At 51.3% G+C, this 50646-nt stretch carries 42 protein-coding genes, 1 tRNA gene and 1 riboswitch; of the genes, 17 read left to right on the top strand and 26 right to left on the bottom strand.

The window, feature by feature from the left end:
* The 3 genes from ABEB26_RS23175 to ndk form a co-directional block, all read left to right on the top strand.
* Nucleotides 1–1271: tetratricopeptide repeat protein (locus ABEB26_RS23175; protein ID WP_486348327.1), on the top strand; the 1271-nt coding region annotated here is incomplete at its 5' end.
* 32 nt (nt 1272–1303) lie between these two features.
* Nucleotides 1304–1651 (top strand): roadblock/LC7 domain-containing protein, encoded by a 348-nt coding sequence (locus ABEB26_RS23170; protein WP_012191747.1) that lies wholly within the window; start codon nt 1304–1306, stop codon nt 1649–1651.
* 142 nt (nt 1652–1793) lie between these two features.
* Complete coding sequence (ndk, locus tag ABEB26_RS23165; protein ID WP_345724469.1) at nt 1794–2243, top strand: nucleoside-diphosphate kinase; 450 nt, start codon at nt 1794–1796, stop codon at nt 2241–2243.
* A gap of 50 nt (nt 2244–2293) precedes the next feature.
* Here ndk and ABEB26_RS23160 read toward each other — a convergent pair whose 3' ends face one another.
* The gene (locus ABEB26_RS23160) at nt 2294–4498 is read right to left on the bottom strand and encodes a glycosyltransferase family 39 protein (protein WP_345724468.1); all 2205 of its coding nucleotides are present in this window, start codon (nt 4496–4498) and stop codon (nt 2294–2296) included.
* A 358-nt stretch (nt 4499–4856) separates the two neighbouring features.
* On the opposite strand from ABEB26_RS23160, the gene ABEB26_RS23155 reads away from it, so the two are divergent.
* The 3 genes from ABEB26_RS23155 to coaBC all read left to right on the top strand — a co-directional run bounded on the left by ABEB26_RS23155 (nt 4857) and on the right by coaBC (nt 8056).
* Nucleotides 4857–5018 carry a hypothetical protein gene (locus ABEB26_RS23155; RefSeq protein ID WP_345724467.1) on the top strand — a complete coding sequence of 54 codons (162 nt, stop codon included), beginning with the start codon at nt 4857–4859 and terminating at the stop codon, nt 5016–5018.
* 12 nt (nt 5019–5030) lie between these two features.
* On the top strand, nt 5031–6782 hold the full coding sequence (locus ABEB26_RS23150) for a M61 family metallopeptidase (RefSeq protein ID WP_345724466.1): 1752 nt from the start codon (nt 5031–5033) through the stop codon (nt 6780–6782).
* Between the two features lie 71 nt (nt 6783–6853).
* Nucleotides 6854–8056, top strand: a complete 1203-nt coding sequence (gene coaBC, locus ABEB26_RS23145) for a bifunctional phosphopantothenoylcysteine decarboxylase/phosphopantothenate--cysteine ligase CoaBC (RefSeq protein ID WP_345724465.1) — start codon at nt 6854–6856, stop codon at nt 8054–8056.
* Between the two features lie 64 nt (nt 8057–8120).
* Here the strand turns inward: coaBC and ABEB26_RS23140 are convergent, their stop codons facing one another.
* From ABEB26_RS23140 to hisZ, 5 genes are all read right to left on the bottom strand, one after another.
* A complete protein-coding gene (locus ABEB26_RS23140) occupies nt 8121–9833 on the bottom strand; it encodes a proline--tRNA ligase (protein ID WP_345724464.1) in 1713 nt (570 codons plus the stop codon).
* A 116-nt stretch (nt 9834–9949) separates the two neighbouring features.
* The gene (locus ABEB26_RS23135; protein WP_345724463.1) at nt 9950–11431 is read right to left on the bottom strand and encodes a DUF4153 domain-containing protein; all 1482 of its coding nucleotides are present in this window, start codon (nt 11429–11431) and stop codon (nt 9950–9952) included.
* 155 nt (nt 11432–11586) lie between these two features.
* Complete coding sequence (locus tag ABEB26_RS23130) at nt 11587–13311, bottom strand: ArnT family glycosyltransferase (protein WP_345724462.1); 1725 nt, start codon at nt 13309–13311, stop codon at nt 11587–11589.
* Between the two features lie 44 nt (nt 13312–13355).
* Entirely contained in the window at nt 13356–14402 is a 1047-nt protein-coding gene (pheS, locus tag ABEB26_RS23125) for a phenylalanine--tRNA ligase subunit alpha (RefSeq protein ID WP_345724461.1), read from the bottom strand.
* A 37-nt stretch (nt 14403–14439) separates the two neighbouring features.
* Nucleotides 14440–15840, bottom strand: a complete 1401-nt coding sequence (gene hisZ / locus ABEB26_RS23120) for an ATP phosphoribosyltransferase regulatory subunit (RefSeq protein ID WP_345724460.1) — start codon at nt 15838–15840, stop codon at nt 14440–14442.
* 178 nt (nt 15841–16018) lie between these two features.
* On the opposite strand from hisZ, the gene ABEB26_RS23115 reads away from it, so the two are divergent.
* On the top strand, nt 16019–16714 hold the full coding sequence (locus ABEB26_RS23115; protein ID WP_345724459.1) for a DUF6391 domain-containing protein: 696 nt from the start codon (nt 16019–16021) through the stop codon (nt 16712–16714).
* 114 nt (nt 16715–16828) lie between these two features.
* Nucleotides 16829–17641, top strand: a complete 813-nt coding sequence (locus ABEB26_RS23110) for a MerR family transcriptional regulator (protein ID WP_345724458.1) — start codon at nt 16829–16831, stop codon at nt 17639–17641.
* Between the two features lie 145 nt (nt 17642–17786).
* On the opposite strand, the gene ABEB26_RS23105 is transcribed toward ABEB26_RS23110, so the two are convergent.
* The 4 genes from ABEB26_RS23105 to ABEB26_RS23090 form a co-directional block, all read right to left on the bottom strand.
* Nucleotides 17787–18560 (bottom strand): DUF554 domain-containing protein, encoded by a 774-nt coding sequence (locus ABEB26_RS23105; RefSeq protein ID WP_345724457.1) that lies wholly within the window; start codon nt 18558–18560, stop codon nt 17787–17789.
* Between the two features lie 57 nt (nt 18561–18617).
* Nucleotides 18618–18694: transfer RNA gene (locus ABEB26_RS23100), tRNA-Arg, on the bottom strand.
* A gap of 235 nt (nt 18695–18929) precedes the next feature.
* Complete coding sequence (locus tag ABEB26_RS23095) at nt 18930–19778, bottom strand: dioxygenase family protein (RefSeq protein ID WP_345724456.1); 849 nt, start codon at nt 19776–19778, stop codon at nt 18930–18932.
* A gap of 79 nt (nt 19779–19857) precedes the next feature.
* Entirely contained in the window at nt 19858–20229 is a 372-nt protein-coding gene (locus ABEB26_RS23090; protein WP_345724455.1) for a DUF1304 domain-containing protein, read from the bottom strand.
* Between the two features lie 304 nt (nt 20230–20533).
* Here ABEB26_RS23090 and ABEB26_RS23085 point away from each other — a divergent pair, with 304 nt between their 5' ends.
* The 3 genes from ABEB26_RS23085 to ABEB26_RS23075 all read left to right on the top strand — a co-directional run bounded on the left by ABEB26_RS23085 (nt 20534) and on the right by ABEB26_RS23075 (nt 24800).
* A complete protein-coding gene (locus tag ABEB26_RS23085; RefSeq protein WP_345724454.1) occupies nt 20534–22273 on the top strand; it encodes a peptidoglycan D,D-transpeptidase FtsI family protein in 1740 nt (579 codons plus the stop codon).
* Nucleotides 22274–22295: 22 nt separating this feature from the next.
* Complete coding sequence (locus ABEB26_RS23080) at nt 22296–23378, top strand: M20/M25/M40 family metallo-hydrolase (protein ID WP_345724453.1); 1083 nt, start codon at nt 22296–22298, stop codon at nt 23376–23378.
* A gap of 75 nt (nt 23379–23453) precedes the next feature.
* Nucleotides 23454–24800: a S41 family peptidase gene (locus ABEB26_RS23075; protein WP_345724452.1), complete on the top strand. Its 1347-nt coding sequence runs from the start codon at nt 23454–23456 to the stop codon at nt 24798–24800.
* Here ABEB26_RS23075 and ABEB26_RS23070 read toward each other — a convergent pair.
* From ABEB26_RS23070 to ABEB26_RS23060, 3 genes are all read right to left on the bottom strand, one after another.
* Nucleotides 24787–25977 carry an energy-coupling factor transporter transmembrane component T gene (locus ABEB26_RS23070; RefSeq protein WP_345724451.1) on the bottom strand — a complete coding sequence of 397 codons (1191 nt, stop codon included), beginning with the start codon at nt 25975–25977 and terminating at the stop codon, nt 24787–24789. The two genes, ABEB26_RS23075 and ABEB26_RS23070, sit on opposite strands and share 14 nt — an antisense overlap.
* On the bottom strand, nt 25974–26846 hold the full coding sequence (locus tag ABEB26_RS23065) for a hypothetical protein (protein ID WP_345724449.1): 873 nt from the start codon (nt 26844–26846) through the stop codon (nt 25974–25976). Before ABEB26_RS23065 ends, ABEB26_RS23070 begins: the two co-directional genes overlap by 4 nt.
* Before the next feature lie 134 nt (nt 26847–26980).
* Nucleotides 26981–28081, bottom strand: coding sequence for a prenyltransferase/squalene oxidase repeat-containing protein (locus tag ABEB26_RS23060; RefSeq protein ID WP_345724448.1), 1101 nt, complete (start codon nt 28079–28081; stop codon nt 26981–26983).
* Between the two features lie 92 nt (nt 28082–28173).
* Nucleotides 28174–28294, bottom strand: a riboswitch (cobalamin riboswitch).
* Nucleotides 28295–28469: 175 nt separating this feature from the next.
* Between ABEB26_RS23060 and pdxS the strand changes: the two genes are divergently transcribed.
* Together pdxS and pdxT are read left to right on the top strand one after the other, a co-directional pair.
* Nucleotides 28470–29351 carry a pyridoxal 5'-phosphate synthase lyase subunit PdxS gene (gene pdxS / locus ABEB26_RS23055; RefSeq protein ID WP_012191338.1) on the top strand — a complete coding sequence of 294 codons (882 nt, stop codon included), beginning with the start codon at nt 28470–28472 and terminating at the stop codon, nt 29349–29351.
* A gap of 209 nt (nt 29352–29560) precedes the next feature.
* Nucleotides 29561–30133 (top strand): pyridoxal 5'-phosphate synthase glutaminase subunit PdxT, encoded by a 573-nt coding sequence (gene pdxT, locus ABEB26_RS23050; RefSeq protein WP_345724447.1) that lies wholly within the window; start codon nt 29561–29563, stop codon nt 30131–30133.
* A gap of 207 nt (nt 30134–30340) precedes the next feature.
* Here pdxT and ABEB26_RS23045 read toward each other — a convergent pair whose 3' ends face one another.
* From ABEB26_RS23045 to tyrS, 6 genes are all read right to left on the bottom strand, one after another.
* On the bottom strand, nt 30341–30625 hold the full coding sequence (locus ABEB26_RS23045; protein WP_345724446.1) for a DUF503 domain-containing protein: 285 nt from the start codon (nt 30623–30625) through the stop codon (nt 30341–30343).
* A gap of 16 nt (nt 30626–30641) precedes the next feature.
* Nucleotides 30642–31283: an LON peptidase substrate-binding domain-containing protein gene (locus ABEB26_RS23040; protein WP_345724445.1), complete on the bottom strand. Its 642-nt coding sequence runs from the start codon at nt 31281–31283 to the stop codon at nt 30642–30644.
* Between the two features lie 72 nt (nt 31284–31355).
* Nucleotides 31356–32129 carry a bifunctional ornithine acetyltransferase/N-acetylglutamate synthase gene (locus tag ABEB26_RS23035; protein ID WP_345724444.1) on the bottom strand — a complete coding sequence of 258 codons (774 nt, stop codon included), beginning with the start codon at nt 32127–32129 and terminating at the stop codon, nt 31356–31358.
* Between the two features lie 16 nt (nt 32130–32145).
* Nucleotides 32146–33330: a class I SAM-dependent rRNA methyltransferase gene (locus ABEB26_RS23030; RefSeq protein ID WP_345724443.1), complete on the bottom strand. Its 1185-nt coding sequence runs from the start codon at nt 33328–33330 to the stop codon at nt 32146–32148.
* A 103-nt stretch (nt 33331–33433) separates the two neighbouring features.
* Nucleotides 33434–34015 (bottom strand): uracil-DNA glycosylase family protein, encoded by a 582-nt coding sequence (locus ABEB26_RS23025; protein WP_345724441.1) that lies wholly within the window; start codon nt 34013–34015, stop codon nt 33434–33436.
* Between the two features lie 53 nt (nt 34016–34068).
* A complete protein-coding gene (gene tyrS, locus ABEB26_RS23020) occupies nt 34069–35250 on the bottom strand; it encodes a tyrosine--tRNA ligase (protein WP_345724440.1) in 1182 nt (393 codons plus the stop codon).
* Between the two features lie 514 nt (nt 35251–35764).
* On the opposite strand from tyrS, the gene ABEB26_RS23015 reads away from it, so the two are divergent.
* From ABEB26_RS23015 to ABEB26_RS23005, 3 genes are read left to right on the top strand one after another with little or no spacing between them, the layout of a single operon-like run.
* Complete coding sequence (locus ABEB26_RS23015) at nt 35765–36241, top strand: flavin reductase family protein (protein WP_345724439.1); 477 nt, start codon at nt 35765–35767, stop codon at nt 36239–36241.
* 14 nt (nt 36242–36255) lie between these two features.
* Nucleotides 36256–37581 (top strand): alpha/beta hydrolase, encoded by a 1326-nt coding sequence (locus tag ABEB26_RS23010; RefSeq protein WP_345724438.1) that lies wholly within the window; start codon nt 36256–36258, stop codon nt 37579–37581.
* A gap of 14 nt (nt 37582–37595) precedes the next feature.
* Nucleotides 37596–38960 (top strand): cyclic nucleotide-binding domain-containing protein, encoded by a 1365-nt coding sequence (locus tag ABEB26_RS23005; RefSeq protein WP_345724436.1) that lies wholly within the window; start codon nt 37596–37598, stop codon nt 38958–38960.
* Here the strand turns inward: ABEB26_RS23005 and ABEB26_RS23000 are convergent.
* The 7 genes from ABEB26_RS23000 to tatA form a co-directional block, all read right to left on the bottom strand.
* Nucleotides 38946–39998: an STAS domain-containing protein gene (locus tag ABEB26_RS23000; RefSeq protein ID WP_345724435.1), complete on the bottom strand. Its 1053-nt coding sequence runs from the start codon at nt 39996–39998 to the stop codon at nt 38946–38948. The two genes, ABEB26_RS23005 and ABEB26_RS23000, sit on opposite strands and share 15 nt — an antisense overlap.
* 104 nt (nt 39999–40102) lie before the next feature.
* Nucleotides 40103–40744, bottom strand: a complete 642-nt coding sequence (locus ABEB26_RS22995) for a M23 family metallopeptidase (RefSeq protein ID WP_345724433.1) — start codon at nt 40742–40744, stop codon at nt 40103–40105.
* The gene (locus ABEB26_RS22990; protein WP_345724432.1) at nt 40741–41379 is read right to left on the bottom strand and encodes a glucosaminidase domain-containing protein; all 639 of its coding nucleotides are present in this window, start codon (nt 41377–41379) and stop codon (nt 40741–40743) included. The genes ABEB26_RS22995 and ABEB26_RS22990 overlap by 4 nt, the downstream gene beginning before the upstream one ends.
* A gap of 28 nt (nt 41380–41407) precedes the next feature.
* Nucleotides 41408–41989 (bottom strand): hypothetical protein, encoded by a 582-nt coding sequence (locus ABEB26_RS22985; RefSeq protein WP_345724431.1) that lies wholly within the window; start codon nt 41987–41989, stop codon nt 41408–41410.
* Nucleotides 41990–42380: 391 nt separating this feature from the next.
* Nucleotides 42381–42953 (bottom strand): DinB family protein, encoded by a 573-nt coding sequence (locus ABEB26_RS22980; RefSeq protein WP_345724430.1) that lies wholly within the window; start codon nt 42951–42953, stop codon nt 42381–42383.
* Between the two features lie 12 nt (nt 42954–42965).
* Nucleotides 42966–46070 (bottom strand): ATP-binding protein, encoded by a 3105-nt coding sequence (locus ABEB26_RS22975; RefSeq protein ID WP_345724429.1) that lies wholly within the window; start codon nt 46068–46070, stop codon nt 42966–42968.
* A 72-nt stretch (nt 46071–46142) separates the two neighbouring features.
* A complete protein-coding gene (tatA, locus tag ABEB26_RS22970) occupies nt 46143–46322 on the bottom strand; it encodes a twin-arginine translocase TatA/TatE family subunit (RefSeq protein ID WP_345724428.1) in 180 nt (59 codons plus the stop codon).
* A gap of 340 nt (nt 46323–46662) precedes the next feature.
* Here tatA and ABEB26_RS22965 point away from each other — a divergent pair, with 340 nt between their 5' ends.
* The gene (locus ABEB26_RS22965; RefSeq protein ID WP_345724427.1) at nt 46663–50316 is read left to right on the top strand and encodes an AAA family ATPase; all 3654 of its coding nucleotides are present in this window, start codon (nt 46663–46665) and stop codon (nt 50314–50316) included.
* Nucleotides 50317–50646: the final 330 nt, after the last annotated feature.

The following is a 50646-nucleotide window of genomic DNA, read 5'->3' as shown; positions in this document are numbered from 1 at the left end:
TGACCCCGTTCTCACTGACCGATTTGGGCTTGAGCGCCGAAGAAATCGCGATGCTGAATGGGGAAACCAGTGAAACGGCGGCAGCAGAACCAGCTCGATTCGGGTTCGATGATTTTGAGTTTGAGCAGCCAAGTGCGAACGCTGAGCCAGAAATGACTCCGTTTTCGCTGACGGATTTGGGCTTGAGCGCCGAAGAAATTGCTGTTTTGGAAGGCACAAGCGAACCTGAACCTGAGATCGAAGCCGAAGAGCCTGATATGTCGCCCTTCACCTTTGATCAACTAGGCTTGAGCGCTGAAGAACTTGCTGCATTGGAAGGCACTGAAGCGCCAGCAGCTGAACCTGCCAGTGAGCTAGAACCTGATCTCACGCCATTTTCGCTAGCCGATTTGGGCTTGAGCGAAGAAGAAATTGCCTCGTTGCAACAAGGCGACGATGATCGGAGCTTGAAGCTGAGCGAAGAAGAATTGATGGGCATCGATTTTGTTTTGCCAAGCGCTGAGCCAGAACCAGAACCAGTCGTCGAAGCAGCACCAGCCGAACCAGAAATGACCCCGTTCTCGTGGGAAGATTTGGGCTTAAGCGACGATGAAATTGCCATAATCGATTCGCCAGTTGAGCCAGTGGTCGAGGCTGCACCGGTTGTGGTCGTGCCAACGCCGCCTGCAATTGTTGAAACACCATCTGTAATTAGCGCAACACCTACGCCCAAAGTTGAGCCAGAGGCTGATAACAAACGTACTCCGTTGTATCCAGTTTCCTCACGGCCACGTGAAGAAGAGCAACGCCCACGCGCACCGTTATACAACGTTTCGCCACGTCGTGAACCAAAACCAGCGGCTGAAACGCCGGTGGTTGAAACCTCGCCCGTGTTGGCTCAGACACCAACACCAGCAGCATCAGCACCTGTGGCTAGCCCAACGGTTACGCCAAGCAGTGGTGGGGCCAGTGGCGATGGCCCAGACTTTAGCGAATACTACCAACAACTTGAGGCCGACCCAAACAACCATGGCTTGCGAATGGCCTTGGCTCGGATGATTAGTCAAACTGCCTCGGTTGATCAAGCCTTAAATGAATACAAACGGCTGATTAAACAAAATCAACTGATGGATCAAGTAGTTGATGATCTGCAAGATCTGATTGAGTCGCACGATGACCCAGGCTTGCTCCAACGGCTGCACCGTGCTTTAGGTGATGCCTATTCTAAGCAAGGACGCTGGCGTGAAGCGATGGATGAGTATGGCTGGGTGCTAAATAAACCACGTCGTTAACGCACCAAGCAACTGAAGAAAGGCTAGACCCTATGCGTCATATCGTTGAGGACTTAATTCGGGTTGAAGGGGTTATCGGCAGCCTCTTAGTAGGCCGCGATGGTTTGGTTATCGCCAGCACTTTAATCGAAGATGAAGATGCTGAAGTATTGGGCGCGATGTCGGCAGCAGTATTTGGTGAAATTGATAAAGCGACCAAACGGATTGGTATTGGCACACTGGTTGATGCAATTATTGATGCCAAAGATGGTTCGATTTTATTGCTCGAAGCTCGTGACGTAATTCTGACGGTGGTAACGCAACGAATGGTTAATCTTGGTTTGGTCAAGATTGAAATGCGCCGCGCTGCCAAAAATATTAGCAAGGCAGTACCGATTTAGGCATGTTGGCGGTTTGATGAGCGAGTCACCTTGATTGGTGGCTCGCTTTTTTTATGGCTGATTGGCTAAATATGCTACAATGCCCACGGTCGTGTAAACGATACTTTCTTTGATTAACCAAGCATAATGGAGGCATTTCCCTGTGGAAAAGTCATTGATCATCTTAAAGCCTGATGCAGTTCAACGTGGCTTAATTGGGCCAATTTTGACCCGCTTGGAAGCTCGCGGCTTGAAATTTATTGGCATCAAATTGTCACAAGTCAGCAGCGAGTTGGCTCACAAGCACTACGGCGTTCACGAAGGCAAGCCATTTTTCGCTGGTTTGGTTTCGTACATTACCTCAGGCCCAGTGCTGGTCGTTGCGGTTGAAGGCAAAGATGTGATCGAAATTGTGCGCTCAACTGTTGGCGCAACCAATCCCGTCAAGGCTGCCCCTGGCACGATCCGTGGCGATTTTGGTGTGAATATCGGGCGCAACTTGATCCACGCCTCAGACTCACCTGAAAATGGCGAACATGAAGTGGCACTGTTCTTCAGCAGCGAAGAATTGATCCGCTCAGAACGCTCAGTCGATCAATGGATTACCGAGTAATCTAGCTCGTTGATGCGCCTTGGGATGTTTGTACATCCCAAGGTTTTTTTTTATTTTAATTCAACCCGATCAAGCTGAAAGCCCAATAAACGCAATGGATCGGCGGCGCGTGAACTGACCCGTGTTGCCAAATCTTCGGGGCCGCTGACGAAGGTGCTACTAGCAAATTCAATCAGCAAATCGTTGCCTTGCGGTTGGGCGGGCAAGGCAATTTCAAGCCAATACCAATCGGGTTTGAGTTGATAACTATCGATTAATTGGCCATTAAGGCTAACGCTGATGCGGGTTGGTTGCCAATCGTTGGTGAAGCCATTCAGATGTAAGCGCAGAGTTTGGGCTTGGCCAGTTGCTGCTTGGGGTAAACGCAAGGCCGAGGCTTGGCTGCTCCAACGAAAATCTGGTTGATTATGCTCGCTCTGATAAAATCCGCGCACATAGCCATAATCTAAACCTGAGCCAAGATCGATGGTGGTGGTTGGCACGACGGTCAAATAGTTCCAGGCCCAAGCCAGATCATTAATAATTTCGACATCGCGGAAGTTTAAACGGGCGACTGCCGCTGTAAGTTGGCCTTGGCGTTGCATCAAATTACCCTCAAGCATCAAAATGCGTGCCGATTGCACTGGGTTATTTTTGGGATTAGCCTGTTGGTAGAAGGCCAAGGCTTGTTCTGATTTACCTTCAGCTTCCAGTAGTTGGCCGTTGATCAAGGCTAAACAGCGCCGCCCAGTATAGCCACTAACGCTGGTATTTTCGCTGCGACCCTCAGCATCAATTTGGTCGTGCAATTGGCGAGCTTCGGCTAAATCACCAGCTTGCAATAGCTCACGAATTGTCTGACATTGGTTGGCTTGTTGCACCCCAGCAAAGCCCAAGCGTACATCTTGCCAAACGCTACGCACCCCGACTGATTCTGGTAAATAGACATACGATGGCAATACGATCAGCCACAATAAGCCAGCACTAGCCCAAGCATAACGCTGTTGACGGCTACTAGCCCAAGCTTGCGACCACTGCACGATTGCCAAAGCAGCATAGATGATCACAAATGGAATCAACGGTTGGCGAAAGCGGGCAATTGCAAAAATCAATGAGCCGACAATGATGTTATAGCCCAACCAACCAAGCACCAAGCCTTTGCCAGCAACTGCTTGCTTGCGCCAAAACCCAAGCACCGCCAAGCCGACAATTACCACATACAACGTGTCGTCGAGCAGCAGGCCCAAAAGATGCGGCACTGGCACGCGGCCATCAACATAGCCATCGGTCAAATGTTCAGCACTATCAAACCGCACTTGTAAAATATCCAACAATTCGAGTGCCGTTTTGCTAATAAAGCGCTGTGGATTTTCGCCTAGCCAAGTAAACCCTTGGGCATACGCTTGATTTTGACGCGCTGCCTGCGAGCCTTGACAGACCAAGCCATTGCCACCACACAAAATTTCGGCTAGGCGGGTGCCATTACGGCCATCGGGTGTGGCAATTTGTGCACCGAGGGCAAAATTATAACCACCAGTCGTATCGACCAAAATCAAGCCATCGCCGTTGCTCCAACGATTGGTTGCAAAGGCCGTCCATGGCAAGACAATCACACACACGCTGAGCGTAAAGCCAAGCACTGGTTTAATCATAGCTTGCCAGCGTGGGCGCTGAGTATGCCAAATTTGCCAAGCAATCCACAAGGCGGGCAAGGGCAGCCAAGTTAAAATGATTGCCCGCGTCAAGGCAGCCAGGCCAAAGCCCACCCCCGCCAAGAGCAAATCGTGCCAATGACGGGTACTAGCCCAACGCAACAACAACAAATTCGCCGCCAAGAAGATGCTCAAAAACACAGTTTCTGAAAGCATAAAATAGCTAAATGCGGCAAATGAATAGCCCAGCGCCATCAACCAACCAGCGATTAAGCTAACCCGTGCTTGGTATTCAGTTGGAGCAAGCCGCTTAGCGATCCGCATGGTTAGCCAAACGCTTAAAACGCTAATCAAGGCTTGGCTGAGGCGGGGAGCCCACAACGCGCTATTACCAAACAGCTTGATATGCGCCGCCAAAAAACTAATATATAGTGGCGGACGCGTCCAGATCCAGCCATCGAAAAACTGAAATTCACGGCCTTGCGCTAGCCAAATTGCCGCGCCCCAATATTCGCCTTCGTCGCTAATCCAATCGTTATAGGGCAAGAGCCACCACGTAGCAAGGCGCAGGCCCAACGCAACCGCCAAAATGATGCAGGTATGCAGTGTGTATCGTTTCATCATCTTTACAAGATCATCACTGATCGTTGATAACTAAAATGCATTTCAAGGCTGCAAGCGTAGACCAGATGCTCAAAATATGCAAATAGCTGTCAGTTGCTAGGTGTCAAGGGGCAGTTATTCATATGGCGATTGATCCACGAAGGGCACGAATGGTGTGGGCTATGGGCTTTTGGCTATCGGTGATTGATTGCAAATGTCAACAATTGTTCCGATAGCCTTCAGCCTAGAGCCTTATTTCGTGCCCTTCGTGGTTAAAAATCTGAACCCTAGTCCCTGAAACCTAACCCCTGCTCCCCTTTGTTGGATGGGTTATTTTAAGCTACACTGATAGCAACTCACTTTTATAGGAGTTCTGCTCATGCGCCGTGAGGCTTTATTACTTGCACGGATCACGTGGTTTGCGGGGGTTTTAGGCTTGGTGATTGCAATTATCACCAAACACGATCCGTTACTTACCACTGCTGGTCTCTTGATTGCCGGTAGCACAATTGGCTATGCGGTTGCTGCCGATAACGATTAAAGGAGTATGCCTGTGTCTGTTGTCCTTGATTACACCCTCGCGATTCCTCAACCTCAACGCCATATCATCAACGTCACACTGCGGATTGAGGGTTTAACGGGTTCTGAAACGTCGTTGCAATTGCCAGCATGGACACCAGGCTCGTATCTGCTCCGTGAATACGCCCGCCATTTGCGTTTTGTCGAGGCTCGTGCCAATGGTCAAGCACTGGTCATCCATAAAACTGATCGCCTGACATGGCAGGTGCAAACTAATGGTGCTAGCACAATAACCGTAACCTATCAAGTCTATGGCTATGAATTGACCGTGCGCACCAATCACATTGATGCAACCCATGCGCATATCGTGCCGGCTGCAACGTTACTTTATTTGCCCGAATATCACGATTGCACATACAATCTGCGGCTTGAACTGCCAAATAGTTGGGAAATTGCCACAGGCTTGCCGCAATTGGCCGATGGTCGTTATGGAACCAGCGATTTAGATGAATTGATGGATTGCCCATTTGAGGTCGGCGAATTGCGCCGCTATCGCTTTGAAGTCGTCGAAAAAGCTCATGAGGTGGTAGTTTGGGGCCATGGCAACGAAGATATCGAGCAAGTGCTGGCCGACACCAAGCAAATTGTTGAAACTGAGCATGCCTTCTGGGGTGATTTGCCGTATGATTATTATTTGTTTATTGTGCTGCTGGCCGGAGCTAATACCTACGGCGGTTTAGAGCATCGCAATTCAACCTCGCTCTTGCTACCACGCCATGTATTCAAGCCCAGCAAAACCTATGAACGCGCTCAAGGCCTGATTGCCCACGAATTTTTCCATACCTGGAATGTCAAACGGTTACGGGCTGCACCGCTCGGCCCTTTCGATTACACCCGCGAAAATTACACGCGTTTGTTGTGGGTGATGGAAGGTTTCACCGAATACTACACCGATTTGATGTTGGTCCGAGCAGGCTTGATGACTCCTCAGCGCTACCTTGAGCGCTTGGCCGATGATATTACAACCCTGCAAAATACGCCTGGTCGCTTGGTACATAGCCTGAGCAGTTCCTCATTCGATGCATGGATCAAGTTCTATCGGCCTGATGAATCAACCCCAAACACCACCGTTTCGTATTATCTCAAGGGTGGGCTGGCAGCATTGGTGCTCGATATGCAATTGCGCGAACGGAGCAATGGTCAGCAATCGCTTGATGATTTGATTCGCTATCTCTATCGGACGTATCCAATTACTGGCCCGGGGATTCCCGAAGCCGATGGGATGCAGCAAGCGCTGCAAACACTCACAGGCAGCGATTGGAGCGAGTATTTCGCCAATTATATCGATGGATTAAGCGAATTGCCCTATGCCGAAGCCTTTGCCACTGTTGGCTTGCAATTGCAATGGACCTATAAAGATCGTGATTCGCAAGGCAATCCACGGCCTCAACTTGGCGCTCGCACCAAAGCCGTCGAAGGTCGGGTACAAATTACCCATGTGCTCGATGGCGGCGATGCTGATCGCGCTGGCCTAGCCGCTGGCGATGAATTAATTGCCCTCGATGGTTGGCGCATCGATGAAGATGGCTTGAACAAACGACTAGCCGATTATCCAATCGGCGCAACGGTGCAATTAAGTTTCTTCCGGCGTGATGAATTATTGCACTTGCCCGTTACGTTCAGCCAACCTAACCCTGATTTCTTGAGCCTAACGTTGGTTAGCCAACCAAGTGCTAGCCAACGCCAACAGGCCGCTGCATGGCTCGGTACGCCATTGTTTAAATAAAAGCCACGGGCCATTGCAACTACATTCAACGTAGTGTAATGGCCTACTTTTGGTTAATTGAGGAAATTGCCATGACATTGGTAGATCGGCGGATTGTGCTAGGCGTGACGGGTGGAATTGCCGCCTACAAGGTTGTGCAGCTAGCACGAAATCTGAGCTTGGCTGGGGCGTTGGTCGATGTAGTAATGACTGAAGAGGCCACCAAATTCGTCACGCCCTTGACCTTTGGGGCATTAACCCATCGCCCTGTTTATACCGATATGTGGCAACTCTCCGAGCAAACCGATATTGGCCATGTCACAATTGGCGATCGGGCTGATTTGATCATCATCGCGCCTGCCACTGCCAACACAATTGCCCGGCTGGCCATGGGCATGAGCGATGATATGCTGACCACAACCGTGCTCGCTTCACGTGCGCCAATTTTGCTAGCTCCGGCGATGAATGTGAATATGTGGGCTAATCCTGCTACTCAAGCCAATGTTGCAACCTTGCAAAGTCGTGGCGTGCAGATTATTGCCCCAACTGCTGGGCGTATGGCCGAGCCAATGGTCGGGATTGGTCGGTTGGCGGAGATCGATCAGATCGAGGCTGAGATTCGTTTGGCCTTGGGGCGGCGGTTTGGGACATTAGCTGGCAAGCGTTTGATTATCACTGCTGGCGGAACTCACGAGGCGATCGATCCAGTACGCTTTATTGGCAATCGCTCATCGGGCGCGATGGGTTTTGCCCTGGCCGCCGCCGCCCGTGATGCTGGCGCAGATGTGCGCTTGATTATCGGCGCAGCCAGCGCCACTCCGCCGCTTGGCACGCAGCATATCTATGCCGAAAGCGCCGCCGCCATGCACGATGCTTTACATCATGAAATTAACCAAGGCTGCGATATGTTGATTATGGCTGCTGCGGTCGCCGATTATCGGCCTGTGAGCGTCGCCGATAATAAAATTAAAAAAACTGAGCAAGCCGATCACGCATTGAGCTTGCAACTGACCCAAACCACCGATATTCTAGCCAGCCTCAAAGACCATACAGGCTTGATCAAGATTGGCTTTGCTGCCGAAACCCACGACCTTGAGCAGTATGCCCAAGCTAAACTCACGCGCAAAGGGCTTGATGCGATTGTCGCCAACGATGCGCGAACTGCACTCGGGGCAAGTGATAACGCCGTAACCGTGTTTAGCCGCCACGGCCAGCGCTGGGATTTTGGCCGCCAAGCCAAAACTGAGCTGGCTCAGCAGTTGATTGAGTTGTTCAGTGGTTTCCTGAGAACGTAGGGATCGGGGATCAGGGGCTAGGGGTCAGGGGCCAGTCTAAAACTGACCCCTGACCCCTCAAAAATTAGCTTAGGCTAGCAAACATCGCTTGGCGCACGCCCAAAACATGGCTCAGCAGATCGGCTAATGCAACCATGGTGGTTTCGCCAGTGCTGCGAATTTTGACCTCGGCTTGACCATTTTTCAGGCCACGCGAGCCGATAATTACCTGGATTGGATTGCCAATCAAATCGGCATCGCCAAATTTATTGCCAGCGTTAACATCGCGATCATCCAACAACACCGTCACGCCTTGGGCTTGCAAATCGCTGTAGAGTTGATCAGCGACGCTTTTGGTTTCGACATTGCTTTGATAATCGGTACCAACCACATGCACTTGATATGGCGCAACCGTAATTGGCAGCATCATACCACGGGCATCGTTGAATTTTTCAATCAATGAAGCCAAAATCCGTTGCACCCCAATGCCATAGCAGCCCATGATCGCTGGTTGCATTTCGCCCTTTTCGTTGGCGAACACACATTTCATGGCGGCTGAATATTTGGTACCAAGCTTGAAGATATTGCCAACTTCGATCGCGCGGGCAATCGTCAATGGTTCACCACAGCGGCTACAGGGTTGGCCTTCGAGCACATCGGTCAAATCAACAACTTCGCCCGTGAAATCCCGCTCCCAATTTAAATTGAGATCGTAGTGGCCAGCTTTGCCAGCCGCGCCAACCAAATTGCGTTCGGTGGTCAAAGCGCTATCGACCAAAATTCGCACGTTTTGGCTAGCCTTGAGGCTGCGTGGCGCAACACTCGCAAAACCGCTCAAGCCATAATTGGCTAAGTCGGCTTCGCTGACGTTTTGCAATTCAGCGCCAACGGCATTTTGCAATTTAATGTGGTTGATTTCGCGGCCTGCTGGGGCATAAGTCACCACCAACACACCTTCGGCGGTTTTATACAGCTTAATTTGAATGACGCGAGTTGGTGCAACCCCGAAGTGCCCAGCCAAATCTTTGGTGTTGGCTTCGCCTTGGCTTAGGGCTTCGAGCGCGGCAGTTGAGGTAGGGTTGGCCCCAACGGCAACTTCGCGATTGGCCGAATAGCCACAGCTTGGACATAAGATCAGGGTATCTTCGCCAGCTGGTGTGACCGCCATAAATTCGTGAGCAATCTTGCCACCCATCATGCCCGGGTCAGATTGCACAACTTCGACTGGCAAGCCACAGCGTTGGTAAATTCGCTTGTAGGCGTTGAGCACTTGCTCATAATAGTGGTCGAGATCTTCTATCGTGGCGTGGAAGGAATAGGCATCCTTCATCGTAAACTCACGCAAGCGAATAATTCCGCCACGTGGTCGCGCTTCGTCACGATATTTGGTCTGAATTTGGTAGACCATCACTGGCATTTGGCGATACGATTTGATATAGCGGCGCATGATGTCGGTGACCACTTCTTCATGGGTCATATTCAACACCATATCTTTGTTGTTGCGATCTTTGAAGCGCAGCAATTCTTCGGTTACGCCTTCGTAGCGACCAGTTTCGCGCCAGAGATCAGCGCTGGTCACTACTGGCATCAACAACTCTTGGCCGTCAATCGCATCCATCTCTTCGCGAATAATTTGCGAGATTTTCTGGGTCGAACGGACACATAACGGCAGCAACGAGTAGATTCCAGCTGATTGTTGCTTGACATAGCCAGCCCGCACCAACAGCGAGTGACTAATTAATTCGGCATCATTTGGTGCTTCTTTGGTGGTACTCGTTGCAAGTTTCGACATTCGCATACGAATTAGTTCTCCATTTGGTGCTGCTGGCAACAATTGCCAGATTAAGCTGATTGGTGCTCCGCGCTTGGGCGGTAGCGAAGGTCAATTGTACCACTTACCACCAGCAATCAAGATCACATTGAGCGATCAATTGGACAACTCATGGTGGTCAACAGCTGTTTATTTTGCAGCACAGCATCACGGGCCTTGCTGCGACTGAGATTGGTGCTGCGCCAATCAGCAGCATTTTCTTGCCAATAATCTAATAAGAGCGTGGCAATTTGGCAATTTTGCTCCGAAGGCAGGCTAGGGAGCACCTCGATAATCGCTGGCACAGCATCAGCATCATCGGCCAAACTACCAATGTAATAGCCATCGAAGCTAGCTACGCCGCGATGGCTGGCGTTGTAGCGCACAATCAAATTGCTGGGATTCAACAAAACCAAGCCAATTAGTACCAGCATGGCCGCAATCAAAGCACCATTGGCAAAATATTGGCCACGTTGGCGCAGCACGGTTGCCACAAACCACAAGGCCACCAGCACAATCCAAATCATCAAAGCCGTCGCTTGGATGCGTGATTCAGTCAAACCATAGGCATCGATGTACAACAACATCCGCGACACTGCCGAAGCTAACACCACCCCAACTTGGACCAACAACACCAAGGCCAAAACCCGAAACAAGGGTTGGGCTTCAGTCCGTTGTTCGCTCAGCCAACTGCCAACTAACAGCGTTGGCAAGACCAACAATGCTACGGTTACTAGCTCGAAAAAGCCACGGCGAGCATAATCGGCATAGGTAATACCTTCGGCAATTTGCTGCTCACCACCAAATAAATAGCGAATTTGAATCAACACAAACAAGCCAAAAAGCGTATTCAGCAAGCCCAAAATGATGCCAACTTCGATCTTGCCAATGTTCAAAAAACTTGGGCGTTCAGCAAACGAAATCTCAGGTTTTGGCGCGGCAAATAAAATCCAGCCACAACCTAAAATTGCCCATGTGCCAAACAGCACCACAAATACATGCTCAAACAGCCAATCCAAATTCCAGTTAAACAAATCTGCGAAGATATTTTCAAACACTGCATCGGCTGAGGCAAACAAGCCACCAAACACACACAATAATGGTAAGGCTAAGCCTAGCCCAATCAAAATTGGCCGTAATTTGGCGCTGGTGAAATTCCCAACCCGCAGTGGTAAATGGATCGATGCTGCAAAGCTACCGAACGCCGCGCCAAATCCTGCCACCACACCCGAGACAATCCAGCCACGAATCGAGGCCAATTGCCAATGAGTGCGGTAGGGTTGGCTGAAAATGAGCATCCAGGCCAAGATCCAGCAGAAGCCCAGCCAAAACAAGATCGCGCTATTATCGCGTAGCACAAAGCCCAAACTAGCTATATTGGCGACAGCTAACCAAAGCCACGTTTCTTTGGTTAATGGTTGGGCTTGCTTAAATGCCAAGCCAACGATTGCCCCGCTTGAGAGCAGCGTCCAGAGCACAAAATTAATACCCCAAGTTTGATGGAACAAACCTAGTAAATCGGCAATCAGCGCCAGCCCAAACGCCACTGGCAAAAGATACAGCGTAAGCCGTTGTTGGCGGGTCATACAATTTCCTCGCAATCAAGCTATCCTCGGTGCTTGGATTGTAGATGCCTGCGCTAGCACCTAAGTGCCAGATTATGTGCACTTGAGTGCATAATCAATGGATTTAGCTTAATCAGTGACTGTGCATATGATCCGAGTGAGGTCTCAATTCAAATCTACTGTTCAACTATAACCTTGCCAACGACTGCATAATCGCCAAGCAGGATGCCGTCTTGGCTCCAAACGCCGGCGCGGCTCCAATCGCCAAATTCATCAAACCAGCCGATCCGCACTTCGTACTCGCCAGCGGCCAAATCGGCGGGAATGTTGATCGTTAGCAGATCTTCCCACCAATCGTCGGGTGTCCAGCGCAACGAATGCCAAACCCCATCTTGCGGCTGCACATCGAAGGCAAAGCTTTCATCTTTGCTGCCAACTTGGGCCAAATGCACAAACAACGACCATTTGCGATCTTGTTTGCCGACCGCTCGCCACAATGTATTAACCAGCCATGGTTGGCCTGCTTTGGCGGTGGGTGGCAGCAAAATGCCGCGTAGTTCAATCGGGTTGGCAGTATCAGGCCGCCACAAGGCCAAAACTGGCCGCTCTGGCTGTGGCTCAACCACCAGATAGGGGTAGGCAGCGCTAATCACGGTATTTGGCAAGCCGACTGCCATAGTTACCAATAACGCTGGTAGAAGCCAAGCCGCTGTTTTGACGCTGCGTTCAAGCCCAATTGCTAAGGCACACGCCGCCACCGGAGCCGCCGGAAACAAGAAACGGGCCTGCCAGCCAACTTGGCCGCTTAACACTGCAAAAGCAAATGTCCAAGCGAAGGCCAAACCAACCAAGGCCCAAGCGATTTGCCAGCATTGATTGATGCGTAAACGGCGAATACCTAAAATTGCCAGGCCAATCCAAATCGCTAGCAACCAATACAGCCATTGCGGTGCGGCGACGCTCATCCAGCCAAAGCGGGCAATCAGCGAACTGCCCAAGGCATGCATAGCCTCGCCCCAATCGTGTAAGCTCCATGGTGAGAAGGTTGGGCTGCTAAATTCGCCTTTGTACAAGCCCAAGCCAAACGGGTCGCCATACAACAGCAAATTGCGCACGTACCACCAACCAGCAATCGCAGTGCTACTCAGGCTCATCCCGCCAATCGCAGGCCAAATGTTGATTGTGCGGCGCAATTGCCAAAGCCGCAGCCCAATCAATGGAATCAGCAGCACCGCACTTTGCTTGGTCAGTAACGCTGCCCCAAGCGTTGCGCCAACCGCCCATGGCCACCAAACCTGAGGATTTGGCTCAAGCAACAGCCACAACAAACCAGCACATAACAACCACAACAATGGATCATTTGAGACTAGAACTGAGTGAAACAGCAGTTGCGGCCAGAATGCCAACAAACTCGCGGCAAAACTTGCCAACGTTTTGCTCAAGCCCAAACGTAAACCGACTGCATAGCCCACAATAATCGTCAGGGCCGCGCAGCCAATTGAAAACCAACGCAAACGATGCCATACCAGCACATCAGTTTGGTAGGGTGGTCGATCAATTGAGCGCCAAGCAAAGGCGGCTGGTTCCTTGCCGCCAGCCCAAATCCAGCGATGATTGTTCGCTAGAATCACCACCCGATCTTCGACCGCAACTGAGCGGGCCAATGGTTGCATAAGCCAATAAGCCAGTGGTGGCTGATGGCCTTCGCCTGGCACATCGCCTAAACGCTGGTCGGGTAGGCGATTGTTGCGGGCCACAAATAAGGCATATTCGGCATGGCCAGGCTCATCTGGGCCTTCGCCCAAGGGAATGCGGGTACTCCACCAGACCGCTAGCGTGCAATACACCAGCAGCAGGAGCAGTAAAGGCCAATGGTAGCGGAAGCGTTGTAATGCAGACATTGAAGCAAGGCGCTGAATGAGGCCATTCAGCGCCGATTGGAGAATTAACCGAATTGTTCCAAGAACCGACCATCGTTGGAGAAGAACCAGCGAATGTCGTCGATGTCGTAGCGCAGCATGGTTTGGCGTTCTGGCCCCATCCCAAAGGCAAAGCCGCTCCATTCGGTTGGATCATAGCCGCCGTTGCGCAAGACGGTTGGGTGCACCATACCCGCACCCAGAATTTCCAGCCAGCCGCTCTTTTTGCAAATCCGGCAGCCTTCGCCGCCACAAATAAAACATTCGATATCGACTTCGACGCTTGGCTCGGTGAAGGGGAAATATGAAGGTCGATAACGCACTTTCACATCATCCTTAAACATGCGCCGAGCGAAGTTAGCCAAGGTACCTTTGAGGTCGGCCATGGTAATGTTTCTGCCGATTACCAAGCCCTCAACTTGATGAAACATCATCTCGGAGCGGGCGCTGACTGGCTCGTAGCGATAACATTTGCCAGGCAAAATTACCCGAATTGGCTCAGGATTCAAGGTTCGCATCACATGAATTTGGCCAGGCGAGGTGTGGGTGCGCAATACCACCTTTTGATGGGGATCATCGGATTGCACATAGAAGGTGTCCCACATATCGCGAGCTGGGTGATGCGCCGGCATGTTGAGCAATTCAAAATTATACTCATCGGATTCGACTTCGCGACTTTCCCAAACTTGGAAGCCCATTTCAGCAAAAATATGCTGAATTCGGCGCAGCGATTGGGTGCTGGGGTGCAAACGACCAATATTGGCCGCCCGCCCAGGCAAACTAATGTCAACTGCATCTTCTTCAAGTTCGTGATGCAAGGCTGCGCTTTGCAAACGTGCTTCTAAAATGGTTTCTTGTTCGCTCAGGGCTTGCTTGATCGCGCCAAAGCGTTGACCAAAAGCTGGCCGATCTTTGGGGTCGAGCTTGCCGATTGATTGACTGGCTTGGGCCAACGCGCCCTTTTTGCCAGTCCATTGGGTGCGCCATGCTGCCAAATCATCAAGTGATTGGACACTGGCTAAGGCCGCTGCGGCCTCTTTTTCAATTTGATCTAATTGCTCAAACATTGCCATTCCTACCTTTTAATATGCTCCGCGTAGTGTAGCACACTCATTGGGTTTTCTGTTCATTTAAATCGCGCAGTTGAATGCCATCAGCACTGACCAAGGCCAAATGGCTCATTTCACGCCGACGGGCATCATTTAAATTTGCCGCATACGAACGTTGGCGCAAATCGACAGCGGTGCGATAGCCTTGTTGGCGCAAGGTTGCTGCTGCTTGAATCACCAAGGCATGATCATCGCCAACCACCAATACGCTCTTAACTGGGTCAATTTCGGCTGGTGCAACTGCCGCCACGATTCGTTCGAGGCCATAGGCAAAACCGACTGCTGGCAGCGCCCGCCCGCCAAGCGCCGCAACTAAATCATCATAGCGGCCACCACCACAGAGTTGCAAACCATCAGCGCCATCGATCTCAAAAATTAGGCCCGTGTAGTAGTGTAACCCACGACCCATGCCAAAATCCAGCACAATCTGATCTGCTGGCACGCCATATGCCTCAAGCAAGGTCAAGCTGGTTTGCAACTCATCCAAAGCGTCGGGTGCAACCGTATATTCTTGGCAAAGCTCGCGCATCTGTTGCATCACAACTGGGGCAGAGCCACGGGCAGCGCTCAAGGCTGAAAGCAACTGCCATGCGCGATCAAGATTAAGTGCATCATCGCCACGGCGCAGTTTGCGCACCAAGCGTTGAATAATCGCTTGCGGCTCACGACCGCCGCTGTCGAGGCGCACCCCAAGGCTTGGTAATACGCGCAACAATAGCGTCTCAAGATCTTGGTCGGCAAGGTGGGCTAGGCTGGCTAAATCAACTGGCAGATCGTCGTCATCGTCGCGCCATTGTTGTTTAACCGCATCAAGCCCTTTGGAGCGAATCCGTTCAAGGCTCCAGGTGAGCGCCGAGGTGATTCGTTCGGGTAAGCCAAGGCTATTCAGCAACGTCTTAATCACACCAATATGGCCAATCGTTAATGTCCATTGCTGAATGCCTAGTTCGCGCAATCCAGTGACGGCTAGGCCTAAGGCTTCAGCATCGGCCAACGGGCCAGGTGCACCGATTAATTCGATGCCAACTTGGGTAAATTGGCGATAGGTGGCGCGACGTGGGCGTTCATAGCGAAACACTGGCCCAGCGTAGCGCAGGCGTAATGGAATCGGCGCATCGCCCATGCCACTGATGACTGCTCGTAAGACCGAGGCTGTCCATTCAGGACGCAAGGCCAAATCACGGCCACCTTGATTCCAATGGTACAATTTGGCGATGAGATCATCACCAGATTTCTTTAAATACAACTCACGATGCTCAAGCAATGGCAACTCAATTGGGTCGTAGCCAGCTTGATCAAATGTAGCGGTTAATGTCTGAATCAGCGCCTGACGTTGGTGAACGGCAGCGGCAAAAAGGTCACGGGTTCCGCGAACCACTTCAGGAGTTAATTGATAGCCCACAGGTTCCTCCGAGCACAATCGCAACCATTGTACGCGAAAATTTCGCAAGGGTGAACGGAACCAAATAGGGTTGTATAACGTAAAGTACTTATGTCTGCCTTGACGGCTACTCAGTGGCGTGATACGCTGCTTTTATTGGTACTTTACAGCTTGTTAACTGCCACGGGAAGGAAAGCCTATGCATGGATTAATGATTTTTTCGGGATTATTTGGTGCGTTGGCAGTCATCTTCTGGTTCTTCGGTCAGCCAATTTGGTCATTGTTAAATGTCCCCCGTCAACTCAATCAATTGTGGCAAGGTGTGGCTGTGCGGCGAAATCACGCAATCGAACACGCCACAGTCAATGTGCTCGAAGAGCGCTATGGCTCGCAATTGGTCGATGGCTGTGCAACAACCGAAGGCTTTCGCATTCGCGCCGCGATTGATCCGGCGTTGTTGTTCGATGCTGCCCGTGAAGGTTTGTTACGGCTGCAACGCGGCGAACGCTCGATGGCAATTTATCGGCGTTGTGCAACAGCCTTGAGCTTTTGTTTTCTGACCGTTGCTTCGATCGGCCTTGGCATGGTTGCTTTCCTCGATATGTTGTCAAGTACCAGTATTTTCTTGGCATTAACCATTGCTGGCGCACTTACCCCCAGGTTAAGCCCACTTTTTCAACGCTTTTTTACAACCTCGCTCGATGTTAAGGGTATGAGTATTGGCGCGATTGAGCTAGTGCCACCAACCTTGTTTATGGGCTTGTCGTTTGCTGCTGGCGGCGCAGAGTTTGCCGTGCGCACCAAACCAGCTCGGCGCATTTATCAACCACCCTATCGCTATGGCGAACGGGTTCCGGTGTATGTGCCAGTTGAAAATAATCCCCGCCAACGCTAAATCTGCATTCAATTTAGATCAAATCAAAAGCCGAAGTAAGCAACTTCGGCTTTTTTGTTGCCCACCAAAACTCACCCTTGTGTCTGCCCTTGGGGATGACCCTATACTAGCGCTATGAACGAACAGCGTATCTCAATTGGTAGCTTTGCCCAAGCAACTCGACTATCGCTCAAAGCGTTGCGGATGTACGATCAACTAGGCATCTTAGCGGCTCACTATGTCGATCCACAGACTGGCTATCGTTATTATCAGGCTGAGCAATTGGCCACTGCTCGCTTGATTGGTATGTTGCGTCAAATCAACATGCCGCTCGCCACGATTCGCCAATTAATTAATGCTTCTGCTAAAGATGCCGAGATTTTGCTCAGCCGCTACATTCGTTCAGTCGAGTTGCAGGCAATCCAAGCCCGTCGTGCCCAAAGCCTCATCCTCGGGTTAATTCGTCAAGAAGGAGTTTGTATGAGCCTTGAAGTAACTGTCCGCCAACAAGCCGATCAGCCCATTCTCAGCATCACCAAACGCACGTTTGTTAACGAGTTGGATAATGTGATTGCGCATGCCTTCCACACGATGGAACGTTTTGCCGCTGAGCATAATTTAGTTGTGCGTGGCTCTGCGTTTGGCATTTTTCACGGCACGATTAACGCCGATGATGATGGCCCGATTGAAGTTTGTTTACCTGTTGATCAGCTTGTCGAGTCGCAAGGCGAGATAGTTGGGCGAATTTTGCCAGCTGGCAAAGTTGCAGTAGTCACAATGCACGGCGATCAGTGTGAGTTTCCGCATATTTTGGCGGGCTACGATGCTGGCAGCGATTGGGTCAAGGCCAATGGCTATGTGATCTCCGATTCACCGCGCGAAATCTGGATCAACCCACCTGGACCTGATGCCTTGATGGAAATTGCTTGGCCATTCCACGAAGCCTAAAATGTGCCCTTACGGGGGTAGGTTTTAACGTTCCCTCACCCCAACCCCTCTCCCACTGCGGCGGGAGAGGGGCGTTCCAAGCTTCATGATCACAGGATTCCCCCTCGCCTCGCGGGTGGGAGAGGGGATTAGGGGGTGAGGGAATTTAAAGCACACTAATCAGCCAATGAAACAGCGGAGCCATCAGCAGCGCAGGCAACAGCGAAGCCACTCGAATTTTGGTCAGGTCAAGCAGATTGATGCCCACGCCAACCACCATCAAGCCCCCAACCCCAGTGATGATCAATACCCGTGGATCGACCGCTGGATTGGGCAAAATCGTAGCTAACGCGCCAGCCGCCAGCGCCACCCCACCTTGATAGATCAAAATAATCAAGATCGAAAAGCCCACGCCAATCCCAAAGCTGCTAGCCAAAGCAATTGCCGCCAAGCCATCGAGTGCCGCCTTGATGATCAACAATTGTGCATCGCCGATCAAGCCATTGTTAATGCTGCCAATCAAGGTCATTGGGCCAATACAAAACAGTAATGAGGCTGCTACAAAGCCCTCGGTAAAACGCCCGCTGCCGCGAAACTTGGCCTTGAGCCAATCGCCTAGCGCCGCCAAACGCTCCTCGACTCGCCACCACTCGCCCAGCAAACCACCAACTACCAAGCCAACTAAACCGATCACTACGCCATCGACCACAATTGGCTGAGCTGCTTGGGCCGTGCTTTGCAAGGTTGCTCCGGCCTTGTTCATGCTACCAGCCATCGATAAGCCAATAAAGATCGTCACCAAGCCCAGGGCCTGCATAATGACTGTTTGCATCCGTTCGGGCAAACGTCCACGCAAGGCTAGACCTAAACCTGTGCCAAGTGCCACTGTCGCCACATTGATCAACGTTCCATTGAGTTTTGCCCACAGACTCAGATCCATCCTGCCTACTCCTAAACAAAAACCACGAAGCATCAAGGCTTCGTGGTTGTTTAACATTGGTGACCCCGGCGCGACTCGAACGCGCGACACACAGTTTAGGAAACTGTTGCTCTATCCACCTGAGCTACGGGATCATACCATCGGCAATTATGCTTAAGCCTGACCGAAATGTCAACCCCGTTAAAAATATGAAAGGATGAGGGATGAAATTGAGAACATAGAGTATAGGGATCAGGGGTCAGGAATTAGGCGATTAGCTATCGAAAGCGAATCAGATGAATCTAGGTCAATCTGCGGCAAAAAACTGAGCCTTCGTGCTCTTCGTGTCCTTCGTGGATCAAATATCCCTAACCCCTGATCCCTTGGTAATTAAATCTGCAGGCCGATCTCGAAGGTGGCGCTATAGCCTTGAGCGCTTGGCGTAACCGTCAAAATCGTTTGGCCGCCGCTTTGTTGATAAATGCCATCACCATCATTGAGCAAGGTTCTTACGCCTTTGGCCACATATGGTGCTTGGGCATGCACCACATCAGTCAAGCTTTCGTCAAAGAAAAATTGAGAAGTAAACTCATAGCCAGCATCGGTACGAATTTTAAAGTGAATATGTACCGCTCGCCCTTGATACCAGCCTGGATAAATTGTCGTAAATTTGGCTAGACCGCTGGCATCGGTGCGTTGAAAACCGCGCAAAAATTTCTGACCAACTGTGTTAAAACTGCGGTCAGTTGCATCTGAATAGACTCCATCTGCATCGCAATGCCATAAATCGACAATTGCTCCAGCTAATGCCGTACATGTGCCTGCCCCAATTTGGCTCACCACAACATTAATATCCAACTGTGTGCCTGCGCTAACCGCATTGTTGCTCGGATCAGAACGAATATCCGAGCGCTCGAGTTTTTCATCGACAAAATATGGGCCTTCGGTTAACTCAGGCCGCACAATACAACTGGGTAAGGCCGCTACCGCCTCGCTAGTTGCGGTTACTTCGGCAGTGCTGGTTGCGGCAGCAGTTGCCGTCGCCGCCTCGGCAATTGTATTGGTTGCGGCGCTGGTAGCTGTGGCCGTTGGTGCACTCGCTTGAGCCACAGTCGTCGCAGTTGGCACAACCTCGGTACTACAACCAGCAATGACCGCCGCCGAACCAGCCAACCCAAACAGCCTGAGTACCTCGCGCCGACTCAAAATCCGGCCAACTGGTTGATCGTCATTATCCATCGAATGCCTCCTTGTTCATAAAACCGCCCAAGCAGCATACCAAAGAATAATGAAGAAAACTTAAAGATTTTCTAAGGAACTAAACAAACATGTGGATCAGCAAAGCCACCAAAGCCACAATCGCCGGGCCACCTTGGATGAACAAAATTGAGCGCTTGGCGGTCAAGCCACCATAAATTGCTGCCACGACCACACAAAGCACAAAAAAGAGTTGAATCTGCAAGCCAAACTCGACAGTGGGATGCACCAAACCCCAAATTAAGCCAGCCGCCAAAAAACCATTGTACAAGCCTTGATTGGCTGCTAACGATTTGGATTGTTGGGCAAACTCAGGCGTTAAACCGAACGATTTCATGGTGCGCGGCTGCGTCCAAGCAAACATCTCAAGATACAAAATATAAATATGTTCGACCGCCACCAAGCCCACCAAAATTAAACTAACGATTGCCATCACTCACCACCTTTACTACATTCCAACGAGCTAATCAGTTGCCAAATCAGTGCCTGCCGATTGGGAGCAACTAGCTAGCTATAGTACCGCAAGATGGGGGATCGGTTGTCGGCGATCGGGAGTTTTTGATCCACGAAGGGCACGAAGAGCACGAAGTTTCCTTTTTAGCCAAAAGCCTTATAGGATCTATGTTCTTCATCCCTCATCCCTCATCCCTCATGCTTAACGTTCATCCCCCTTTCATTGCGACTAGCCCATTTAGCTTTATAATGACACTACGTTTTGGTTACAGGAGAGCGGTCGCATGCAGCGTTTCTTGAAATCACTTGCAGGGTTAATCGCGGTTGGCTTGATTATCTATGGGATGGTGCCATGGTCAAAAGAAGAACATTGGTTGCCATGTTTATGGATCGCTACCATCTTGGGTGGTTTTGCGATTTGGCCGATTCGCACCCAACGCGCCACTGGCATTTATACTGCAACCCAAAACTTAGCTTTGTTTATGATTATCGGTTTTACCATGTTGACGCTGCAATTGCTGCGCACCCAAGTGATTCGCGCCGATGAGATTTATAATCGGGTGGTTGCCGAGGACGATGGCAACATTATTAGCAATATTCGCTTAGTTCGTAGCACCAATCGAATCAAGCGTGGCGCAATTTTCGATTCGCAAGGCGTTACCTTAGCCGAAAATGTGATCGTTTCTGATAATCGTTCCTATCGCACTTACCCAATTGCCAATCAATACGATATGCGAGCCTTTGGTCATACTCTGGGCTATGTTAGCAGCATCTATGGCTTGTATGGCTTGGAAAGTAGCTATAACGAATATTTGGCTGGGGGCAAGGGCAATAGCTGGCAAAATTTGCAAAATCAGCTGTTTAGCCGCCCGCGCGAAGGCAATAACGTGCAACTAACGATCAACGCGCAATTACAAGATCGAGCTTTCAAAGCGCTCGATGGGCGGGTTGGTTCGGTTGTGGTAATCGATGTCAAAACCGGAGCAATTCGGGCGATGGTCAGCACGCCCAGCTTTGATCCTTCGCAATTAACCTTGCGGCTCGATGCCGAAGATTATTCGGCGGAAAGCGATCGAGTGGTCAATTATTGGAACTCGTTGATCAGCGATGAATCACGGCCATTAGTTTTTCGCTCAACCCAAGGCCAATACCCACCAGGCTCGACCTTTAAAACTGTAACCGCAATTGGGGTGCTGAATAACCCTGAGGTTGGCAAGCCAGAAGATATCACCTGCCCCAACGAGCTTTTTCCACAAACGGATGTAAGTGTGCCAGTGGTCAATGCGGTTGATGATGAAGCTGGCTATATCGCCCAGAAATTTGGTGAAAAGTTTGGGCTTGATGGGGTTTATGCCTTTTCGTGCAACACAGCCTTTGCCCAATATGGCATTCGCTTGCAAAGTGATGGGCGCAATTTGCTCGAAGATCAAGCGCGGCGTTTTCATATTTACCCCGCCGATGAATTGCCCGACACTGGCGATTTGACCGATTTGCCTTCAGCGCCCAGCCAACTCTATGGTGGCGAAGATGGCGATGAATGGTGGAGCCAGCCCGTGGCAATTGCCGACACTGCCTACGGTCAAGGCCGCTTGCTGGTCACCCCACTTGAAATGGCGATGATCACCCAAGCCATCGGCAATAACGGCGATATGATGAAGCCCTACTTGGTCGAACGGGTGACCACACCCCAAGGCGGCGAGTTGTATCAAGCCCGCCCACGCAAAATCGGCGATCCGATGAGCGTCGAGGTTTCGCAACGCATCCGGATTTCGATGAAGGCGGTGGTTGAGCAAGGTTGGTCGGGGGCAACGGTAGCTGGTGTGCCAGGTTATAGTGTTGGCGGCAAATCGGGCACAGCCGAAAATCCCCTTGGCGCACCGCACGCCTGGTTTATCTCGTTGGCTCCGCTGGAAGACCCCAAATATGCGGTGGCCGTGATGGTTGAGAATGGCGGCGAAGGCACCAGTGTTGGCGGCTCGTTGGCAGGGATTGTCATGTCGGCAGCATTGGAAATCAATCCATAAGCGTTTTTTTGAAGGATTTTTCATGGCTATCAATCAAGAGCGTCTGCTCGATACGTTTTGTACTTTGGTTCGGATCGATAATCCATCTGGTGAAGAAGCGGCGATGGCAGCCCACTTAATTGAGCGCTGCCAAGCCTTGGGGCTTAGCTGTGAGCAGGATGCGATTGGTAATGTGATTGCGCGGTTGGCTGGTGTAGGCTCGCCATTGTTGTTGAATGCCCATATGGATAGCGTTGCGCCATGCCATGGCAAACAGCCAGTCATCCGCGATGGCAATATCTACAGCGCTGGCGATACCGTTTTAGGTGCTGATGATTTGGCGGGCGTTACCGCATTTCTTGAAGGCATTCAAGCGGTTTTAGAATCAGGTCAGCCGCATCGGGCAATCGAGTTGGTGTTTACGGTGCAAGAAGAAACTGGTTTGTATGGTGCTCGAGCGCTCGATTATAGCAAGCTGCAAGCCAAACAAGGCCTCGCTTTCGATTTAAATGGCGATGTTGGGTCGATTTGTATTGGTTCGCCTGCCCACGATTCGTTTACCGCAACGATTACTGGGGTTTCAGCCCACGCTGGAGTTGCCCCCGAAAAAGGCATCAGCGCAATTGAAGTTGCTGCGCATGCGATTGCCGCTATGCCTTTAGGTCGGCTCGACGACGAAACCACCGCCAATATCGGCTCGATCCATGGCGGCAAGGCCAACAACATCGTCCCCGATTCAGTTGTGGTCAAAGGCGAAGCTCGTTCGCGGAACCAAGCCAAACTCGATGCCCAATGGCACATTATGCGCAATGCGTTCGAGCAAGCAGCCGCTAAATTTGGTGCGACAGTTGAAATTGAACACAAACAACATTATGGCCCGAGCGTGCTAGCCCCCGATGCTGAAATTGTGCAATTGCTCAATCAGGCAATTCGGGCGATTGGGCTTGAGCCTTCGTTGGTGGTCACTGGCGGCGGCAGCGATGTCAGTATTATCAGCAATAATGGCATCGAAACTGCCAACTTAGCGATTGGCTACGAAAATATTCACTCGGTCGATGAGTTTATTCCGATTGTGCAACTGCAACGAGCTGCCCAAATCGTCGAACAAATGCTCTTGATGGTCTAAATCGATCGTTCTACCGTAAGCCGCTGGGCTGCTTGTGGGCAGTTTACAGCGGCTTATGCTTAATTTGGGGTGGTTATGCGTTATCGTTGGTTGCTTTTGCTGGGAATTGGATTGCTCGCTAGCTGTACTGCACAATTGCCTTGGGCGGCCACGCCAACTGTGCCACCAACCTCGACCGCGACCACGGCTCCCCTAGCCTTGGCGACCCCAACCTTGTTGCCCAGCCCAACTGCGCAACCGAGCCTTGAGCCAACGCCAACCCTTGAGTTAGCCCAAGCCACACCAACCACGACTACGCCGATGAGTCCCGCCGAACGGCTAGCCTTGTTCAATAATGTTTGGCAAACGGTCAACGAACATTATTTGTATCCCGATTTTAATGGGGTGGATTGGGCCGCCGTACGGACTGAAATCGAGCCACAAGTGCAGGCTGCGCCCGATGATGAAACGCTTTATACAATTCTGGAAGGCATGGTCGCCAAACTCGATGATCAACATTCGCGCTTTGCCCGACCAGTTGAAGCGGTTTATGAAGATGCAGTTGCCAGCGGAACCGATAGCTATGTTGGCATCGGTGTGCTGACAATTCACGAAGAAAATGCCGCCTTTATTACCTTGGTTTTTCCCGATAGCCCAGCTCAAGAGGCTGGCTTGATGCGTGGCGACCGAATTACTGCCGTCGAAGGCCAGCCGTTTACGAGTGCTGACCAAATTCGTGGCCCTGCAGGCAGCCAAGTGCGGCTGACGATTCAAACGCCCCAAGCTGACCCGCGCGAGTTGCTGATAACACGGCGAGCGGTGGTTGGCAAAATTACGCCGTCAGGCCGTCGTTTGCCCAATGCGCCAACCGTTGGCTATTTGCTGATTCCTAGTTTGTGGGCCGACGATATGCATACCCAAGTTGTCAGCGAACTCAGTAAATTGATCGCCGATCCTCAGCCACTTGATGGCTTGATTTTGGATCTGCGATCCAACGGCGGTGGCTGGCGCAGCGTGCTTGAAGGCATTTTGGGCCAATTTGTCAGCGGCGAGGTTGGCAATTTCTATAGTCAAGAAAAACTATATCCGTTAAATGTTAAACCTGGCTTGTTGTATGAGCAGTTGCATCAAGTGCCGCTGGCGGTGCTGATCGATAAAGATAGCGCTTCTTATGCTGAGGTGTTGGCTGGAACGCTGCAATTTAACGGCGCTTTGGTGTTGGGTCAAGCCAGCCAAGGCAATACCGAAACGATTTTTCAATATAATTTTGAGGATGGCTCACGCTTGTGGGTGGCTCAAGAGGGCTTTAAATTGCCCGATGGCAGCAATTTTGAAACCACAGGTGTGCAGCCAAATATTGTGGTCGAAGACGATTGGACCCAATACACGATTCCAAATGATCCAGCGATTTTACAAGCGATTGTTTCATTTAGCGAGCGCTAGGCTTGAACCATAATGGCGCAAGCAAGGCCAATATTGCCAGTGTCAGCAATGGCTCAAATGGCGGCCAAGCTAATTTGGGATAAATTCGATAAAACATTGCGCTGCCTGAACGCTGTGCCAGCCAAAACCCTAGCGGCGCAGCCATCGCCAAAAGCGTGATGGCTGTGGCTCGGCCTGTCCAGCGTTCGCGGCGATAGCTAGTGCGCACAATTAGCCGATTGGTTTGCCACCAATAACTGATCATGGCAATCAAGCCAAGTGCCAACAATACCCAAGCTACAATTGCGCCCAAGCTAGCTTTAGCATAGAAAAACTGCATCCAGATGCCTGCACAAACCAGCAACACGCCTGCTAACCCAAGCCATGTCCAGTAGGCAGCGATGCGACCACGTTGAGCGCGGCCAAAACCGCGAGCTTCCATGGCTTCAGCTAGCGTTAGCGATTGCTCTAAACCGCCGCTGAGCAAGGGCACAAACAAGGGCAAGGCATCGCGCCACGAACGAAAGCGATGGCCGCGCAAACGTTGGGCATCACGAATTGCCCGCAAGCGTAGCAGGGTTTGGGGCACAAAGGCCAAGCCAATGGTTAGCACCAAGCCCAATTGAAAAAAGCCTTGGGGTGTGCGCCGTAACAACCGATAATGATTAACACAGGCGTTGAATGTGCCCACCACCAGCAATAATGTCCACAAGCGTAGCCCACGCACAGCGCCACTTGCCAATTGTTCAGCGGTGATAATTCCGCCCAGTTGAATGCCACCAAGCAGTTGCGGCAAGCGCCAACTTGGCAACTCAAACAGCACCGTTTGGCCGCGCAGCATACTGGCGGTAATCACGCTAAATAGCAAATTAAAGCCAAATAGCACCGCTCCAAGTTGCAACATCACCCGCACCACTGCCTGAAACGGGCTATCCAAGGCGCAACTCTGCCAAACCAACAAAGTCACCGCCCCAATCAAGATTAAATAGAGCGGTTGATCGGTTTGGCCGATACAAGCCAAGGCAGCGACCAGCCATGCCACCCACGCCAAACTATGGCCGCCTTCCCATGGGCGGGCGATGCGGCGCTGCCGTTGGCTCACTGGACTGACCCATTCCTTGTTGGCCGCTGGTGGCGCAGTTTTGGTCAAAGCCTCGCGGGCACGGCCAGCGGTTGGTTGATAGATTTCAGCACTCATCGTTTGCTCTGGCGCTTCCAAATGCCGCCGCCAGCCAAGGCCACTAAAATCAAACCAAAAATCAGATAATTGATTGGAATGGATTCGCCGCTACTGCTGGCATCGATGTTTGGGGTGCTCACGATCGTCAGGGTCGCAATTGGCGCAACAGTGGCCTGCTCAGTTGGCACTGTCGTTGCGCTAGCCACAATGGTTGGGGTTGCGAGTGCTGGCGTTGCGCTTGGCTCTAACTGGGTTGCCGTTGCGCTCGCTGCTGTGGTTGGGCTAGCCGTGATGCTTGGTTCGCTAGCGGTTGTCGCTGGAACTAAAGTATTGGTTGCGGGAATTGCGGTTGGTTCGCTGGTGGCAGTTGCGGGAATTGCGGTCGCCACAGGTGCTGCTTGCGCCGCGCAAACATCGCCCCAACTGATCACTGGCGGCGTGGAGCCACGTTCGACGCTGCCACCACCCCAAGCCCAGCCTTCAACTGCGCCATCGCGCACTTTATACGAGCCAGCCCCAAGCTTAGAATATTGCCAAACGCCATCGAGCAAATGGCTATAAGCCCAATAGGTACAATCGCCGCCTTGGCATTTGCAGGCACACGATTCATTGGGATAATCGCAGCCGACACTATCGATTGAGCAAACCATCGCGCCCATTGAGGAGCCTTCGGCAACCACATTGAAGCCTGCTGCCAGCAAGGCATCATAGCCACTGATCGATTCTTGATCGAAGCCAACACAACGGGCATCGACCGCGCCGGAAGCGTATTGCACGACTACCGCTGCATGATATTGATGCCCATCACCTTGGGCTGCAATTGATTGAGCCAAATTGCCAAGCAGCAACAAAACCAGCGTAACTATCACAACCAACAAACGACCCATGAAATGTTATTCCTATTCGGTAAAGAGTTCCCTCACCCCAACCCCTCGCCCACTGCGGCGGGCGAGGGGCTTTTTCGCTGTTCCCCCTCGCTCGTTGGGCGGGAGAGGGGGTTAAGGGGTGAGGGAATAAAATATTAAGCGACGCGCCGCAAACCTAAACCAGCCACAATACAAGCCAATCCAAATACAATCACTACAGGCCACAATGGCAACGCAGGTACGCCAGTGTCGGGTAAGGTAATTGGGGTGTTTGGTTGGGGGGTAGCGGTTGCCACAGGCGTGCTTGGCACAGCAGTTGGCTGTGGTGCTGTCACCAAGGCAGTCAAAGGATAGGTGACATAGAACAAGGCAGGCGTAGCTTGATAGGTCGCAAAGGCATTATCATCGGGCGTTGCTGCATCGTAGCGGAACGCGCCGCTGGCATTTTGCAAGCTCAACAAGGCACTCAATGGGTTGCCAGTTGCCGTGGCCCAAGGGGCAGCAGTTGGGTTTCCGCCAGTTGCCACAATTGCTTGAATCACCAAGCCGGTTGAGTTGGCATCGGTGGCGCTACCATAGCTTGAATCCTTCGAGTAAGGAAAACCACCATCGCTATTTTGTTGGCTTTGCAAGTAGCCCATCGCCTTGGTAACAACTTCGCTCTTGCCTTGACCAACCGCGACTAAGGCTTGAACGACCAAAGCTGTGGTATTGGTATCGCCAGCACCAGCAGTTGTATCGCCAGTAAACGACCATGATCCATCGGCAATTTGGACTGAATTTAAGGTGTTGATCGCTTTATTTTCGACTGGCGCACCTGCCGCATTCAAGGCCAACAACGCCAACGCATGGGTTGTAACATCGCCACCATACATGCCACTATCGGCTTTGTAGCTGCCATTCACAGCAGCGACCAAATCAACACCTGCAACGGCGCGAGGATTGTAGCCCAGCAACAATTCGGCTAACACAAACTTGGCGGCAATCCCAGGTTTGGCCGCGATTGCACTAGCATTTTTTTCGATAAAGCTTTGAACGTTGAGGTCAACTTTCAAACCAGTTGCCTTCAAGGCATAAACTGCATCGGCGGTTTCGCCCAAACCAAAGCCAGGAAAACTGCCATCGGCCTGAGCTTGAGTGACAATCCACGCACCAGCTTTTGCGCCTTCGGTTGGCGCTTGGGCTGCTGCTGGCATTGCTACGAATAGCGCCACTAAAACCAATAACCAACGATGGATGGCTGCTCGAGGGAGCATGTGTGCCTCCTAAATCAAAAAAAACCTTAGCCAGTTGGCTAAGGAACAGATAACAACGCGTTGGTTGTGCTTGTGCCAACGCAAGCCAACCCAGAAATCAACTATTCAATGGGTATTCGGGCTTGGCCAAAGGCTTACCGTAGCGTGGACTGCACCGGATTTGCACCGGATTTCCCCCAACTGTTTGCACAACATTTGAACAGCAATTTATGATTGATTGGGCTGATCGTACCATAGGCTACCTTGCGCCGTCAAAATTACCGATCATTCCCGATTGTCCCCCTTTGTCCCCCCGCAATGTTGATCGATTGTCACAATCAGCCATGGTACAATAGCGCCTGTCTAATCAAACGACACTCAAAATCATCAATCCACCAGAGGAATTGCAATGGAAACTTCAACATTTACCACCAAAGTCGGCTTGGCCCAAATGCTCAAGGGCGGCGTGATTATGGACGTGGTTACCCCAGACCAAGCCAAAATTGCTGAAGAAGCTGGCGCAGTCGCTGTTATGGCGCTCGAACGGGTTCCAGCCGATATTCGTAAAGATGGCGGCGTGGCGCGGATGAGCGACCCCGAAATGATCCAAGGCATCATTGAAGCAGTCACCATTCCTGTGATGGCTAAATCGCGGATTGGCCACTTTGTTGAAGCGCAAATCCTCGAAGCGATTGGGGTTGATTATATTGACGAGAGCGAAGTGCTCACGCCTGCTGATGAAGAACATCATACCAACAAGCACAATTTCAAAGTGCCATTCGTCTGTGGCGCTCGTAATTTGGGCGAAGCTTTACGCCGTATCACCGAAGGCGCAGCCATGATTCGCACCAAGGGCGAAGCTGGTACGGGCAATGTGGTTGAAGCTGTGCGTCACGCTCGCACGATGTTCGCCGAAATTCGCCGTTTGCAAACCCTCGATCCCGATGAATTGTTTGTAGCAGCCAAGAATTTGCAAGCTCCCTATGAATTGGTCAAGCAAATTGCTGAATTAGGCCGCTTGCCAGTCGTCAACTTTGCTGCTGGTGGGATTGCCACTCCAGCCGATGCTGCTTTGATGATGCAATTGGGTGTTGATGGCGTGTTCGTTGGCTCAGGGATTTTCAAATCAGGTAATCCAGCCAAACGCGCCAAAGCGATCGTTGAAGCGACCACCCACTTCCGCGATGCCAAGCTTTTGGCCGAAATTAGCCGCAACTTGGGCGAAGCCATGGTCGGCATCAATATCGATACGATCCCTGAGAACGAGTTGCTCGCCAAACGCGGTTGGTAAGCTTTCCGAAGGATGAAGGATGAATTATGAGGGATGAAAATTTCCTTCATAATGATACTCTAAAATTGAATAGCCAACTTCCGATGAAGGATGAATGTCGAATTGTGAAGGATATCTAATCCAACGTAATTCAACGTTCATCCTTTCAATTAGAACGTTGGTTTTCATCCTTCCTCCCTCATAATTCATCCTTAAAAAAGAGGTTTAGCATGACGGTTGGAGTTTTGGCGCTGCAAGGCGCGTTTATTGAGCATGAAACAATGCTCCAAGGTTTGGGCGTGGCAACCTTGCAGGTGCGTTTGCCCGAGCAATTAGCCCAAGTTGAGCGTTTGATTATTCCTGGTGGCGAGAGCACGACGATTGGTAAATTGTTGGTACGCTTCGATTTGCTGGGGCCAATTCAGCAACGCGCAGCCGAGGGTATGCCAATTTGGGGCACATGTGCTGGCATGATTTTGCTAGCCAAGGAAATTGCCGAAGGCCGAGTTGAAGGCCAGCCAGCGCTTGGTTTGATGGATATTACTGCGCGGCGCAATGCTTTTGGTCGCCAAGTTGATAGTTTTGAAACCAACTTGCAGGTGCCTGCCCTTGGCGAAGTACCGTTTCACGCCGTATTTATCCGCGCCCCGCAGATCGATAAGGTAGGCGAGGCAGTTGAAACCTTGGCTAGCTTAGATGATGGGCGGATTGTGGCGGCTCGTCAAGCTAAACTCTTGGCAACCGCTTTTCATCCCGAATTAACTGGCGATGCCCGTTTCCATGAATTGTTCTTAGGCTTGTAGGCACATGCCCTTAGCCCTGACCCTGCTCTTGCTGGGATTCCCTCACCCACTAGCCCCCTCTCCCGCACGCGAGGCGAGGGGGAACCTCTCTGGCAGTGCTCCCCTCGCCTGCCGCAGCGGGAGAGGGGCCGGGGGTGAGGGAACGGGCTTCGTGTCCTTCGTGGATTAGTTTATTTCTGCGGTTTCTGACCCAATGCGGCTCAATCGTTACAACAGCTCGCGCTCAATATCCACAATGCTCACATCTGGCCGATTTTGCTCGATCCAACGAATAATGGCATCGATTTGGCCTTCGAGATAGCGAGTCTCGCTACCAACACAGGCCACCCCAATCACCCCGCGCTGCCAACGATCATGTTCATCGACCTCGGCGACCGAGGCGTTGAACTCGTTGCGCAAACGGGTAATGACCGATTTAAGCACGCTACGTTTTTCTTTGAGCGAATGAACGGCGGGGATGAAGAGTTCAAGTCGAACACTAGCAATTAACATAGATTTGGCGTGGCACTTAATTCCACGAAGTGTTTTCAAAAGGTGGTTCACGATCCAACTGGTCGGGCGGAATGTTGGGCAGCAGCGCTAGCTCAAATTGTAGCGCTTCGATCAATTCATGAATCCGTTGATCAAGGTCGGATTCGAGCCAACGTTGTTTAATTGGCAAGGCCATCTGCATCGAGTCGGCTAGCTTATAACTGAGGCTCACTGGATCACTTGGCAGATCGATCGCGGTTGAGCGCATACCAGTCGCGGCGGCAACGGTACGATGATATTGCGCATAGAGCGCGGTCAATTCATCGGCTTGATGGCGATCATTAACTTCATCATCAAGCATCGTGACCATTGCAACCATATACGGGTCAACGCTAAGTGGGTAATTGATGCGGAAGCGCTGGCGGCCTTCGGTCACAAGATACATTCGGCCATCGGCTAAACGATAGGCGCTTTGAATATCGGCGGTTGTGCCAACCATATGCGGCACAGCTGAGCCACCAACCTCAACGCCCTCGCGAATCAACACCACCCCAAACGGCTTGCTTTCCTCAAGACAGCGACTGATCATTGTGCGATAGCGCGGCTCGAAAATATGCAGCGGCAGTTGTGCTCCAGGAAACAACACCACGTTTAACGGAAACAAAGGTAATCGTTGCATAAGCGCTCTCGTTTGCCATAGCTATGGCCTTGGTTGTGATTGTACCATGGCCATAGCTCTCAAAACAATGCGCTAGCCGAGTTGTTCGCTCAAATGGGCAATTAATCCAGCTAACCCTGCATACCATTCGTGATAGGCTGCTTGGTTGCTGTGGTTTGGCGCTAAACTGGCGCTAGGATTGGCCAAAATCAGGATGGCAGCTTGATCAAGCGCGGGATAGGCTTCGAGCAATGCTAAAACTGCGCGATTAAGCAGGCGGGTTGAGAGCTGAGCGTTGGTGGTGATCAACCAGCGTGGGGCATCGCCGGAGCTGGCTAAGCCGCCAATGCTGGCACTTGTACCATCGCTCGCTTCGACCTCGACCGCCGCCTGAGCAGTTGGATTTGGCTCTTGGGCTAGGGCTAGGGCTAAGCGTCGCCCGCCTTTGCTATCCAGCTCATCAAGCGCCCGTGGCACACCGCGCCGCAATAAATCCATATCGAATGAACCTGCTGCGCCTGCCGCCAATAACACCACCTGCTCTGGCTTGATCCATGCTTCTTCAGCCAGCAAGCCTGCCAACTCCTGACAATTGTGTACGGCACTGGCTCCGCGCCCACCATCTACGCCAGTCAAGAGCAAGACGGCCCGCACATCCTCGGCGTTGCGCCGCAAATTAGCGGTTGTCCAAGCCCCAGTTATCCCGCTGGTTGCGCCAAAATGGCCGGTAACGTTGCAACCAGTTTTGGTAATTAACAACCCAAGATCACGATCACGGCTGGTAGTTTTCAAGCCGCAGTGAATACCTGTTGCCCGAAAGCCAGCAGGCGTTGTGATCGAGCCTTCATTGAGCAAACGATACGCCATTGCAAGTCCTCAACGGCTACCAGACGCGGCAGATTAATCCCTTGAGATAGGCCGCCTCTGGGAAGGTCAACAAGACAGGGTGATCACCACCTTGGGTGAGTGTGTCGATAATTTGGGCATCGCGGCCAGCATCCAAGGCTGCGCCAAACACCACTTTTTGAAAAAGATCGGCGCTAATCAGCCCTGAACATGAGAAGGTTGCTAACACGCCACCTGGGCGCAGCAAGTGGAAGGCTTGCATATTGATGTCTTTGTAGCCGCGCGTTGCTCGATCAATCTGGCTCTGCGAGTGGGCAAACTTGGGTGGATCAAGCACAATCAGATCGTATTGTTTGCCTTCTTCACGTAGTTGGCGCAAAATCTTAAAGGCATCGCCTTCGACCGCAGTGACTGGCGTGTTGAGGCCATTTTGGGCGAGGTTGGTGTGTAAACCACGCAATGCCGCCGCCGAACTATCAACCGCTGTGATCGATTGAGCGCCTGCGCCCGCTGCCAGCACCTCAAAACCGCCAGTGTAGGAGAAAACCCCCAGCACTTCGGCATCCTTGGCATATTGGGCCACCCGCTGGCGATTGATGCGTTGATCAACATACCAGCCAGTTTTTTGGCCACCTGCCAAATCGAGCACAAACTCGTAGCCATTTTCGCGAATGGTTAATTGATCAGGTGGTGCTTCGCCCCAAAGCAAACCTTCGGCTTCGCCTAAACCTTCACGCGCACGAATTTCAACATCGGAGCGCTCGTAAATCCCGCGGACTGGCATCAATTCGGCCAAAGCTTCGACGATCGTGGCCGTGTGAGCAACTGCACCTTGCGTCAGCAATTGCACGACTAGCCAATCAGCAAAACGATCAACAATCAAACCAGGCAAGCCATCGCTTTCGCTAAAAATCACGCGATAGGCGTTGGTTTGTGGGTCGTTGTGGAGATGTTCGCGGCCTTTGATGGCTCGCTCGATCCGTTGGCGAATAAAACTGGGGTCTAGCTCCTCGTCACGTTGCCATGTCCACAAACGGGCGACCATTTGCGAGTGAGTGCTGGCAGTGCCCCGCGCCAGCCACACACCCTCGGAGCTAATAATATCGACGGTTTCGCCAGGATGCACTGGGCCAGAACGACGGGCGACTGCCCCACTGAAAACCCATGGGTGGCGTTGGCGAATTGATTTATCACGATCAGGTTTGAGAATAAACCGCAACATACCTTTTGCTCGCTTTAAGGCTAGGTCAAAGCCTAGCAGGTTGAGTGATAAGGGAGAAATTTCGCGATCCTGAAATCCTCTGGAGAGAGTATAACCCAGTTTGCTACTCTTCCAACAGGGCCGATAAGACGCGAGCAAAAACGTGGGCTTCTTCTTTGGTGATGGTTTCAAGATCGATCATCGGCAGCAGAATCCGTTGATCAACAGGTAACGGTTGGGCATGCATCGATTCGACGTTGCCTGGTACATGGCCAAACAATTTGGCGCACATCAAACGGGTTGGAGCTTCGCCAACCGTTACGATGATGCGTGGATTGACCAACACCAGCTCGCGCCAAAGATAAGCAACGCAGTTCGAGGTCTCGACCATGGTTGGTGGGCTATCAGCGTGGGTGCTACAACGAACTAGGTACGTCAGGTATGCGCCAACCAAACGGGGTTCTTCATGCTCAGGATCAGAGGCAGTGCGCAAGCGTAAAGCGCGAAGCAACACCTGCAAACGCTGACCAGCGACAGTGCGCGTCCATGGCACGCCAGTCTGATTGGCTCCCAAACTTTCGGGCACTTCGCCGACAAACATCACTTTAGCCTTGGCATCGCCATAGCCATGCACAATGCAGTTGCGTTCTTGGACTCTGCGCCAACATTTAAAACAGGCGGTCGCCAACGGAAACGGTTGATCCATAAGCCTTTGGCTGTGACGAGCGCAAACCCGCCACAGCACCCTCGCATCTAGCGCTAATTACCAAGTAATTTCACAAATTTGCGCCGCCCAACTTGTAAAATTTGTTCGCCAATTGGTTGAATAAGGCTATCGTAGCTGCCGATTTTTTCGCCCGCCAAGCGCACGCCACCGCCATCGATCAAGCGGCGGGCCTCGCCTTTGCTAGCGGCCAGCTTGGTCGAAACCAACAAATCGACAATGTTGGTAGCTTCGCTGAGCGCTACTTCAGGCATATCGGTTGGTAAATCGCGTTGTTGAAAGACCCGAATAAATTCAGCTTCAGCTTCAGCCGCCGCCGCTTCACCATCGAGTTGGCGAATAATATCACGTGCCAGTTGCATCTTGAGATCGCGGGGATTGACGCTGCCAGTTTTGATCGCTTCCGGCATAGCCTTGACTTCAGCTAGCGGGGCATCGCTCCAAACTTCGTAATAAACTGGCAAAACATCATCACCCATCGACATAATTTTGCCATATTTATCGTTGGGCGACATCAAAATATCGACCGAGTTGTTGAAGCTTTTGCTCATCTTGCGGCCATCAGTCCCAATAATTAATGGCACAAGGATCACATCCTGCGGCTCCATGCCCATTTGTTCCATCAATTGCCGCCCAGCCAAAATGTTGAATTTTTGGTCAGTGCCACCAAACTCAATATCCGGCTTGATTGCGATTGAATCGTAGGCTTGCAGCATTGGGTACATCAACTCAAGTACGGTCAACTGCTGACCGGCTTCGTAGCGCTTGCGAAAGGTTTCGTGGGCCAACATTTGGTTAACCGTAAAACGCCCGATCAAGCCAAAAGCCTTTTCAAGATCAAACTGACCAAACCATTCGCTTTGCCAACGAACCTCGGTTTTGGCTGGATCAATCACTTTAAATACTTGATCCATGTAATATTTGGCGTTGCTTTTGGTTTCTTCGACCGTCAAACGTGGGCGGCTTTCGTCGCGGCCCGTTGGGTCGCCGATTTGGGCCGTCCAGTCGCCCACAATCAACACGACGGTATGGCCAAGCTCTTGAAATTGGCGCATCTTGCGCAACGCCACAGCATGGCCAATATGAATATCGCTGCGGGTGGGGTCGATGCCCAGTTTGAGCCGTAATGGTTTGCCAGCGTTTAATTTGCGGCGAACATTGGCCTCAACAATCACCTCAGATACGCCCCGCGATAAAATTTCATCAATCGTCAACATGAATTTTCAGACTCCTAACTGAGCTAGGCAAGCACCAAGCAGTCATCGGAGCCAAACCCCTTAAGCTGTTGGAGCAAATAAACCTACTATTCTAGTAGCGATAATAGCATAGAGGCCTAGCGACGGGCAAATAGCAGGCAAAGAGCATAGGGGTCAGGCTATGGGCTATGGGCTATGTGTAATGGTAGGGGGTGAGGGAACGCTCCATAATTGCCTAGAGCCATTTTCACGTTCTTCGTGTTCTTCGTGTCCTTCGCGGTTTCAATCCTTCGTGGCCCAAATCTTTAACGCAGAGGCGCAGAGAATACAGGGCTATGGGCTGGTGGCTCTGGGTTATGGGAATGTGTTGTGGTATGTTCCTAATTTCTATCGCCAAAAGCCTATAACCTAGAGCCTCGCCTCATCCACTTCGTGGCTAAAACTGATCCCCGACCCCTAACAACTGACCCCTCGTCTTGCATTGCCCTTTGAACCTCGTTACAATACCCGCAGCAATCTGTATGAGGAATATTCGATGACGCTCGACCCTGCTTTGTTTCGGCAAGCAATGAGCCGTTTTGCCAGCGGTGTAACCGTGGTTACAACGATTGTGGATGCGAAGCCCTATGGTTTAACCGTTAGCGCCTTTGCCTCGCTCTCGTTAGATCCAGCTTTGACGATTATTGCGATTGATAAACGTTCGCCGATGCACGATCTATTGCTGCAAGCTCGGGCTTTTGCGATCAATATTCTGAGCAGCGAGCAAGAATCGTTGTCGCGCCACTTTGCTGGCCCACAAAAACACGATTGGTCGGAAATTACTGCAGCTGCTGGCATTCGCAGTATTCCATTGCTCGATGGAGCCTTGGCTAACATGGAATGCGGACTGTTTCAGGCAGTTGATGGCGGCGATCATACAATTTTTATTGGCCAAGTTGAGCATGTAACCCTGCGCGATGGCCTGCCGCTGCTCTATTATCGTGGCGCTTACCACGATCTTGTTCAGCGTTGAAACGAGCACGCAGCATGTGGTTGACCTTAATCTTATTTGTGGTTGGGCTGGGGCTGGCTTTTGGCTTGGGGGTGATGGTTGGGCGGCAACGCGCGATTCCAACATCTACTCCGCTCGAAGCCACTCCGTTGGTCAATTTTGAGTTTAAAATTCCTGCCGATACCGCGCCCGGCGATCAGTTATATTTGACTGGCTCGTTTAATCAGTGGCGACCAAATGATCCGACCTATGTGCTTTCGCGCAGCGCCGATATTGCCTATGGCGCTTGGCCCTTTACTCATGGCTTACAGCTTGATTTCAAGTTAACCCGCGGTTCATGGTCGAATGTCGAAAAATCGCTTGATGGCAGCGAAATTCCGAATCGCACTGGAATTGCTGCCAGCGGTGCGCAAGTTAAGGGTACAGTGGCGGCATGGGCTGATCGTCAGCGTGATGCGGCTAAAATCTACGATGAGCGGGTTGAACGAGTCGATTTTTTCAGCCATGCTTTGGGGATTACCCGCACATTTTATATTTATCTGCCAATTGAAACTCGTAGCGATGAAAACCTACGCGTGCCAAGCCTCTATCTTTTCCGTGGCCACGAACGCGAATGGATCAATAAAACCGAGGATGGTACACGCGGTGGTAATCGCAATGTGATTGATGTCTACGAGGAATTGCGCCGCCACGATCGAATTGGCCCAATGGTCTTGATTTTTCCTGGCATGACCAGCGCTAACGATGCAATCCATAGTTTGGGCATCAATTTGCATTCAGCCAAACTGGCGGCTGATCTCTCGCTCGGCACTGGGTTATTTGAAGATTTTATCTATCGCGATTTGATCCCCTATGTTGAAACCCATTATCCAGTGCTGTTTGGCGGTGCGCATCGCTCGCTTGATGGCTTTTCGTTGGGCGGCTTTATCAGCGTCAATCAAGCCTTGCGCCACCCCAACGAGTGGGCTTCGGTCGGGGCTTATGATGGCTTATTCTTCTGGGACGACCCTGAGAATGCCGAAATTATCGCCGCCCGCGATAGTGTCTTTGAGCGTGATTTATTTGATGCCAACTTTGGCGTGCCACGCGACCATACCTTTGCAGCCCAACATAATCCATTGACCTTGCTGCGAATTGATGGAGCGCAGGCTTCAAAATTGCAATGGTTGATCGAATATGGGCCTGAATCAGCCGAACCCAATGTCAATTATTATCGAGGAACGCGGCTCGATGAATTGTTGCGCGAAGTTGGGGCGCACAATCGGCTCAGCGGGGTTGTGCCAAATGCCAATCATTCATGGCAAATGGCCGATGAACATATGCGGCGCAGTTTACCCTATCACTATCAACAAACTCAATAATCGAGGCTCAAATTATGGCTCCTCTCGCGCTCAATCTCCAAGTTGATGCTTTGCGGAGCCTGCCTAATTTGGCCGAATTACCCACCAACGAAGCCACAATTTTGGCGCGAATTGGGGTTTTTCGAGCTTTTGCGGCAGGCGACACGATTCCGATTGCCCGTTTACGCAGTAGCCAATGCTATGTGATTTTGAGCGGCGTAGCCGATACGGTGATTCTTGATCGCGATGGTGAGCCGATTTCAATTGGCGAGTTGGGCGAGGGCGATTTTTTCGGCAATAGCATCTTTTTTAGCTCACATTCGCTGTTGTATGCCGTCCAAGCCCAAACCCAAATTTTCGCGTTGCAATGGTCGATTGAGCGTTTGCACGAAAAAAAGCAACATCTGCCATTATTTATGCGCTTGCTCGAAGCCAGCTATTTGCAACGTCGCGCCGTTAGTGCTTTGAGCCGCGTGCCGTTGTTCAGCCACGTCAGCGTTGAAGAACGGGCCTTGTTGGCAACTCAACTGACACGCCAAGAATTTGGCCGCAACACCGTGATTTTTGAGCAAGGCTCGGCTGGGCAAGCTTTGTATTTGATCGAACAAGGCCAAATTGCGGTCGAGCAACATGGCGTGATTGTGGCAACGCTCAGTGATGGTGATTTTTTTGGCGAGATGGCTTTACTTTCGGCAACACCCCACAATGCTACTTTACGTTGTTTAACCCCAACTCGCTGCTTGCAGCTACCTGGCGCAGTTTTTGCGGCTCAAGTTGCCCAACATGCTTCGCTTGAAGCAGCAGTTCGACGGGTGATCGATGAACGGGTGCATCATTCGGAGCGGGTGCGTGGCGACCAAACGCGTCAACATTTGATCAAAGTGGCGGTGCGCTATGGCATGTTTCGTGGCTCGCATGTGTTGGTGCGGCAGCCCTCGCAATGCCCGCCTGATTGCCGAATTTGTGAGCAGGCCTGTGCCGAGCGTTTTGGCCAAACCCGCATGCGGCTCAACGGTGCTAAAATCGAAGATTGGGATATTACTCAGAGTTGTCGTCAGTGTCGGGTTGGGGCTGAATGTGTTGAGGCTTGTCCCGAAGCTGCGATTCAGTGGGATGATAATGGGGCCTTACGCATTACTGATGCTTGCACTGGTTGCAACGAGTGTGTGCTGGCCTGCCCCTATGATGCGGTCGAATCGCAAACGATCTTTTTGCAAAACCAACAAGGCCCACTTTGGCAGCTTTGGCAGCGCATGCGCCAGCAATCAAATCAAATTCAGCCCAAAACTGTGGCTAGCAAGTGTGATTTATGTGCAGGCTATGATGATCGGGCCTGTTTGAGCCAATGTCCGACTGGCTCGTTGCAATTAATCTCAATCGAAGAGCTATTTCCCTTTTGACGGCTGCAAAACCTCTTGAATCAACTGCTCCAACTGACCAGTCTTGCCAAAAATGCGCAAATCGACATCGGTAAAGACCAATTGCTGCACAATCTCGCTGGTCATGCCGGTAACCCGCATTTCGCAGCCCAAGAGCTTAATCGCTGCCAGCATATCGGCAAAATTGGGCAGTACACTAGCATCGGGCAATAATGCGCCAGTCATATCGAGAATTAAGTGCTGCGCTCGTAATTGATAAATTTGCTGTAGGACTGCACTACGAATATGACTAATTCGTTGTTGATCGAGCATGCCAGTAATTGGCAGCAGAATTGCATTATTGCCCAAGCGAATAATCGGCGCTTCGAGCAGTTGAATTTGATTGAGCAAGCTTTCTTGGCGTTGAGCTAAGGCTTGTAATTGTTGGTTACCAGCTTGTAGTGATTGATTGGCCTGAGCTAATTCAGCTTGTTGGTTGGTGATTACTGCCGTATGTTCGGCTAGCACTTTTTGACTACGCTGATCGGCTAAGCCAATCACGATCATCATGGAAGTCAAAATCAAAAAAACTACCACAAAAATAATTAATTTCAACAGCAACATCGGAGCGGGAATCACCAACTCTAGCGGAATCACCCCATAAATTTCGAGCAAAGGGAAGGTAATTAAGGCTGCTAGGGTAACGACACTAACCACCAGCACATAGCGTAATTCGCGCAGCACCAACATGGTCAAGGCAGGCCAAATTAGATACAGCGTCCAATTCATGCCCGATAATTGTGCGCCAGTCGCATCGGTCAGCACAATTACCCCGACGATCAACAAGAAATTGACCACGACGATGCGTGGAGCATGACGCGAGTTGCGCAATAGATAGAGAAATACATTGATGGTCGTAACGAGCGCTAGGCCCAGTGCAACTCCCGCCCGCTCCTTGGGAATTTCGACCAAAAACCAAGTGGCGATGCCAATTAAGCCAACCATAACGGTTTGGGCAATCACCAAAAGTCGAATTCGCTCAACCAGCGACTGTTGGGGCGTGGGCGTTGCTAGAGCCATAGTGCCTCGGATGCTAGATTAATCAGGGAATTGAGCAAAAGAAAAGCATGAATCAGCGCAAACGATTCATGCTTTTAGGATAGTCTATTTTAGGCTGAAAAACATTACGGTAACGGGTGGTAGTTGAGGGGATTTTGGTTAACCCCATTATGCCAAATTTGGTAGTCTAGGTGTGGACCACTTGATGAACCAGTCGAACCCATGAGTCCTATAATCGTGCCCCGTTCAACATAATCGCCATCTTGCACTTTGAACTCAGAGAGGTGGGCGTAGCCAGTTTTATATTCGTTGCCGATAACCCAAACGTGGTTGCCTGCTGGCCATGAATCGGCAGTAATATCGATATAGCCGCTCATGGTCGCGCGAACCGGAGCGCCAACCGAACCAGCCGGATCAGCTAACCCATCGCCATTGCCATCAACCGCTAGATCGATTGCGCCCCAAACTTCGGCGGGAGCGTGTGAGCCAACCCCATAGCCTTGGGTCATTACTACCCGATTGGCGGCAACAGGATTGCCCCATGGCTGATCGCTCGAAATGCCAGGTGGCGCGACCAAGGTATCGCCTTGACCAACCTGAATTGCTGCGCCAGAGAGGCCCGCGACACTGGGATTTTCGCCGCGCCAAGCGCTGATCGTGGGCGTAGTAGGACGATTGAGCAACAAAAAGAGCACCACAATCAAGCCGAGGGCGACTGCACCACGTTTATAGTTATTGCCATAATCGCTCAAATCATACCAATTCATGAACCTGCTGCTCTCCATGAGTTGACCAATGTGCGCACCGTTTCGACATAATGGTTAGTGTCGTTTTCAACTGGCGGCGCATACACTGGAATAATATCTTGAATTGTTGTCAGTTGCCATTCGTCGATATATAAATTGCGAATCAGTTTGTACCAATCTTCAATGCCTTCATCCCAGCTTGGGTATTTACGATAGCCTTGGTAATCTTCATAGCCGGGGGTGGTGCGAATATTGCCAATCGATTGAGTGACCCGGGCAACCCCCTGTGTCCCAGCGGTCGATTCGTGAATGAAAAAGGCTAAACAGTAGGCTGGATCGATGCCATACTTGATACCCATATCATAAATCACTTGGCCCTTGCCAGTTGCTGGAGAATTGTAAGAACTGAGCACCTGATCGATTTTTGCAGCAGAAATGGTTGGCACACCAATAATACTATCGCCGTTGATGGCCCCAAACGAGCCAGCAAGATTGCCACTAGCAGATTGAGCAGGTCGGCCTGGAGCACTCATTGAGCTATAAAAAGCGTTGCTTCGCCCCCGAAACTGCAAGATCATCCAGACCAAAGCAGCCGCCAGCGCAATCAAGAAGAGGGTGCGTCGTCGCGATGAAAAATCATCAAAACCATATAACATGGATGGGTTCTCCTGGCACGGACACCACTCATTGTTGCTGGTTTAACAAACTCGCTTGTTCCTCAGCAGTGATCATCCGAAAGCCATCGGCTTGGTTGATATAAATTAGTTGTTCATTTTTGATGTTGACCAATAACTCCGGACGGGCATCGTTGTTCAGATCGTGGGTCGAAAGGGTGATGGGGGTCAGATCTTCGCCTGCGCCAAAGAGATATGGGCCAATTAGCGTGCGAGCTTTGCTTGCATCGCCTCCAGGGAATTCTAACACAACCACCCGCCGATTCAAATTGATCGCCATAAATTCGCTGGGTAAGGCTTGGGCGCTTTCGTGGCCGACATTGGCAACTAGGTGCGAAACGCGTGGTCGTCCATAGCGCAAATCGTCAATCCAGACCCCAAAAATACCGCTGAGTGTGCCTAAAAGTAGGGCTAAAAGTACCACTACGCCAGCCCAAAGCAACCGATTGATCCAAATTGCGGGCAGCGTCGTTGTTGGTTGTTGCGTTTGGCTGCGCCGCAGCGCTTGTTGTGGGGCTGTAACTCGGACAAGTCGCCGCCCCATCGATTGGCGTGGATAATTTGTGCGTAAATTACGACTTGTGACCGCCATAATGCCTCCTCAGGCTAAACGTACATGCTCGTTTACCACTGAAGAAAATTATAGTAGAACTTTTGTTCTATGTCAATGATTGTCACAAGCGTATGCAGAGCTTATAGATTCTCATAGTATTTGTGAATTTGAATCCTTCGCCACCCTTCCGTCCCTCCGCTGGAGGGAAACACAGGGTGTTTTCATCCTCCTGTACCCCCTAAAGCTCAATTGGTGGCAGCTACTCATCCACCGATAATCCACCGAATCCGTGGTTCGAAGGGAAACATTACCCTTGTTAGGAACGCGAGTTTCTGTATAAGCAAAACTGCTAATTCATAGTCTTCACCCACAAATCTAAACTCCCCTCGCCTGCCGTAGTGGGAGAGGGGCTGGGGGTGAGGCAATGGAGCTATTCGTTTATAACTTGGCTTTGGCGCAATTTGGCAAGATCGTTGAGATGATGCGCAGTATGGGTATGCATAAAAAATAACATCTCACGCACGGTTAATTTGCCCAAAGCGGGATGTGGTAATTGATACTGATCAAGGGCTGCTTCATCCCAATGAAAAAGCGTTTCGATCAGCTGTTGATTGAGTTTTTGCCATTGTGCAACCAAGGCTTGTTGTGCTTGTAAACTGATTGGACCTTGGGGTTTTGCTGGAATCGAATAGGCCGGTGCGCTAAATCCCTTGGCAATTGCTGCTTGATAGCGAGTTTTGATCGTCAAATAGTCAGTCGATTGATGCTTGGGCTTGCCAAACAGCGTGCTAAGCGTGAACCGTGGCAGATAAAACGCCAAGCTCAAAACTTTGGTCAATTGCTGAAGATGGATCACATTCTCGGCAGGCGACCAAACTCCTTCCGGATGGGCAAAACATTGCTCAGGGGTCAAGGTCAAAATTGTGCCACTAACGCTTGCAACATCGCGTTCTAGAGCAATAATCAATTCACTATGGCTGTAGGGCACTGATTGATCGGCCATGGCAACTCCTTTTTAAATAGAACGCTGGTGAGCCATTGCTAGTTGCATGCTGCCAAGTTGTTGCTGCAATTGCTGTACGCGCTGATACAAAAAGCCTTGTTCGGGTGTGACGGCCTGTTGTGCCCGTTGTAAAGCTGCATTGGCGGCTAAATAATCGTGGCGTTCTTGCCAAATTTCGGCTAGCCAAATGTTGATTTGGGTTTGTAAAAATGGCGCAGTCAGCAATTCAACTTCGCTGAGCGCTGTGCGCATCAAGACCAAGGCTTGATCATGATCGCCACGACCACGCGCAACCAATCCCAAATTAGCCCGATAATTAGCAACTTGGGCAGCATTGCCATTGGCTTGGGCCACGCTAATTCCACGTTCAAACCATTCTTCAGCTTCGTCCCAATGCTTTTCGGCTAAGGCAATTTCGCCACGGGTGCTATACAAATATTGCAATGGCACGCGCAAGGCTAAGCGTTCGGCTAGGTGCAAACCTGCTTGAATATGGCTATGTGCCGTGACTAAATCGCCGATCAAGGTGGCATTATAGGCAGCGTTGTTGTAGCCCAAGATAATTTGATATTGCTCGTTGGTGGCGGCGGTGCTGGCAATCGCCAAGGCAAAGGTTTCGACCGCCGCCTTAATTTCGCCGCGCTGCGCCAAAATATTGCCTAACTCGAATTGACAACGCCCGATCAACGAGTGATTTTGCTGGGCGGTAGCAACCTCTAAGGCGGCTTGGATATTTTCGTAGGCCACATTTAATGGGTAGCCCGCCAAACGCTGGCTAATTGCCAAGAGTAACAGCAAATCGGCTTCGATCAGTTGGTCATCAATTTTATGCTGATGATAAATTGCCAAGCCTCGTTCAGCCCATTCGATCACCACCTCAGGCCTGCCGACGACCAAATAGGTACGGCCAAGTTTGGTGCACACTGCCACAACTCGGAGCCAATTGGCTTGGGCTTGATATTGAGCCAGCGCCGTATGATAAACCTCACGCGCCGCTGGCACTTCGCTGTTCCACTCCAAGGCATCGCCGAGTCGGCAATAGCGCTCAGGCGTTGGATTAAGCTCAACCGCCTGTTGCCCAAAAGCCACAGCCTCATTCGGTGCTGCGAGTGAAAGCGCGTGCTCTAGAGCTTGGTCGGCATAGGTGGCAGCTAATTTGGCCTCGCCAGCCTCACGATAGTGTAATAGCAAGCGTCCGGCAATCGCCCGTTGATCGCTATATTCGTGTTGCAAGGCTTGGGCGGCGCGGCGATGTAAAAAGCTGCGGCGAGCACGACTTAGGCTATTGCGGACGACGGTTGCAACCAAAGGATGGCTGAAGGTATAGCTATCGCCATGCTCTTTTAAAATGGCAGCATTGAGCAACCCATCAAGCCCATCGAGGGTTTCCTCATCGGAGCGTCCGCCAGTTTCGCGCAGGATGCGATAGCCAAACAAGGGGTCAAGCACCGCTGCCGCTTGAACAATTTGGGCTGCCCGTTCGGGCAACCGTGCCAAACGAGCACTGAGTACATCGACCAACATCGGCGGTACATCAGCCGGATTAGCCGTGCGGCAAAGTTCGAGCAAAAATAATGGATTGCCCGCACTGCGTTCGAGCAAGGTCTGATCATCAGGATTAGGATGGCCCAATGCGCTCAAAAGTTCATGTGCTTCGCTGCTATCGAGCCGTGGAACCTCGATGCGCGTGACCAAACTGCCACGCTGCCAACCAACAACCAAGCGTTGTAAACGGGCATTGGCCTCTTCCGAACGATAGGTTACGACCAGTACAATCGGCAAATCGTGCAAGCGATCAACGACGTAATCGAGCCATTCGGCGGTTGCTTGGTCGGCCCAGTGCAAATCATCGATGCCAATCACCAGATGATTGGTCATGACTGCCCGCAAACATTGAGCAAATGCCTCAAACATACGTCGCCGCTCTTCATCAGCGGGCAAAACTGGCGGCTCCGGCAAATTGGGAATATGCCCACGCAATTGCGGCAATAATCGCGCAACCTCGGCCAACCACATTGGCTCAACCGCTGAATCGCCCGAAAAAAGCCGTGATAGGCACAAACGCTGGCCAAATAGCTCAGTCAACGGGGCAAACGGTAAGCTTTGGGTCGATTCAAGGCAGTGCATCGCCAACATGGTGCTATCGGCGGACAATTGCTGCGCCCATTCCTGCCAGAGCCGCGATTTGCCAACCCCAATTTCGCCAGTGATCAGCACCACTTGCAAGCCGCGTTCGTTGCTACGGATCAAGGCTTGGTTAAGCAGTAATTGCTCATATTGCCGCCCAACAAAGGGCGCGGCGCGGGGAGCGGCACGTTTAATTGGCTTGAGTAACGGCTTTGGCTCGGCAATCGGTGCTGCGACCACAGGCTTGGCTGGCTCTGGTGAGCTGTTTGCGCTAATCAGTTGGTTGGTTTGCAAAATGCGTTGGCGCAGCATTTGGGTTTCAGGTAAGGGATCGATCCCCAACTCACGCTGAAGCGTATTGGCTAACATCTCATATTGGCGCAAAGCCTCGGCGCGTTCACCTTGTCGCCAATGGGCCTCGATAATTGCTTGATACAACGATTCAGAGAGCGGATCGAAGCGTAGGGCGGCACGGGCTAAAGTTAATACATGCACCCATTGCTGTTGTTTTTGGTAATTGCTGATCGCGGTTTGAAACAAGCGCATCGTGGTTAAATGCACCTGTTCGCGCTCGGTCACCAGCCACAAATCAAAGTCGGGTGCGTCGGGCAACATGACTCCATCGAGCAATGGCCCTTGGGCAAGCTGCAACAAACCCTCAACGGTTGGTGAAACAACACCTTCTGCCAAACTGCGTAACTGCCAAAGATCAACCACACAATCCGGATGCAAACGCAAGCGATCCTCATCGGCTAAGATGATCTCACCACCTAAACTGCGTCGAATTGTCCACAGCGTATTGCGTAAATTTTTGCGGGCGGCTTCATCGCTACTTTCAGCCCACAGCAATGCCAGAAGATGTTCGCGGCGTTGAGGTTGGATGGTTGCTGCAAGATACCCCAAGAGGGCTACCGCTTTGCTGGGAAGCGACTGTGCTTGCTGATTGTAGAGGATTGAAGGAACCCCGAGGAAACGCAGGGCAACGGTCATAGCCCCCCCGTAAGAACAACGTGAGGCACGCGCTACGTGCCTCAACGATGCATGTCAATTGTTAGTAGTCCGTTATTTCGATTCGTTTTTGCTAGCATCGGTTGGTGGTGTGGCATCTTCATCGCGTACACCACGGCGAAACTCGCGAATGCCACGGCCCATCGCCCCACCAAGATCGCCAATCCGCGAAGCGCCAAACAATACAATCACAATTGCTAAAATAATGAGTAGTTCTGGTACACCTAAAGACATTGCAAGCCTCCTTGAGGAATGGTATCGCCAATGCAATACCCGTCTATTGCCATTATACGCCGCTGCTAGGCATAGTCAATTAGGATGAATCCACCTAACAGATTGAGTTGTGATGATATATTTAAAGAATGAATGATTTGCGAACAAATGATTAAGTTTTGATCATACTACCATATCTAGCTCCCTCCTACAGTCAATTAGTCCTAACCCTACTTGATAGAATGACATAATCTACCAAAACCTGTACCTTTTGTTGCCAGTGATCAACTGTTTTCGCTTAGAAAGGCTTTGGACATCAACGCCGCGCCAACACTCTAGACATGTCCACTACAATAGACGTATGCACGATTGCTCGCTCTACCTATTTGGCTCGCCGCGCCTCCAATATGAAACCCAACAGATTGCGCTTGGCAATGGTCCGCTAGCCGCGTTATTAGTTTTTTTAGTCTTAAACCGTCAGCAGCCCCTTAGCCGCCTACGTTTGGCGGCAACAATTTGGCCCGATTTGCCCGAACCACAAGCACGACGCGCACTCTCAGCGGCACTCTATCGGCTACGCCAAAATAACCCAAGTTGTGATGAATGGCTCTTGGCAAATGCCCAAAGCTTGCAATTAGGCCCAATTTGGTGCGATCTCCAAGCGTTTCAGCAAGGGGCGCAAAGTAATCAGAGCATCGATTGGCAATTGGCATGTCAATTATATCGTGATGAATTATTGCCTGATGTTGATGCCGAATGGCTGGATGGCCCTCGCGCAGATTTGCAAGCACTATTTGCTGCCACGATTGCTAAACTGGCCCACCATGCCTTTGCCCAAGGCGATTATATTGTGGCGCTAACGAGTGCTGAGCGTTGGCAAGTATTCGATCCCTTCGATGAACAAGCTTGTATGCTACTGATGCGTTGCCACGTAAGCCTTGGCCGCCCGCACTTGGCATTAACCGCCTATCGTCATTTGTGCGAACGTTTGGCTGATGATTTGGGCGTTGAGCCAGTTGCCGAAACTAGTGCCCTCGCCGAGCAAATTCGGGCTGAACAAATGTTACGCCAAACCACGATTGGCGGTAGTTGGCAGAAAATACCATTTGTGGGACGCACGCATGAACGTTCGTTGTTGCTCGATGGCTTGGATGCTGCCTTGAGTCATAGTGGTGGCTTGGTGTTGCTCGATGGAGCCGCTGGAATTGGTAAAACCCGTTTATTGCACGAATTGAGCCAAGCTGCTCAGGCGCGTGGTTTTCGGGTGGCTTGGGGTGCGGGCCAAATTAATGGTGGCAATTCGCCCTATGCTCCACTTGATCAAGCCCTGACCCAAATTCTTGATCAAAGCCTGCTTGATCAATTTGATCCGATTACACGGCTTGGTTTGTCGGCGCTTGTGCCACATTTGCCCCAATTGAGTCAGCATGATCACGCCAATCGTCCGAGTTTGCCAGCGGCATTGTTGAATGCTTTACTCGCAGCGACCCAGCAAGCACCATTATTATTGGTACTTGATGATATGCATTGGGCGCAACGGATTGTATTTAATGTGCTGCAATGGTCGCCGAGCCAAATTCAGGCACTCTTACGCTCACGTTTATTGATGATCTTGGCCTATCGCGGCAGCGAATCGAGCCATATGCTGCAAGCCTTACGCCGTATGCGCCAAGAATTGCCAGTTCAATCAGTTAAGTTAAATGGCTTGGCGCTGCACGATTTTCAACATCTGGTGGGGCGTTTGTGGCCGAATCATGTGCCGATTCCGAGCATGGCCGAAATTGCTGCTTTACATGCCTTAACTGCGGGCAACCCACTCTTTTTGCAAGAGCAATTATTACATCGTGGCGCTGCCCATGAGCACTCGTTTCAAGCCTTGGTGGCTCAGCGGGTGCAGGCTTTGCCGATTTTGGCCCATCGGGCTTTGGCGGCGGCGAATGCCTTGGGCCGCACTTGGACATTAGAGGCTTGGCGGTTTGTCGCAGGTGCTGAGGTTGATCATGCGATCCCTGATCTTTTAGATGCACGGCTAGTGGCGCAGACCCATGCCGGGTTTCAGTTTTACCACGATCTGATTGCCGTTGCGGTTGAGCAAAGTTTAGCGCTTGAGTTATCCCAAGCAGCGGTGCAGCAGGCCGCCAATTATTTTGAGCAACAGCCGTTGTGTCGGCCCGAAACGATTGCGTGGGCCTATGAGCGAGCGCAACGCTGGGTAGCGGCAATTGGAGCCTATCAACAAGCGGGCGAACAAGCCTTGCAAGCCTATGCCTACACGACTGCGCTTGATTATGCCAATCGGGCTTTGGAATTGTATCGTCAAGTGCCAACTGATAGTCGTTTGGAACTGACCTTATTGCGCTTGCGTCAGCGGGTTTTAGTATTTTTGGGCCAACTAGAAGTTTGGCGAGCCGACGTTGAACGCCTAGAAACCTTGGCCTTGAGTTTGGGCGATCAAGCAGCCTTGCTCGAAGTGTATGAGAGTCGGATTGTGCTCTCTTCGGTTGATTCTAACCCAACTGAAATGGCGAGCATTGCCGAACAAGCCTTGGATTTGGCGCAAGCTCAGCAATTGCCTGCGGTTGAAGCCCGCATTTTAAATACCTATGGTTTTCATTTAATTAGTAGTGCCGCAGTCCAGCCACGCAACAGTTTGCCCTTGCTTGAACGGGCGGTTGCCCTAGCCCGTAGCAGCCACGATGATACAGTCTTAGTGGCTTCGCTCTGCTCGTTAGCCTTTGCCTACCGAATGCTGGGCGATACCAGCATAGCCCAGCGGATTGCCGCCGAAGCCTTGACTTTGACCGAATTACACCCCTATTTGTATCCAGCCCGCGGCAATGTGCTGCGGGTCTTGAGCGAAGTTGGCATTAGTTATGCCGATTGGGAAACCGCTCTCAGCACCATGAACAAAGCGATTGAATTGCTCGAAGCGCTTGATGATATTTGGCTTTTGGGTGTGGGTTTGTTCATGTCAACTTTTATCACAACCGCGCTTGGCTTGACTGAAATGGCCCAAGCGACGACCCAGCGCATTCGCCAGATGCTTCGTGATTCCAAAATGCCGCCCAATTCCAATTGGTCGTTTTTTGCGCATAGCGTCACAATTTTGGTGGCCTTAGAAGCTGGCGATTTTGAGCAAGCCGAAACGGTGGTGCAAGAAGTTCAGCCTTGGCTTGATCAGGCGCATCAACAAGGCGCAGGTTTATATCTGCTCTCAGCAATTGGCGCAATGGAGATTTTTCGCAATCGGCCCGACCAAGCTTTACCTTTGTTGCGACGGGCTACAGCCATGTGGCAACAAGCGCGATCGGCATTTTTGCAACCAATTTTGATGCATGCCTTAGCGGCGCAATTATGTGGTTTTGCTGCCGAAGCTCAAGCGATGTTGGCCGAAGCCGAGGCTATGTACGACCCCAAAGAGCTGTTTTATGCCGATGTATTGCTGCATTTCACCCGGTTTTGGGTTTATGGTGATCGAGTTCATTTGCAAAATGCCTACAGCTCAATTCACAATCAGGCCAATCGTTTCCGCGATCCAACCCTACGTGATTCATTTATCAACAATGTTAAGTTGCATGGCATGGTGCTGCAATTACAGCGCGTCGCGCCGCTGGCTGGGGCGATTCGCTCGATGGCCGGCCTATGGATGCGCCTAACGCGGGTGTATGGTCGTACCCAAATGCTTTCTGAGGGTGGCTATATTCAGCGTAAAGTGTTGTTAGTTCGCTCCGATGTGCCCTTGGGTAAATCACTGAGCCACACCGATCGGGTTGAAGTGATTTGGACGTTGCATGCGCCTGAGGATAATCGCTTTAATGATCGCAGTGAATTACGAATGCATCGTTTGCAACGCCTGCTTGATGAAGCCGACGATGCTGGAGCCGCCCCAACCGACGACGATTTAGCTGATGCCTTGGCGGTCAGTCGGCGCACAATCATTCGTGATATAGCTTTGTTGCAATCCCAAGGCTCAGCTGTGAGTACCCGCCGCCGTCGTGTAGTGGGCGAGGAATAAACGAAAGGATGATGCAACCCAAAGCTCTCGCTTCGCGACCTTCGCGCTCTTCGTGGTTTCGGTCAGGTTCGTGGAATTTGACAAGGGTCACAATCTGCGGTAGAATCCCCGAGCTGTCAACGCATGCCTGATACACATCAGTCACGACACCAACACCTGAAACGAAACGCCCACAGCGACTCGTTTGACACAAACGACGAACGGTGGTAGAATCCACAGGCTGTTGACCGGCAGCACGATGTTTGCTCAACATCACACAATTTGGTGACAGTGCTCCGCTCCGATGCTCTGCTGCATCAGCGGATTTTTTATCGCCAAAATCGCACCTTT

The sequence above is a fragment of the Herpetosiphon gulosus genome, assembly GCF_039545135.1.
GTDB lineage: Bacteria > Chloroflexota > Chloroflexia > Chloroflexales > Herpetosiphonaceae > Herpetosiphon > Herpetosiphon gulosus.
Note: the sequence above shows the minus strand (reverse complement) of the source record. Positions and strands in the feature narration are given on the sequence as shown.

What these genes read in the sequence shown, in the direction of transcription:
- ABEB26_RS23170 (WP_012191747.1), top strand. Translation starts at nt 1,304, where the DNA reads ATGCGTCATATCGTTGAGGACTTAATTCGGGTTGAAGGGGTTATCGGC.
- ABEB26_RS23160 (WP_345724468.1), bottom strand. Translation starts at nt 4,498, where the DNA reads ATGATGAAACGATACACACTGCATACCTGCATCATTTTGGCGGTTGCG.
- ABEB26_RS23155 (WP_345724467.1), top strand. Translation starts at nt 4,857, where the DNA reads ATGCGCCGTGAGGCTTTATTACTTGCACGGATCACGTGGTTTGCGGGG.
- coaBC (WP_345724465.1), top strand. Translation starts at nt 6,854, where the DNA reads ATGACATTGGTAGATCGGCGGATTGTGCTAGGCGTGACGGGTGGAATT.
- ABEB26_RS23140 (WP_345724464.1), bottom strand. Translation starts at nt 9,833, where the DNA reads ATGCGAATGTCGAAACTTGCAACGAGTACCACCAAAGAAGCACCAAAT.
- ABEB26_RS23135 (WP_345724463.1), bottom strand. Translation starts at nt 11,431, where the DNA reads ATGACCCGCCAACAACGGCTTACGCTGTATCTTTTGCCAGTGGCGTTT.
- ABEB26_RS23130 (WP_345724462.1), bottom strand. Translation starts at nt 13,311, where the DNA reads ATGTCTGCATTACAACGCTTCCGCTACCATTGGCCTTTACTGCTCCTG.
- pheS (WP_345724461.1), bottom strand. Translation starts at nt 14,402, where the DNA reads ATGGCAATGTTTGAGCAATTAGATCAAATTGAAAAAGAGGCCGCAGCG.
- ABEB26_RS23115 (WP_345724459.1), top strand. Translation starts at nt 16,019, where the DNA reads ATGCATGGATTAATGATTTTTTCGGGATTATTTGGTGCGTTGGCAGTC.
- ABEB26_RS23110 (WP_345724458.1), top strand. Translation starts at nt 16,829, where the DNA reads ATGAACGAACAGCGTATCTCAATTGGTAGCTTTGCCCAAGCAACTCGA.
- ABEB26_RS23105 (WP_345724457.1), bottom strand. Translation starts at nt 18,560, where the DNA reads ATGGATCTGAGTCTGTGGGCAAAACTCAATGGAACGTTGATCAATGTG.
- ABEB26_RS23095 (WP_345724456.1), bottom strand. Translation starts at nt 19,778, where the DNA reads ATGGATAATGACGATCAACCAGTTGGCCGGATTTTGAGTCGGCGCGAG.
- ABEB26_RS23090 (WP_345724455.1), bottom strand. Translation starts at nt 20,229, where the DNA reads ATGGCAATCGTTAGTTTAATTTTGGTGGGCTTGGTGGCGGTCGAACAT.
- ABEB26_RS23085 (WP_345724454.1), top strand. Translation starts at nt 20,534, where the DNA reads ATGCAGCGTTTCTTGAAATCACTTGCAGGGTTAATCGCGGTTGGCTTG.
- ABEB26_RS23080 (WP_345724453.1), top strand. Translation starts at nt 22,296, where the DNA reads ATGGCTATCAATCAAGAGCGTCTGCTCGATACGTTTTGTACTTTGGTT.
- ABEB26_RS23075 (WP_345724452.1), top strand. Translation starts at nt 23,454, where the DNA reads ATGCGTTATCGTTGGTTGCTTTTGCTGGGAATTGGATTGCTCGCTAGC.
- ABEB26_RS23070 (WP_345724451.1), bottom strand. Translation starts at nt 25,977, where the DNA reads ATGAGTGCTGAAATCTATCAACCAACCGCTGGCCGTGCCCGCGAGGCT.
- ABEB26_RS23065 (WP_345724449.1), bottom strand. Translation starts at nt 26,846, where the DNA reads ATGGGTCGTTTGTTGGTTGTGATAGTTACGCTGGTTTTGTTGCTGCTT.
- ABEB26_RS23060 (WP_345724448.1), bottom strand. Translation starts at nt 28,081, where the DNA reads ATGCTCCCTCGAGCAGCCATCCATCGTTGGTTATTGGTTTTAGTGGCG.
- pdxS (WP_012191338.1), top strand. Translation starts at nt 28,470, where the DNA reads ATGGAAACTTCAACATTTACCACCAAAGTCGGCTTGGCCCAAATGCTC.
- pdxT (WP_345724447.1), top strand. Translation starts at nt 29,561, where the DNA reads ATGACGGTTGGAGTTTTGGCGCTGCAAGGCGCGTTTATTGAGCATGAA.
- ABEB26_RS23045 (WP_345724446.1), bottom strand. Translation starts at nt 30,625, where the DNA reads ATGTTAATTGCTAGTGTTCGACTTGAACTCTTCATCCCCGCCGTTCAT.
- ABEB26_RS23040 (WP_345724445.1), bottom strand. Translation starts at nt 31,283, where the DNA reads ATGCAACGATTACCTTTGTTTCCGTTAAACGTGGTGTTGTTTCCTGGA.
- ABEB26_RS23035 (WP_345724444.1), bottom strand. Translation starts at nt 32,129, where the DNA reads ATGGCGTATCGTTTGCTCAATGAAGGCTCGATCACAACGCCTGCTGGC.
- ABEB26_RS23030 (WP_345724443.1), bottom strand. Translation starts at nt 33,330, where the DNA reads ATGTTGCGGTTTATTCTCAAACCTGATCGTGATAAATCAATTCGCCAA.
- ABEB26_RS23025 (WP_345724441.1), bottom strand. Translation starts at nt 34,015, where the DNA reads ATGGATCAACCGTTTCCGTTGGCGACCGCCTGTTTTAAATGTTGGCGC.
- tyrS (WP_345724440.1), bottom strand. Translation starts at nt 35,250, where the DNA reads ATGTTGACGATTGATGAAATTTTATCGCGGGGCGTATCTGAGGTGATT.
- ABEB26_RS23015 (WP_345724439.1), top strand. Translation starts at nt 35,765, where the DNA reads ATGACGCTCGACCCTGCTTTGTTTCGGCAAGCAATGAGCCGTTTTGCC.
- ABEB26_RS23010 (WP_345724438.1), top strand. Translation starts at nt 36,256, where the DNA reads ATGTGGTTGACCTTAATCTTATTTGTGGTTGGGCTGGGGCTGGCTTTT.
- ABEB26_RS23005 (WP_345724436.1), top strand. Translation starts at nt 37,596, where the DNA reads ATGGCTCCTCTCGCGCTCAATCTCCAAGTTGATGCTTTGCGGAGCCTG.
- ABEB26_RS23000 (WP_345724435.1), bottom strand. Translation starts at nt 39,998, where the DNA reads ATGGCTCTAGCAACGCCCACGCCCCAACAGTCGCTGGTTGAGCGAATT.
- ABEB26_RS22995 (WP_345724433.1), bottom strand. Translation starts at nt 40,744, where the DNA reads ATGAATTGGTATGATTTGAGCGATTATGGCAATAACTATAAACGTGGT.
- ABEB26_RS22990 (WP_345724432.1), bottom strand. Translation starts at nt 41,379, where the DNA reads ATGTTATATGGTTTTGATGATTTTTCATCGCGACGACGCACCCTCTTC.
- ABEB26_RS22985 (WP_345724431.1), bottom strand. Translation starts at nt 41,989, where the DNA reads ATGGCGGTCACAAGTCGTAATTTACGCACAAATTATCCACGCCAATCG.
- ABEB26_RS22980 (WP_345724430.1), bottom strand. Translation starts at nt 42,953, where the DNA reads ATGGCCGATCAATCAGTGCCCTACAGCCATAGTGAATTGATTATTGCT.
- ABEB26_RS22975 (WP_345724429.1), bottom strand. Translation starts at nt 46,070, where the DNA reads ATGACCGTTGCCCTGCGTTTCCTCGGGGTTCCTTCAATCCTCTACAAT.
- tatA (WP_345724428.1), bottom strand. Translation starts at nt 46,322, where the DNA reads ATGTCTTTAGGTGTACCAGAACTACTCATTATTTTAGCAATTGTGATT.
- ABEB26_RS22965 (WP_345724427.1), top strand. Translation starts at nt 46,663, where the DNA reads ATGCACGATTGCTCGCTCTACCTATTTGGCTCGCCGCGCCTCCAATAT.